This is a genomic window from Pseudovibrio sp. Ad37 (assembly GCF_001623075.1).
Classification (GTDB): Bacteria; Pseudomonadota; Alphaproteobacteria; order Rhizobiales; family Stappiaceae; genus Pseudovibrio.
Window position 1 is genome coordinate 1 of the sequence record NZ_LMCF01000047.1, and the last position, 56,437, is coordinate 56,437.

The 56,437-nt window shown below is 52.3% G+C and carries 57 protein-coding genes (1 of these 57 cut by a window edge); 30 read left to right on the top strand and 27 right to left on the bottom strand.

Going from position 1 to position 56,437, the window contains the following annotated elements; genetic code table 11:
- From PsAD37_RS10295 to PsAD37_RS10320, 6 genes are all read right to left on the bottom strand, one after another.
- On the bottom strand, positions 1–124 hold a 124-nt coding region (locus PsAD37_RS10295), incomplete at its 3' end, for a transposase (protein WP_193778219.1).
- A gap of 183 nt (positions 125–307) precedes the next feature.
- Positions 308–1,720, bottom strand: coding sequence for an exonuclease domain-containing protein (locus tag PsAD37_RS10300; protein ID WP_063296076.1), 1,413 nt, complete (start codon positions 1,718–1,720; stop codon positions 308–310).
- Positions 1,720–2,241: a hypothetical protein gene (locus PsAD37_RS10305; protein ID WP_063296077.1), complete on the bottom strand. Its 522-nt coding sequence runs from the start codon at positions 2,239–2,241 to the stop codon at positions 1,720–1,722. The genes PsAD37_RS10300 and PsAD37_RS10305 overlap by 1 nt, the downstream gene beginning before the upstream one ends.
- Positions 2,242–2,356: 115 nt before the next feature.
- On the bottom strand, positions 2,357–4,186 hold the full coding sequence (locus PsAD37_RS10310; protein ID WP_063296078.1) for a DUF294 nucleotidyltransferase-like domain-containing protein: 1,830 nt from the start codon (positions 4,184–4,186) through the stop codon (positions 2,357–2,359).
- Positions 4,187–4,291: 105 nt separating this feature from the next.
- Complete coding sequence (locus tag PsAD37_RS10315; protein ID WP_063296079.1) at positions 4,292–6,079, bottom strand: sodium:solute symporter family protein; 1,788 nt, start codon at positions 6,077–6,079, stop codon at positions 4,292–4,294.
- Positions 6,080–6,093: 14 nt separating this feature from the next.
- Positions 6,094–6,354, bottom strand: a complete 261-nt coding sequence (locus PsAD37_RS10320) for a DUF4212 domain-containing protein (RefSeq protein ID WP_057462081.1) — start codon at positions 6,352–6,354, stop codon at positions 6,094–6,096.
- Between the two features lie 1,151 nt (positions 6,355–7,505).
- Here PsAD37_RS10320 and PsAD37_RS10330 point away from each other — a divergent pair.
- Positions 7,506–8,054, top strand: a complete 549-nt coding sequence (locus PsAD37_RS10330) for an RNA 2'-phosphotransferase (RefSeq protein WP_063296081.1) — start codon at positions 7,506–7,508, stop codon at positions 8,052–8,054.
- A gap of 157 nt (positions 8,055–8,211) precedes the next feature.
- Entirely contained in the window at positions 8,212–9,720 is a 1,509-nt protein-coding gene (gene betC, locus PsAD37_RS10335; protein WP_063296130.1) for a choline-sulfatase, read from the top strand.
- Positions 9,721–9,841: 121 nt separating this feature from the next.
- Here the strand turns inward: betC and PsAD37_RS10340 are convergent, their stop codons facing one another.
- Together PsAD37_RS10340 and PsAD37_RS10345 are read right to left on the bottom strand one after the other, a co-directional pair.
- The gene (locus tag PsAD37_RS10340; protein ID WP_153039714.1) at positions 9,842–11,359 is read right to left on the bottom strand and encodes a multicopper oxidase family protein; all 1,518 of its coding nucleotides are present in this window, start codon (positions 11,357–11,359) and stop codon (positions 9,842–9,844) included.
- A 159-nt stretch (positions 11,360–11,518) separates the two neighbouring features.
- Entirely contained in the window at positions 11,519–12,709 is a 1,191-nt protein-coding gene (locus PsAD37_RS10345; RefSeq protein ID WP_084407722.1) for an MFS transporter, read from the bottom strand.
- 214 nt (positions 12,710–12,923) lie between these two features.
- On the opposite strand from PsAD37_RS10345, the gene PsAD37_RS10350 reads away from it, so the two are divergent.
- A complete protein-coding gene (locus PsAD37_RS10350) occupies positions 12,924–13,832 on the top strand; it encodes a DMT family transporter (protein ID WP_063296083.1) in 909 nt (302 codons plus the stop codon).
- A gap of 6 nt (positions 13,833–13,838) precedes the next feature.
- Here the strand turns inward: PsAD37_RS10350 and PsAD37_RS10355 are convergent, their stop codons facing one another.
- Positions 13,839–14,804 (bottom strand): D-2-hydroxyacid dehydrogenase, encoded by a 966-nt coding sequence (locus PsAD37_RS10355; RefSeq protein ID WP_063296084.1) that lies wholly within the window; start codon positions 14,802–14,804, stop codon positions 13,839–13,841.
- Between the two features lie 4 nt (positions 14,805–14,808).
- On the bottom strand, positions 14,809–15,198 hold the full coding sequence (locus PsAD37_RS10360; RefSeq protein ID WP_057462073.1) for a helix-turn-helix domain-containing protein: 390 nt from the start codon (positions 15,196–15,198) through the stop codon (positions 14,809–14,811).
- Between the two features lie 260 nt (positions 15,199–15,458).
- On the opposite strand from PsAD37_RS10360, the gene PsAD37_RS10365 reads away from it, so the two are divergent.
- Positions 15,459–15,998: a histidine phosphatase family protein gene (locus PsAD37_RS10365; protein WP_208991817.1), complete on the top strand. Its 540-nt coding sequence runs from the start codon at positions 15,459–15,461 to the stop codon at positions 15,996–15,998.
- A 146-nt stretch (positions 15,999–16,144) separates the two neighbouring features.
- Here PsAD37_RS10365 and PsAD37_RS10370 read toward each other — a convergent pair whose 3' ends face one another.
- The 3 genes from PsAD37_RS10370 to PsAD37_RS10380 all read right to left on the bottom strand — a co-directional run bounded on the left by PsAD37_RS10370 (position 16,145) and on the right by PsAD37_RS10380 (position 18,227).
- A complete protein-coding gene (locus PsAD37_RS10370; RefSeq protein ID WP_193778248.1) occupies positions 16,145–16,858 on the bottom strand; it encodes an NAD(P)-dependent oxidoreductase in 714 nt (237 codons plus the stop codon).
- 18 nt (positions 16,859–16,876) lie between these two features.
- Positions 16,877–17,314, bottom strand: coding sequence for a DMT family transporter (locus tag PsAD37_RS10375; protein WP_084407723.1), 438 nt, complete (start codon positions 17,312–17,314; stop codon positions 16,877–16,879).
- 94 nt (positions 17,315–17,408) lie between these two features.
- Positions 17,409–18,227 (bottom strand): TerC family protein, encoded by an 819-nt coding sequence (locus PsAD37_RS10380; RefSeq protein WP_063296085.1) that lies wholly within the window; start codon positions 18,225–18,227, stop codon positions 17,409–17,411.
- 314 nt (positions 18,228–18,541) lie between these two features.
- Here PsAD37_RS10380 and PsAD37_RS10385 point away from each other — a divergent pair, with 314 nt between their 5' ends.
- The 3 genes from PsAD37_RS10385 (at position 18,542) to PsAD37_RS10395 (ending at position 20,391) form a co-directional block, all read left to right on the top strand.
- Positions 18,542–19,078 (top strand): Crp/Fnr family transcriptional regulator, encoded by a 537-nt coding sequence (locus PsAD37_RS10385; RefSeq protein ID WP_063296086.1) that lies wholly within the window; start codon positions 18,542–18,544, stop codon positions 19,076–19,078.
- Positions 19,079–19,154: 76 nt separating this feature from the next.
- The gene (locus PsAD37_RS10390) at positions 19,155–19,769 is read left to right on the top strand and encodes an NAD(P)H-dependent oxidoreductase (RefSeq protein ID WP_063296087.1); all 615 of its coding nucleotides are present in this window, start codon (positions 19,155–19,157) and stop codon (positions 19,767–19,769) included.
- A gap of 121 nt (positions 19,770–19,890) precedes the next feature.
- The gene (locus tag PsAD37_RS10395) at positions 19,891–20,391 is read left to right on the top strand and encodes an ATP-binding protein (protein WP_063296088.1); all 501 of its coding nucleotides are present in this window, start codon (positions 19,891–19,893) and stop codon (positions 20,389–20,391) included.
- A 110-nt stretch (positions 20,392–20,501) separates the two neighbouring features.
- Here PsAD37_RS10395 and PsAD37_RS10400 read toward each other — a convergent pair whose 3' ends face one another.
- Positions 20,502–21,119, bottom strand: coding sequence for a flavodoxin family protein (locus tag PsAD37_RS10400; protein WP_063296089.1), 618 nt, complete (start codon positions 21,117–21,119; stop codon positions 20,502–20,504).
- Positions 21,120–21,218: 99 nt separating this feature from the next.
- Between PsAD37_RS10400 and PsAD37_RS10405 the strand changes: the two genes are divergently transcribed.
- The 3 genes from PsAD37_RS10405 to PsAD37_RS10415 all read left to right on the top strand — a co-directional run bounded on the left by PsAD37_RS10405 (position 21,219) and on the right by PsAD37_RS10415 (position 25,139).
- The gene (locus PsAD37_RS10405) at positions 21,219–22,121 is read left to right on the top strand and encodes a LysR family transcriptional regulator (RefSeq protein WP_208991818.1); all 903 of its coding nucleotides are present in this window, start codon (positions 21,219–21,221) and stop codon (positions 22,119–22,121) included.
- Between the two features lie 161 nt (positions 22,122–22,282).
- Positions 22,283–22,720 carry a DUF488 family protein gene (locus PsAD37_RS10410; protein WP_063296133.1) on the top strand — a complete coding sequence of 146 codons (438 nt, stop codon included), beginning with the start codon at positions 22,283–22,285 and terminating at the stop codon, positions 22,718–22,720.
- A gap of 199 nt (positions 22,721–22,919) precedes the next feature.
- Positions 22,920–25,139 (top strand): TonB-dependent receptor domain-containing protein, encoded by a 2,220-nt coding sequence (locus PsAD37_RS10415; protein WP_063296091.1) that lies wholly within the window; start codon positions 22,920–22,922, stop codon positions 25,137–25,139.
- 46 nt (positions 25,140–25,185) lie between these two features.
- Here the strand turns inward: PsAD37_RS10415 and PsAD37_RS10420 are convergent, their stop codons facing one another.
- The 3 genes from PsAD37_RS10420 to PsAD37_RS10430 all read right to left on the bottom strand — a co-directional run bounded on the left by PsAD37_RS10420 (position 25,186) and on the right by PsAD37_RS10430 (position 28,637).
- On the bottom strand, positions 25,186–26,781 hold the full coding sequence (locus PsAD37_RS10420) for an ABC-F family ATP-binding cassette domain-containing protein (RefSeq protein ID WP_063296092.1): 1,596 nt from the start codon (positions 26,779–26,781) through the stop codon (positions 25,186–25,188).
- A 134-nt stretch (positions 26,782–26,915) separates the two neighbouring features.
- Positions 26,916–28,133: an MFS transporter gene (locus tag PsAD37_RS10425; protein ID WP_063296093.1), complete on the bottom strand. Its 1,218-nt coding sequence runs from the start codon at positions 28,131–28,133 to the stop codon at positions 26,916–26,918.
- A gap of 183 nt (positions 28,134–28,316) precedes the next feature.
- On the bottom strand, positions 28,317–28,637 hold the full coding sequence (locus PsAD37_RS10430) for a DUF1330 domain-containing protein (RefSeq protein WP_063296094.1): 321 nt from the start codon (positions 28,635–28,637) through the stop codon (positions 28,317–28,319).
- Between the two features lie 237 nt (positions 28,638–28,874).
- Here PsAD37_RS10430 and PsAD37_RS10435 point away from each other — a divergent pair, with 237 nt between their 5' ends.
- The 4 genes from PsAD37_RS10435 to PsAD37_RS10450 all read left to right on the top strand — a co-directional run bounded on the left by PsAD37_RS10435 (position 28,875) and on the right by PsAD37_RS10450 (position 30,614).
- The gene (locus tag PsAD37_RS10435) at positions 28,875–29,228 is read left to right on the top strand and encodes a hypothetical protein (protein ID WP_063296095.1); all 354 of its coding nucleotides are present in this window, start codon (positions 28,875–28,877) and stop codon (positions 29,226–29,228) included.
- A gap of 53 nt (positions 29,229–29,281) precedes the next feature.
- On the top strand, positions 29,282–29,752 hold the full coding sequence (locus PsAD37_RS10440) for a DUF411 domain-containing protein (RefSeq protein ID WP_063287909.1): 471 nt from the start codon (positions 29,282–29,284) through the stop codon (positions 29,750–29,752).
- 149 nt (positions 29,753–29,901) lie between these two features.
- Positions 29,902–30,129 (top strand): hexameric tyrosine-coordinated heme protein, encoded by a 228-nt coding sequence (locus PsAD37_RS10445; RefSeq protein ID WP_063296096.1) that lies wholly within the window; start codon positions 29,902–29,904, stop codon positions 30,127–30,129.
- Between the two features lie 209 nt (positions 30,130–30,338).
- Positions 30,339–30,614 carry a hypothetical protein gene (locus PsAD37_RS10450; RefSeq protein WP_063296097.1) on the top strand — a complete coding sequence of 92 codons (276 nt, stop codon included), beginning with the start codon at positions 30,339–30,341 and terminating at the stop codon, positions 30,612–30,614.
- Between the two features lie 347 nt (positions 30,615–30,961).
- Here PsAD37_RS10450 and PsAD37_RS10455 read toward each other — a convergent pair whose 3' ends face one another.
- Complete coding sequence (locus PsAD37_RS10455; RefSeq protein ID WP_153039715.1) at positions 30,962–32,197, bottom strand: hypothetical protein; 1,236 nt, start codon at positions 32,195–32,197, stop codon at positions 30,962–30,964.
- 415 nt (positions 32,198–32,612) lie between these two features.
- On the opposite strand from PsAD37_RS10455, the gene PsAD37_RS28340 reads away from it, so the two are divergent.
- The 5 genes from PsAD37_RS28340 (at position 32,613) to PsAD37_RS10480 (ending at position 41,578) form a co-directional block, all read left to right on the top strand.
- Positions 32,613–32,783, top strand: coding sequence for a hypothetical protein (locus PsAD37_RS28340; protein WP_193778249.1), 171 nt, complete (start codon positions 32,613–32,615; stop codon positions 32,781–32,783).
- A gap of 139 nt (positions 32,784–32,922) precedes the next feature.
- Entirely contained in the window at positions 32,923–33,234 is a 312-nt protein-coding gene (locus tag PsAD37_RS28035) for a hypothetical protein (RefSeq protein WP_063296100.1), read from the top strand.
- A 310-nt stretch (positions 33,235–33,544) separates the two neighbouring features.
- Positions 33,545–35,179: a peptide ABC transporter substrate-binding protein gene (locus tag PsAD37_RS10470; protein WP_244272514.1), complete on the top strand. Its 1,635-nt coding sequence runs from the start codon at positions 33,545–33,547 to the stop codon at positions 35,177–35,179.
- A gap of 353 nt (positions 35,180–35,532) precedes the next feature.
- Positions 35,533–38,985 (top strand): indolepyruvate ferredoxin oxidoreductase family protein, encoded by a 3,453-nt coding sequence (locus PsAD37_RS10475; RefSeq protein WP_063296102.1) that lies wholly within the window; start codon positions 35,533–35,535, stop codon positions 38,983–38,985.
- A gap of 562 nt (positions 38,986–39,547) precedes the next feature.
- Positions 39,548–41,578 (top strand): methyl-accepting chemotaxis protein, encoded by a 2,031-nt coding sequence (locus PsAD37_RS10480; protein WP_208991819.1) that lies wholly within the window; start codon positions 39,548–39,550, stop codon positions 41,576–41,578.
- Between the two features lie 112 nt (positions 41,579–41,690).
- Here the strand turns inward: PsAD37_RS10480 and PsAD37_RS10485 are convergent, their stop codons facing one another.
- The gene (locus PsAD37_RS10485) at positions 41,691–42,017 is read right to left on the bottom strand and encodes a DUF1330 domain-containing protein (protein ID WP_063296104.1); all 327 of its coding nucleotides are present in this window, start codon (positions 42,015–42,017) and stop codon (positions 41,691–41,693) included.
- A 71-nt stretch (positions 42,018–42,088) separates the two neighbouring features.
- The gene (locus tag PsAD37_RS10490; RefSeq protein ID WP_208991820.1) at positions 42,089–42,658 is read right to left on the bottom strand and encodes a TetR/AcrR family transcriptional regulator; all 570 of its coding nucleotides are present in this window, start codon (positions 42,656–42,658) and stop codon (positions 42,089–42,091) included.
- Between the two features lie 142 nt (positions 42,659–42,800).
- Between PsAD37_RS10490 and PsAD37_RS10495 the strand changes: the two genes are divergently transcribed.
- Positions 42,801–43,301, top strand: a complete 501-nt coding sequence (locus tag PsAD37_RS10495) for a DUF417 family protein (protein WP_063296106.1) — start codon at positions 42,801–42,803, stop codon at positions 43,299–43,301.
- Between the two features lie 87 nt (positions 43,302–43,388).
- Here the strand turns inward: PsAD37_RS10495 and PsAD37_RS10500 are convergent, their stop codons facing one another.
- Complete coding sequence (locus tag PsAD37_RS10500) at positions 43,389–44,009, bottom strand: TetR/AcrR family transcriptional regulator (RefSeq protein WP_063296107.1); 621 nt, start codon at positions 44,007–44,009, stop codon at positions 43,389–43,391.
- A gap of 413 nt (positions 44,010–44,422) precedes the next feature.
- Here PsAD37_RS10500 and PsAD37_RS10505 point away from each other — a divergent pair, with 413 nt between their 5' ends.
- From PsAD37_RS10505 to PsAD37_RS10525, 5 genes are all read left to right on the top strand, one after another.
- The gene (locus PsAD37_RS10505) at positions 44,423–45,253 is read left to right on the top strand and encodes a universal stress protein (RefSeq protein WP_063296108.1); all 831 of its coding nucleotides are present in this window, start codon (positions 44,423–44,425) and stop codon (positions 45,251–45,253) included.
- A gap of 235 nt (positions 45,254–45,488) precedes the next feature.
- Positions 45,489–46,085, top strand: a complete 597-nt coding sequence (locus PsAD37_RS10510; protein WP_063296109.1) for a HupE/UreJ family protein — start codon at positions 45,489–45,491, stop codon at positions 46,083–46,085.
- A 145-nt stretch (positions 46,086–46,230) separates the two neighbouring features.
- On the top strand, positions 46,231–47,139 hold the full coding sequence (locus PsAD37_RS10515) for an aminoglycoside phosphotransferase family protein (RefSeq protein ID WP_063296110.1): 909 nt from the start codon (positions 46,231–46,233) through the stop codon (positions 47,137–47,139).
- A gap of 54 nt (positions 47,140–47,193) precedes the next feature.
- Entirely contained in the window at positions 47,194–47,529 is a 336-nt protein-coding gene (locus PsAD37_RS10520; protein ID WP_063296111.1) for a hypothetical protein, read from the top strand.
- Complete coding sequence (locus PsAD37_RS10525) at positions 47,526–47,897, top strand: nitrile hydratase subunit alpha (protein ID WP_063296112.1); 372 nt, start codon at positions 47,526–47,528, stop codon at positions 47,895–47,897. The genes PsAD37_RS10520 and PsAD37_RS10525 overlap by 4 nt, the downstream gene beginning before the upstream one ends.
- Before the next feature lie 19 nt (positions 47,898–47,916).
- Here the strand turns inward: PsAD37_RS10525 and PsAD37_RS10530 are convergent, their stop codons facing one another.
- Both PsAD37_RS10530 and PsAD37_RS10535 read right to left on the bottom strand, forming a co-directional pair.
- Positions 47,917–48,660, bottom strand: coding sequence for a DUF4344 domain-containing metallopeptidase (locus PsAD37_RS10530; RefSeq protein ID WP_063296113.1), 744 nt, complete (start codon positions 48,658–48,660; stop codon positions 47,917–47,919).
- Positions 48,661–48,766: 106 nt separating this feature from the next.
- A complete protein-coding gene (locus PsAD37_RS10535; protein WP_063296114.1) occupies positions 48,767–49,129 on the bottom strand; it encodes a VOC family protein in 363 nt (120 codons plus the stop codon).
- Between the two features lie 225 nt (positions 49,130–49,354).
- Between PsAD37_RS10535 and PsAD37_RS10540 the strand changes: the two genes are divergently transcribed.
- The 3 genes from PsAD37_RS10540 to PsAD37_RS10550 all read left to right on the top strand — a co-directional run bounded on the left by PsAD37_RS10540 (position 49,355) and on the right by PsAD37_RS10550 (position 52,698).
- The gene (locus PsAD37_RS10540) at positions 49,355–51,184 is read left to right on the top strand and encodes a PhnD/SsuA/transferrin family substrate-binding protein (RefSeq protein ID WP_063296115.1); all 1,830 of its coding nucleotides are present in this window, start codon (positions 49,355–49,357) and stop codon (positions 51,182–51,184) included.
- Positions 51,165–51,845: a response regulator transcription factor gene (locus PsAD37_RS10545; RefSeq protein ID WP_063287932.1), complete on the top strand. Its 681-nt coding sequence runs from the start codon at positions 51,165–51,167 to the stop codon at positions 51,843–51,845. The genes PsAD37_RS10540 and PsAD37_RS10545 overlap by 20 nt, the downstream gene beginning before the upstream one ends.
- A gap of 232 nt (positions 51,846–52,077) precedes the next feature.
- Complete coding sequence (locus PsAD37_RS10550) at positions 52,078–52,698, top strand: chloramphenicol phosphotransferase CPT family protein (RefSeq protein ID WP_063296116.1); 621 nt, start codon at positions 52,078–52,080, stop codon at positions 52,696–52,698.
- Here the strand turns inward: PsAD37_RS10550 and PsAD37_RS10555 are convergent.
- From PsAD37_RS10555 to PsAD37_RS10570, 4 genes are all read right to left on the bottom strand, one after another.
- Complete coding sequence (locus tag PsAD37_RS10555) at positions 52,679–53,308, bottom strand: LpxA family transferase (RefSeq protein WP_063296117.1); 630 nt, start codon at positions 53,306–53,308, stop codon at positions 52,679–52,681. The genes PsAD37_RS10550 and PsAD37_RS10555 overlap by 20 nt on opposite strands.
- Positions 53,305–53,997, bottom strand: coding sequence for a ceramidase domain-containing protein (locus PsAD37_RS10560; protein ID WP_063296118.1), 693 nt, complete (start codon positions 53,995–53,997; stop codon positions 53,305–53,307). Before PsAD37_RS10560 ends, PsAD37_RS10555 begins: the two co-directional genes overlap by 4 nt.
- Positions 53,998–54,084: 87 nt before the next feature.
- Positions 54,085–54,798 (bottom strand): sulfite exporter TauE/SafE family protein, encoded by a 714-nt coding sequence (locus PsAD37_RS10565; RefSeq protein ID WP_063296119.1) that lies wholly within the window; start codon positions 54,796–54,798, stop codon positions 54,085–54,087.
- A 127-nt stretch (positions 54,799–54,925) separates the two neighbouring features.
- Positions 54,926–55,177, bottom strand: a complete 252-nt coding sequence (locus PsAD37_RS10570) for a hypothetical protein (protein ID WP_063292918.1) — start codon at positions 55,175–55,177, stop codon at positions 54,926–54,928.
- Between the two features lie 230 nt (positions 55,178–55,407).
- Here PsAD37_RS10570 and dsrO point away from each other — a divergent pair, with 230 nt between their 5' ends.
- Together dsrO and nrfD are read left to right on the top strand one after the other, a co-directional pair.
- Positions 55,408–56,127, top strand: a complete 720-nt coding sequence (dsrO, locus tag PsAD37_RS10575; protein ID WP_063296120.1) for a sulfate reduction electron transfer complex DsrMKJOP subunit DsrO — start codon at positions 55,408–55,410, stop codon at positions 56,125–56,127.
- Positions 56,128–56,130: 3 nt separating this feature from the next.
- Positions 56,131–56,437, top strand: partial view of an NrfD/PsrC family molybdoenzyme membrane anchor subunit gene (nrfD, locus tag PsAD37_RS10580; RefSeq protein ID WP_063296121.1) — the start only. Its footprint extends 677 nt past the window's final position; 307 of the gene's 984 nt are visible here — the first part of the coding sequence; it begins with the start codon at positions 56,131–56,133; the stop codon falls past the right edge of the window.

Below are 56,437 nucleotides of genomic sequence, written 5' to 3' on the forward strand. Positions count from 1 at the left end.
TCTGGTTCGCGTGCACATCAAAGTCCTGAGCTAACTCACTCAAGGTTTTTTCTCCGCGAATAGCAGCAAGTGCCACTTTCGCTTTAAAAGCCGGGCTATGGTTCCGGCGAGGACGTCTGCTCATGATGGTCTCCTGTTCTTGGCATCATGCCAGTTTCAGGAGCTAAATCCACTTTCACAACCTGTCCAAATTTCCCGAGCCAGCTCTTAAATTGAAAGTATCAAGTGCGAACACAGGAAAGGTGGAGAGGCCGTAAGGTAAAATTTTCCTAGCTTCATAATAGTCGACTGGCCAACACCCACAAATCTAGTTCATATCCTTCAACAGCCGCCCATGTTTCCTCGTTTGCTCGATGACTTCTCCGAAGGTGTTGAGGCCGTGCGAGGATAGGAGGGGGCGGAGTTTGCAGAGGGCTTGGGCGGTGGCTTGGGCGTCGCCGAGGGCTGTGTGGCGCGAAGCTATGGGGATCTCTATGCCAAGGCGGGTGCAAAGGGCGTCGAGAGTGTGCACCTGATCTGCGCCGAAAACGACAGCAGACAAGAGGACTGTATCAAGGATCGGATGGTCCCAGGCATGGCCGGACAAGTGGCCGTATCGATGTAGGAATGCCATGTCGAACGGCGCATTGTGCGCAACAATGACGGAGTCTTTGGCGAAAGCATGAAACTCTGAAATTGCAGTCACCGGGTCTGGAGCATCTGCCACCATGTCATCTGTGATCCGGTGAACTCCGGTTGAGGCAGCCGGAATGGGTCTGCCCGGATTGACGAGTTGGTCCACTGTTTCACCGGGAATGATACGTCCGTTGACAACCCGCACGGCCCCGATCTGGACAATGTCGTCCTTATTCGGCATGAGGCCGGTTGTTTCTGTATCGAAAACGACGAAGCTGAGATCACGCAGAGAACGCTCCTCAATTTCCTTTTCACAATGGTGCTGAGCCGCCTCAAAGTCATAAATCAGAGGTCGCGGTGCCTCTGGTGCGATGCGCACGGTCGCATCGCCAATCAGGATCATATAGCCCGACATCCCTCTGAGTTTTTTAAGGCGCAATTGAAAATTGAGGTTGCCACGAGCTCCTTTCACATCAACAGTAATTTCTGTTTTTAATTCGATCAGCTGATCATAGGCAGCACGCACCTCTTCCTCAATAAAGTAATCAAAGATGGATGCACTCAAACGTGGAACATGAACCTGCCCAAGAATGTCTGCAGCTTGCCCGTCATAAAGCATGATTTTGTGTGCATGGCTGACGAGCACGATGGCGACGGGGATCTCAGTTAACAGCAAGGCGAGCTGTTCGCGCTCGCTCGCCAGCTGCGCCGTTGCATCAGAAACCAACTCATCTGTTTCTGCACTGTCATTGGTTAAACGCCAGGCAACTGCATGAGCCGCGGGGGCGAGATCTCCCAGATATTTGGCCTCTTCAAGATCAATTGAGGCATCAACGTTGGCATGAGCTGTCGTGCGGATGGCAGCGGAAAGACGCTGCACTGGTTTGGCAACATTTTCGTCAAACAGAAGCCAGATGCTGACCGAGATCGCGAGAAGGCCGAAGGTGGATAGTATACCAGCCAACAAGAAACCCGAGGCCGGTGTTGTGTCCGTAATACGGGTGTATCCGAAGTAAAGCGCAGCTCCGACGACAGCACAGCTTGCTGCGGCGACACCCGCGAACAAGAGGAAAATCCGAAATCGCAAGCTGAGGCCTGTCAACATTACCCCGCTCCGCATATTGTTGAGGTGATCCTGTCATTTTCCGGCACCGAAACCCACTGAGCGCCCGAGACGCTTCCGCCCTTCTCAAAAGTGATTCCGTCAGCCAGCGCTGCTCGTCGGCTGGTGGTGCAATCGGTGAGTACAGGAAGTTTGTTTATTGGTGACCAGCGGCCAAAGAAATATGCCTGCGCCAGCTTCATGCCCGGCTGCTCCGGGTGGGTCTGGATCGTGGCAGTGTCAATGGCGACAAATCTTTCCGTGAATGGATACAGATAGGTCCATGGACGATAAAAGGCTTTGCTTTCTACTGTTTCAGCAACAACCATGCCTTCAGGCAGGGTTTGTTTGGTGCGTGAATACCAGCTGTATTCGCTTGAAATTGTTGCCAGCAGCATGGCTGCACCGGCAGCGATCGGCACGAGCCAGCGCGGCAAACGCCCGCCAAGAACATGATTGATCAACATCACAAGACCAGCTCCGGCGACGCCTGCAATGAAGGTCCCGATCAATTCAAGAAACATGTTATTCCTCCCAGGTGGCTGTGGTTGTGTTTTATCTACTCACAGCTCTGATTATTATTGGTCTCTAGCGGAGCGAATTCCTCGTTTGATTCTATCCGATCAAACGGAACGCGCTCTAGCTCAACATTCCCCGGCCATGCCCGATTGCTGACTGCATGGTTTTGACGACAACAAACGCATCCCGTACATGGGAGCGTTCAAAATCTGACAGGCTTGAAGGTTGCAGGAAATTGTCTGGTTGTGATCCCTGTTTGACCAGCTCTGCCTGATGCTGAATCCGCATCTCGGCAATCAGGTCATAAGCATCCAGAAGGTCCCCGGCGCCGGATTTGCTCAGCTGGCCGCTCTCGCGAGCCTCTTCCAGACGGGCGCGGGTGTTGACGGCTCCGATCTGCCCTTGCAGTGCATAAATGCGCGCCAGATCAACCACCGGCACCACGCCATTGTGTTTCATGTCCAGCGTGTTTTTGTGCTCACCCGAGCGTATGGTTGCCAACCCGCGCAGCAAGCTGAGCGGAGGCGTATGTTTCAGCGAATTGCTGACCATGTGCGCCACGAAAATCGAGTTACGGCTTGAGGCTTCCAGCGTTTGCGCTTGCAGGTCTTCAAAGAGGGAGACCTCGCCGCCGATTGGTCTGAGATCGAACATAACAGAACTAAGCATCTGGGCTTCAGGGTCCGGTTTGTTGATCCAGCCTTCAAAATAGGATTTCCAGACAGATAACGGCTGGCTCCAGCGCGGGTTCGTCGCCATCATGTCACCAGGGCAGTAGATATAACCACTGGTGTTTAGCCCATCACATACGAATTTGGCGAGATCTGCAAAGTACCCTTGCCGCTGTTCGTCAGTGACGCGATCATCCAAAAACAGGCAATTGTCCTGATCGCTGACTCCGGTCTGTTCGCGGCGCCCCTGCGAACCACAGGCAAGCCAGAGGTACGGAACCGGCGAAGGGCCGAGCTTTTCTTCTGCCAGAGCCAGTAGGCGACGCGTTGCAGCATCCGCAATATCAGAGATCAATCGCGTGACAATTTCGTGCCGACTGCCACCAGCGACCAGTTGCACCAGCAGGTTTGGAATCCGGGCAGTTACCCTTGCTATGTCATAGGCATCCTTGGCCTTAGCAACTTCGCTGACCAATTCTGCTGAACTGATGGCCTGAAACCGCGTCAGATCCGTTTGCGTCACCATGCCGACGAGACGCTCACTCTCCACGATTGGGACATGCCCAATACGGCGTTCCATCATCAAGTGCAGCAGATCTGACCCGATTGCTGATGGGGCAAGCACTATGGGATTAGCCGTCATGACAGCTTCAACCGAAGTATCAACTGATAAAGCAGAGGCCAAAACCTTGAAGGAGAGATCTCTGACCGTAATGATCCCGATCAGCCCACCTTTTGCATCTGTCACACAAAGCGAGGAAACGCGGGCATCCCTCATCTGCTGAGCTGCATGTTGCACTGTATCGTCAGGTCGGCAGGTAACCGGGTTGGCCGCCATAAACGATTCAATTGGAATGGCGGCTAAGTCATTTTCGCGGGTCCGCGGCGTTTGTGTTCGATCAAAGAAACGGGCAACCGGCTGATGCGCTGCAATCAGTTCTGTCAGTAGTGCTGGCGGGAGCACCAAAAGGACGGTTGGTTCTCCAGCTTTTGCGGATGTAACCGCGCGTCCATCCAAAAACAATCCACGCTCTCCAAACGAGTTGCGGATGCCGAGACGGCTTATAACGGCATCATTCTTATCGCGGATTTCAACGCCACCGTCGTAGATTAGGAAGAGCCCCGGCAGTTGGTCTCCCAACTCATAGATACCAGCACCATGGACACGCTCCCAAACAGTTACCTGATGAGACAATGCCTCTTGATCCGTCTCTGGAAGAGCATCATAGGGATGCACGGATTTCAGAAACTGCAGGACTTGCTCTGATGTAAGAGGCATGGCTCCGCCTTCAGCTGGAAGAAATAAAGTCCTGCCCAGCATAGGCCGGGCAGGACAGGATCAAAAGACAGCGAGTTACTGAGGTTCAGCAACCCGCATGAGTTATCAATGGTCCTGAGCTGCACCGGCTCCACGTGGGATACGTACGCTTTCCACGAGGTCCTTGATCACCTGAGGTGTTTCCTTCGTCATGCCTGCAACAAAGTAAGCAACAGCGAAGTTCACAGCCGCACCAATCGCACCAAACGATGTGGACTTGATCGTACCAAGCAGCGGATCAGCATCAGAGAAGCTGGCTGTGCCTGGAATAAAGAACCAGCCCTTGTGCAGGAAGATGTAGACAAGGGTCACAACCAGACCAGACAACATACCTGCAACAGCACCAGTGTTGTTGATGCGGGTTGAGAAGATACCCATCATCAGCGCAGGGAAGATGGATGCCGCCGCAAGACCAAACGCCAGTGCCACCGTTTGTGCCGCAAAGCCAGGAGGATTGAGCCCCAGATAGGTTGCCACTACAATCGCAACCGCCATGGCCACTCGGGCAGACATCAACTCACTCTTTTCTGAGATTGATGGCTTAATAGCCCCCTTGATCAAGTCATGGCTAACCGCCGAGGATATTGCGAGCAAGAGCCCTGCAGCCGTTGAAAGTGCTGCTGCCAAGCCGCCTGCCGCCACCAGACCAATCACCCAACCTGGCAGGTTTGCAATTTCCGGGTTCGCCAGCACGAGGATGTCTCGGTTGAACTTTGTCAGCTCATTTCCAACCCAACCTTTTTCACCGGCAAGAGTTTGCATTTTTTCACTCTTGTCGTTGTAGTACTGGATTTTACCGTCGCCGTTCTTGTCTTCCCAAGCCAGAAGTCCTGTCTTTTCCCAGGTATGCATCCAGTCGTATTTAGGGTCGTTCTTAATCTGTGCAACTTCAACAGCGCCACCATTAATGCCGCCGTTTGGCCACATCATATCTGTGATGTTGAGACGTGCCATCGCGCCAACTGCAGGAGCGGTGATGTAAAGCAGTGCAATGAACACCAGCGCCCAACCTGCGGACCAGCGTGCATCAGCCACTTTAGGTACGGTGAAGAAGCGCATGATCACGTGCGGCAGACCAGCGGTACCGATCATCAGAGACAGCGTGAACAGCACCATGTTGAAGGTGTCAGCATTGTTTGAGGTATATGAATTGAAGCCAAGCTCAGTCACTACCTGATCCAGTTTGGTCAGAAGTGGTTCGCCACTTGCAACATCATTGCCGAACAGACCAAGACCTGGAATTGGGTTGCCAGTCAATTGCAGCGAGATGAAAACTGCTGGAATGGTGTAAGCGGTAATCAGCACCACATACTGAGCGACCTGCGTATAGGTAACGCCCTTCATGCCGCCGAACACAGCGTAAGCAAACACAACACAGGCACCGATCAACAGGCCTGTTGTGTTGTCAACTTCCAGAAAACGACCAAAGGCAACACCAACACCCGTCATCTGACCGATCACGTAAGTGGTTGACGCAACAATCAAGCAAACCACGGCAACAATTCGAGCGGTCTGACTGTAGAAGCGATCGCCGATGAACTCAGAGACTGTAAACTTGCCGAACTTGCGCAGATACGGAGCAAGAAGCAGTGCCAGCAGCACATAGCCACCAGTCCAGCCCATCAGGAAGGATGAGTTGTCATAACCGGTAAACGCAATAAGACCGGCCATGGAAATAAAGGATGCCGCAGACATCCAGTCAGCTGCAGTTGCCATGCCGTTGGTGACAGGATGGACGCCGCGGCCAGCAGCGTAAAATTCAGATGTGGAACCCGCACGGGCCCAGATCGCGATGCCGATGTAGAGCGCAAAGGAGCTGCCCACAAATAGCAAGTTGATAGTAAACTGATCCATGATCTGAAAAGCCCCTATTCTTCTTCAACGCCGTGTTCACGGTCGAGACGGTTCATGCGCCAGGCGTAGAAAAAGATGATCGCCAGGAAGACCAGAATGGAACCCTGTTGTGCGAACCAAAACCCCAGATCAGTGCCGCCAACACGAATGCCGCTCAGCAGCGGGCGCAGCAAAATGCCAAACCCGAACGAGACCAGAGCCCATATAACGAGGCTTATTTTGATGATACGCATATTGGCAGCCCAATACGCGTTGTTGGATGAGTTATCTGACATGCTCTCCTCCCGTTTGGGCCGGATGAAATTCACCCGGACGGCATATGCCCCCAAATCTCAAACTGGATTTGCTGTTGATGACCAGTACCTCCCACTGGTCAGCTGGCTTGGAGAGTATTTGTTGATCTTGTTTGGCCTAACAAACCCCATCAAGAAAAGCCGCTCAGATGACGTTGAATCCCATCAAAAACATCACCTTTTTTAGAATCTAAGCTTTACATTTGCGTAGAGTTACGAGCTCGCAGACTTACACAGCTAGCCACTTGCTCCCTTAAACCCGCCCCACTTCATCAGGAGGGCGTTGCGTCAGTTCCCCAAAGCCGGAACTGAGCTATCACAAGATCCTCCAACGACTCCCACACAAGCCACCTTCAGCACCCAGTTTGTTCCCCCAAAGTCAACTTGTACACGCCTACTTACGTAGAGAATACTTATGTATTACAACCAAAGACTTTGAAACTACTTGCAACTTGGCAATCTCTGTAGGGGGCATATGTAGGTGAGATTGGTGAAGAGGTTGTCGTGTAATGTAACAAAAAAATTCAGTCTGCTTAAAGTGATCGAGTTAATGCTGCGATTGGTAGAAAAGAGACAATTTTAACATTGGTGATGGATCGATACCATTCAATATTTGATCAAAGCGACGAAAATCCAGTTCCAAAAACGCTTGCTGACGGAGTCACTACGAAGTACGCTTCATAGCATTAGTGGAGGAGGAAGAGTGCCGAGAGACGGCATCCTTTCATCCATCGAATGCTTCTGAATGTGTGGTTGTTTATCGGGATCTGGTAATTTAAGTGGGTGGGGCACTGCAGGGAATTTATGTTTCTGACGATAATCGTAGGTAGGTGGTTTGCACCAGCGCACCCAGGTCATGTGAGGGCGTTGACCGGCCCATGATAAAAAACACGAGCATCAGAGTGATGCACGTGAGCAGGGCAGATCTCAGCAATGTCATTAAACGAAACGGCATGCAGCTGTCGGTCAACTCTCAAACAAAGAATGGCGCTGAATAGTCAGAGGACTATGGCAATACCATGGAACTTGGCAGAGAAAAAGACAGGAAAGTTGAGTGCCTTGGAAAACCCATGCTACCACGATAGCTTATCAATGATTCTCGTATTTATTGCCAAGAAAAAGTTAGAAGCTTCATGCCCAAAATAAACAATACCGATGCCGTTGCGGCCAGCAAGTACCTAAGTTTCATCCTTCGACATAAGCCAGAGGAAATCGGTTTGCAGCTTGACCCGGAAGGTTGGGCAAACATCAACGAGTTGATCGAACGTGCAAAACCTCAGATCGAGCTGACATTTGAAATGATTGAGCAGGTGGTGATTGAAAGCGACAAGCAACGTTTTAAGCTGTCAGATGATAAAATTCACATCCGCGCAAATCAGGGACATTCCGTCAAAGTGGATCTGAAACTTATCCCCGTGACGCCGCCAGCCGTCCTTTATCATGGTACAGCTGAGCAAAACTGGGACTCAATTATGAAGCAAGGCCTGAAGGCCCAATCGCGTCATCACGTTCACCTTTCCCAAGACAGAGAGACAGCTATCAAAGTCGGTCAACGCCATGGCAAGCCCATTGTCCTTTTAATCAACTCAGAACGAATGCAACTTGAGGGCGTGGAGTTCTATCAATCTGACAACGGTGTATGGCTGACAGATGTTGTCTTGCCTCAGTTTATCTCGAGATAGTCTCAGGTCAGGCTCTCTATTCATCACCTAACTGACGTTGTATGCATAGGGAGTATTACTGACTCGCGCTTCAGTTCTTGTGTTTGGTGATGATGCAAGAGCGCATGTAGATGAGCGTGCAGGCCCTTCCTTATCTCTAGACGTCAGCCGGGACCCGATGAGCAAACCTAACATTCTGATATTTATGGTCGATCAGTTGAACGGAACTCTGTTTCCTGATGGTCCCGCTGATTGGCTCCACGCGCCGAACCTGAAGAAACTGGCGGAGCGTTCGACTCGTTTTAGAAATGCCTACACGGCGTCTCCGCTTTGTGCTCCGGGGCGGGCTTCGTTTATGTCAGGTCAGTTGCCGAGTGCGACTGGTGTGTATGATAATGCAGCAGAGTTTGCATCCTCCTTACCGACCTACGCGCATCACCTGCGCCGGGCGGGTTATCAGACTTGCTTGTCGGGTAAGATGCACTTTGTTGGCCCCGATCAGCTTCACGGGTTTGAAGAACGGCTGACCACCGACGTCTACCCGCCTGATTTTGGCTGGACGCCAGATTACCGCAAGCCTGCGGAGCGGATTGACTGGTGGTATCACAACATGGGGTCAGTGACCGGATCTGGTACCGCCGAGATCACCAATCAGCTGGAATATGATGATGAGGTCGCCTACCACGCCATGCGTAAGGTCTACGATCTGGCGCGGGGCAATGATGAGCGGCCATGGTGCCTGACGGTATCATTCACCCATCCCCATGACCCTTATGTGGCACGGAAGAAATACTGGGATCTCTATGAGGACTGTGATCATCTTCTGCCGCAGGTTCCTGCGATGCCTTACGAGGACCATGATGCGCATTCAAAGCGCATCTTTGATGCCAATGACTGGCGCTCCTTTGATATTAAAGAGGAAGATATCCGCCGGTCTCGCCGCGCTTATTTCGCGAATATCTCGTACATTGACGACAAAATCGGTGAGGTCATGACTGCACTGGAGAGCACGCGGCAAGAAGCGATTATCCTGTTCGTTTCAGATCATGGCGATATGCTGGGTGAGCGCGGTTTGTGGTTCAAGATGTCGTTTTTCGAAGGCTCAGCACGTGTGCCGCTGATGATTTCAGCTCCGCAAATGAAAGCTGGGTTGGTCACGACACCCGTCAGCAACATTGATGTGTGCCCGACGCTGTGTGACTTGGCTGGCATCAGTATGGCAGAGGTGATGCCGTGGACTACCGGAGAGACGCTGGTTGGCTTGGGGCAAGGGGGAACGCGCACCTCTCCTGTTGCGATGGAATATGCGGCAGAAGCTTCTTATGCACCTATGGTGTCACTGCGAGAAGGCCGTTGGAAGTTCAACAAATGCCTGTTGGATGAAGATCAGCTCTTTGATCTGGAAGCTGACCCGCATGAGCTTCACAATCTGGCTCAAAACCCTGAATATCAGAGGGTCGCAGACGAGTTCCGTACAAAAGCCGCTGCGCGTTGGGATCTGGAGCGTTTTGATGAGGATGTCCGTGCCAGTCAAGCGCGCAGGTGGGTCGTGTATGAAGCGCTTCGTCAGGGCGGGCACTACCCTTGGGATTACCAGCCCCTGCAAAAAGCCTCCGAACGCTACATGCGCAACCACATGGATCTGAATGTCCTGGAAGAAAGCCAGCGGTATCCGCGGGGCGAGTAAGTTCAGCCGAACAGACAAAGATCTGCACCGCATTATACTGGAGCAATTAAGGTCAGTTGAGTAGCCCGATGAAAACGATTTCCTCGGGCTACTCGATCAATCAATACACCTTAAGTGCAGATCAGACTGCTACGGGAGCTGAGTAGGGTGTGGCATGATCTTCAACCGTGAACTGACCCATCATGCCGCAATCCTCATGCTTAAGGATGTGGCAGTGATACATGTACGGGGTCTTGCTGTCTGCTTTATGGTCGAACTTGACCAGAAGCTCTGAAACAGAGCCGGGAGCAGCATAAATCATATCCTTCCAGCCACTTGCGTAATCAGGCGGGGTAACGCCCATTTGCTTCAAAATGCGGAAGGAACACCCGTGAATGTGGAATGGATGGGCTCCATCTTGTGAGGTTACTCTCCAGATTTCGTATTCACCTGTGGGTACAGCTTCATTGATGAAATTCATGTCCATCGGTCGGCCATTGATCCCCATTGCGATTTGGTTTTTGCCATAACACCGATTGCCAAGGGTTGGAGCGATGGACGAAAAACGCTGAGGCACGTCTTCGCTTAGGTCAAAGCTGCGAATACGTTGAGCTGCTTTCGGTTCTGCAGCTGGCAATACGGAGAGATTGGTTGGGAGCGAACCTGTAAAACCACGTTTGTTTTTATCCGGAACGAGTGCGACAGCCATTACAGGTGTTGTTTTTGACGTTGTATCGACAATGCCTGGCTTTGCGATGATTTCCTCATCGTCAAAACGAACGGTCATCAACGAGACAGGATGACTCGCATCCACCAATATCTCATAGCGTTCGCCCGGAGACAGGATGATGAAGTCGGTGCTTACTGGTTTAGTCAGAAAACCACCGTCTGATGCAATGACATGCATAGGCTGATTTTCTGAGAGGGACAGTTTAATAAATGCGCCGTTGGAGGCGTTGAGAACGCGCAAGCGCACGAGGCCGGGTGCAACTTTCTGAAGCGTTGGAGCAAGGGTGCCATTCACCGCAAGTGTATCGTTGACGTTGGATGGTGAGAAAACAACACTGCCCGTTGAATCCAGCTTTTTGTCCTGCAATACGAGCACAAAATCATCGACACCCATCGTTTTGGGCAGGTCCGCTGCAAGGCTGTTATCATCCTCCACAATGAGGACGCCTGCTAAGCCTTGATAAACCTGATAGCCCGTGCTGCCATGTGTGTGGGCATGGTAAAAGTTCAACGATGCAGGATTGGCAATTGGCAAAACAGGTTTCCAGGTCGCTCCCACCTCCAGGGCCTGATGAGGGCCGCCGTCTAAACTTCCGGGGATATGCAGACCATGCCAATGGATTGCAGCTGGCTCATTAATTTTGTTGGTCAACTCAAATGCAGTTTCCTGCCCTTTTCTGACGCGGACGATAGGCCCTAGGTATGTGCCGTTGATGCCAAACGTGTCAGAAAGCGTACCATTGCCAAAGTTGTGCTGTGCCATTTGCAGGTCAAGCCGGACAGGTGTCTCCACGGAGTTCAGCGTGTCAATTACAGGAATGGGTTTGAGCGTGCGGTGACTGTTGTTGTTAAACGCCCAGCTTCGAGTTGCCAGCAGGCCACTTGTTGCAGCGATCCCGGCCATGAATTGGCGTCTTGTTGTTGTAATCACGAAGGTCTCCGTTCCAATCTTAATTGAGGTCGATAAGAAATGAAGGTCGACCCGCGAATATCGGTAAGGATGTTTGCCGACGGTGATTACAATGACCGTGAAGCTTAAGTGTATCTTAAGTGCTCGTTACCTTGGGCTTGCTTGAGAAACTGCTCATATTCATGCGTGTTCCTCGCGCACCTCTAGTATTTGGTTGTTTGTAATGAACAGCAAAATGACATGCCCTAGAAGTCCACAGGCACTTATGGCGAAGACGAACCAGTAGTAGTTTGCTGCGGGAAACCCAACGATGAGCAGGGAGAGCAGGAAGCCGAAGAGGCTTCGTTGGATGTAGGTCAGGGAGCTTATTACGGACAGGTAGCTGCCAAAAATGTCCTTTTCAACCAGGTTCATAACGTAGGTGTTGTAAGCGACGCGATTAGCTGACCCCGTTGCACCAAGTACTCCCATGCCCATCACAATGGTTGGAAGAGCTGGAAATACGCTGATTGTGAGTAGCGTTAGGGTATAGATAACTAGGCAAATTCTCATGGTCATCAGAGCAGATTGAGTGGTAACGATCCGGCTAACGAGAAAGCCAGAGAGTGCTGCACCTAAGCCAAATGAGATAGAGAGTTTAGCAAGGTCGGAAATATCCAGTTTGAGTACGCCGCTCAGATAGATAGGGTGCACTACGTTAAGCATCATAATAGCAACGTATGTAATGTTGGCGCAAACCCCAAGCAGTATCAAATCCTTCCGTTTGAGAATACTGCGGAAGACGATTCGCGAAACGCGTGCACGGGCCGGTCTTGCTTGCTGTGTGTATGGAATGAAGCAAAACAGAAGGGCGGAAAGCAACATCAGGCCGCTGTTCAACTGCAAGAGGAACTGGAAGTCGTCGCTGTTCACGGCGTAGATCATCAACAGACCCACCACAAAGGTGGAGGCCTGCATTTCCACCTGCATCCAGCCATTAACTTTTCCGCGCTCACCTTCCGCAAACACTTCCTGAATGAACGCTGTCAGGGCGCTGTAGAAGAACAGAAAGAAGACCTGAGAGGCGAAGTAGAACGCGCTTAAACTGGCGATTTTAAGAAATGAGTTGCCATAGGCGACGGATGCAATCTGTAAGACACCCGCCATTATCGCGATGCAAATCATCAGGGTTGAGCGACGTGAGAACCTGTCCACCACTCTGCCGGAGACAGGTGCGAGAAAGATCAGCAAAGCAGTGGCATAGGTTGCTGTAAAGGCGAGAACTTTCTCACCACCAAGAGACTTTGACAGTTCCCAGGGGACGATGGTCAGCGCGATCCCCATGGCAATTGATGCAATAAAATTCGCGAACACTAAAACAGACAGTTTCATCCCGTTTCCCCCTTGCAGTTCAATGGAACATATTTAGAAAGAAAAAACTATCTTTATTTGATTGAGCAGGTATCACACCGCTATTATCACCCGAATAACTGTTCTATATTTCTCAAGAGTTGGTGAGTTCGCAGACTGTTCAGCCTCAAGAAACCTATGGAGCATATAGGGCTTTGTCCGTATGCTGGATGTGTTGGATTGAGGATAAATCAAAATGGAACTCTGGATTCCAATCACCATTGCAGCGGCGTTTAGCCAGAATTTGCGTTCGGCACTGCAAAAGCACCTAAAAGGCAAAATTGGAACCACAGGAGCCACGTTTATTCGTTTCGGCTTTGGTTTCCCTATTGCGGTGTTTTACCTTGCTGTGATCCTCAAGCTAACAGGAGAATCCGTTCCTGATGTGGGGACAACATTCTACTGGGCTGCTGCGTTTGGAGGTTTGGCGCAGATTATTGCCACCTTCCTGCTCGTACACCTGTTCTCTTATCGCAATTTCGCTGTTGGTACCGCCTATTCCAAAACTGAGCCGGTTCAGGCGGCACTCTTTGGCTTTATCCTGCTGGGAGAGCAACTGACACCGCTTGGTATGGGGGCGATTGCGCTAGGGATCATCGGGGTGTTGTTCATCAGCTTTGGGAAGCAACGTCCGTCAAGAGCTATGGTGCTGTCCACTCTGGTTGGGAAGCCAGCGTTGATTGGCTTGGCATCGGCAGCGTTTTTTGGCGCATCCGCCGCGTTCTACCGCACAGCTTCGCTCTCAGTTGAAGCCGACTCCTTCTTGCTGCAGGCAGCGTTTACGCTGGTGTGTGTGACGGCGTTTCAGACAGTTGTCATGGGCAGCTGGATGACCGTGAATTGCCCCGGAGAGTTACGCGCAGCAATCAGAAACTGGCGTTTGTCCGGTCTGGTTGGGCTTGCGGGTATTGCCGGGTCCATCGGCTGGTTTACAGCAATGACATTGCAGCAAGTGGCGTATGTACGTGCACTGGCTCAGATTGAGCTGGTGTTTACGCTGGCTGCATCATGGATGTTCTTCCGGGAGAAGATTACGCCGATTGAGCTGGCAGGGTGCGTGCTTGTTGCCCTTGGCGGTGTGGGCATCGTCATGGCTGCCAGCTAACAGGTTTTAACCGCCTGTACGGCCAACAGTGTTGGTTGGTGTGTCCTTCTGGAAGCTTTCCATGTGAGAGATCAGCTGATCCCAAAGGGTCTGCATGGCTTCCTCTGAAGCCCAGGCCACATGCGGGGTTACGATCACGTTTGGCCGCTCCAGAATGCTGAGCAGGGGATTACCCTCCTGCGGTGGTTCTGTGGTGAGCACGTCAAATCCTGCTGCTGCGATTTGCTGCTTGTCGAGCGCCTGAACCAGTGCAGCTTCATCCACCAGCCCGCCACGAGAAGTGTTAATGAGGATTGGCTTTTGAGGCATCGCCTCGAACTCAGGCGTGGAGATGATACCGCGTGTTTCTGGAGTTAGCGGCGTGTGCAGGGAGATGACATCGCTGGTCGTAATCACCTCTTGCCAGGCGGTGTAGCCAGCGCGGACCTCTGTCGCTCCCTTGCGCTCGGCAAATACAACGTCCATGCCCAGAGCTTCGCCAATGCGCGCGGTGCCCTTGCCCAATGTACCTGAGCCAATGATGCCCAGACGCGAGCCAGCCAAATCTTTGATTGGGTGGTTGAAGAAGCAGAATTTGCCTGACTTCTGCCATTCGCCGTTGATCACGTCTTCACGGTAACCCACCAGCGAACGACGCAGAGCGAAGATGAGAGCGAAAGCATGTTCTGGAACGGTGTTGGCCGCGTAACCGCGCACGTTGGACACCACGATGCCCAGCTCGTCACAGGTCGCGATGTCCACCTTGTCGTAACCTGTTGCTGCAATGCAGATCAGCTTCAGGTCTGGCAGTTGCTTCAACACGTCGGCGGAAAGAGGAACCTTGTTGGTGATGCAGATCTGAACCCCGCGCAGCTTCTCCAGCATTTCCTCAGGAGAGGTGTTGTCATATTCCACCCAGTCATGTGGGAAAGATGGTTTGGAGATGTGGACGCTTGGTCCAATGGTGCTGCGGTCCAGAAAAGCAATCTTCATATGGTTACCCTGAAAATGTTGGAAGCAATGCGTCAAAGATGGAGGATGGTTCGGCGCTCTCATCATCCACGCCATTGCGGGCCTGCCCCCAATCGCTCAAGGCATTGAGAACCGGAATAAGCGAAAGGCCGTCTTTGGTCAGCGAATATTCCACGCGCACTGGCACTTCAGCAAACACCTCACGGCGGACGATGAAGTGCTCTTCCAGTTCTCGTAGAGAACGGGTGAGCATCCTGTCGGAGGCGCCGGGCATGAGCTTCTTCAACTCGGAAAAACGCTTGGAACCGGTTACGAGATGGTAGAGCAGGATCGGTTTCCACTTGCCGCCGATGATTGCTACGGTGGTGGCGACTGCTTCTATTGAGCCGATATGAGCTGCACTGTCACTTGTCATTTTTGCTTACACGCTTGTTCGTATCACTCGTGATGCGGGTAGGACGCACACTTACAGGTGCTATATCAGCTTTTAATCAAAATCAAACGAAGTTTCAGTGAGCTAGAGCTGAATAAGCTCAGCCTAACAGTTAGCCTTGCGTAAGGCTTGAGCCCTCTCAAAACGCGCTGGACACGCCTTCAGGTTCCCGCCAATATCTGGAGCTTCGATTTATATGATTTGAGTTGGATGGTCCTTTGGCGAGATACCCGGAAATTTTCGTGCTTCGGCATGGTCAAACAGAATGGAACGTAGCGGGCAGATTTCAGGGGCACCAGAATTCTCCACTCACGGAGAAGGGCAAAGAGCAAGCTCTGCTGCAAAACAAGCTGCTCTCACGTGTTGACGCCCTGCCGTCTACTGCGTTCGTCAGCCCTCAATCCCGCACAGTGCACACGGCGCAGTTGGCACTGGGGCCAGAGATTGAGCAGAAGCTGGATGATCGACTGAAAGAAATCAACTTCGGCGCCTGGGAAGGGCTGACCAAGGACGAAGTGAAAAGCCAGGTTGGAGATGACTACGAAAGCGGCCTCTGGCACTTTGAAAGCCCAAAGGGCGAGACGTTTGAGGCGATCTCTGGCCGCGTCCAGCATTTTCTGGAGGAGTTGACCGAGCCTGCCGTCGTGGTCACGCACGGCATCACCTCTATCGTCCTGCGCGGGCTCTATATGGGGCTCAACACACTGGAACTCCTGCAACTCCCCCGCAAACAAGGCTGCATCTATCACCTTTCCAACGGGTCAGAGCAGGTGCTGGAATAAGACCCTGCTTATCAGAGATCGTTATGCATGGCTGCGAAATTGAAGCTGTCGTGCTTGCTCTCCCAGTTCAGCACTTGCTTTGCATAGCTGGGGTCGTAAACACGGTCGATTGACCTTGGCAGTGTCCAGCCTTGCGATTGAAACAGCTATACAATTGCGGGACACCTTCGGGCGATAACGGCAGGCGCGTCTATCTTCAACTCCTCCGCATCTTCAGGCAGGAAGGGTGTTTGACCGGAGATGATGAAGCGGTCAAAATCTTTTCCGTCATCAGTGAGTGCAGCCACGTGCGCTGCGGCAACGTCGTGTTTGTTGATACCTCTGTGGAGCCGATAGGCGACCATCAGGGCGGAATCTTCCGGAAAGCATCGTGACATGCGCAGGGCTCTCACCTTGAACGTATCGCTTGCCAGTGGTGCCAAATGGTTTTCGGCTTCTAATTTGGTGCGGTGATAGATCGTGCGTGGTTGTGGTTCTACCTGCTCTGTGATCCAGGCTGCTTTGCCTGCAAGGGTGTTGGCCTGACCGTAAAGAGCTGTCGTGCTGGTGAAAATGAAACGCTGGACACCTTCCGCACGCGCCATGCGAGCCAGCGCAACTGTACCCTTTACATTGATCCGGTGAAATTCATCCTCCGAGAACACGCCTACATGTGGCGCATGTAAGGCTGCTGAGTGGACCACCGCGACTGCTCCCTGACAGAGGCGCTGCAGAGTGTCTGTATCAGAAATGTCAGCAATGTGTGTTGTTGTTGATGCAACGACGCGGTCTATGCCGACGACATCGTAAGTTGGCTTGAGAGCTAAGACGATCTCGCTGCCAATGCGACCAGAACTTCCTGTAACAATGACCTTCTGCATTTCTGTGGCTCCTGAGACTTACCGCACCATCAAATAAGCGCCGGAGATCAGCAGCATGGCGGCGAGGGCGCGGCTGAGGTCTATGGAGCGAATGGGCAGATTGAAGAGGCCGAAGTGGTCGCTGACCATGCCAGCCATTAACTGCCCGACGATGATGAGCAGCACAGCAGAGGTTGCGCCCAGCTTTGGCAGGGTTTGCGTGATGGTGAGGTAGAGGATGAGGCCAAAGACACCGCTGGCCAGCATGTACCACGGAATGGTGCGCCACTCGCTGATCTGCTCACCCTTGCGCGCAAACAGCAGGGCAAGCGAAGCGATCAATCCGCCTGCATGAATGATGACACTGGCGGCAGCTCCGCCAACGCGTTGGCCCATAATACCGCCCATAGGCGCTTGCAGGCCAACGGCGACACCACCGAGCAGACCGATAAAGCAAATCGCGAGTAATTCCAGCACAGACAGAGATCCGATTCTTGTAGAGATTAGAGCAGCTAATCTCCTCTGTATCGGTCTCCACCTGCTCTGCCTATGCAGAAATGCTGATCAAACCCTATAGGTTCGCTAAACTACCGAAGCGGGTTGCTTGCCTATTCTCCACCCGGCCCGGCCTTGAAGGCTTGGTCAGATACCGGATGTTGGATTTCCGGCGTTCCTGAACAGCCTTTATCTTCTTGCTCAGCTGAATGTGAAAGATCTCCAACAGCAAACCAAAGGCCATCGCAAAGTAGACATAGCCCTTGTTGATGTGGATCTCGAAGCCCTCAGCCATGAGAAGACCACCGAGCAGAATAAGGAACAACAGGGCCAGCGCTTTCAGGCCCGGGTGCTTTGTGACGAGCTGGTTGATTGCACCAGCCGTCAGCACCATGACAACGGCAGATGCCAGAATTGCCGCGACCATGATTGGCAAATCATACGTCAAACCAACAGCGGTGATCACCGAGTCCATGGAGAACACGGCGTCCATCGCCACGATTTGCAGCAGTACGACTGTCATGCCGTTTGCCAGGTGAGGTGCGTGTTTAGTATCACTCGCCACCAACAGGTGTTTCAACTCCGCCACGCTCTTGGCCAGCAGGAATGCGCCGCCGCCAACAAGGATCAGGTCACGACCGCTGATATCAACGGTGCTAACCTGAAACAGTGAGTAGGTGAGGGACATCACCCAGCTGATGGAGAAGACAAGCCCCACACGGGCAAGCACGGCCAGTCCGATACCAAGGTTTCGGGCAATCGCGCGTTGGTGTGCGGGAAGGCGCTCACACAGAACCGAAATGAACACGACGTTATCAACGCCCAAAATCAGCTCTAGTCCAAACAGGGTAAGAAAGATTAGCCAAACCTGTGGCTCAAGGAGAAGCTCTATCATTGGTAAGGCTCCCTGATCAGAACCTCACCGGTGATCGGTCGACAACCAGAAGTGTCGTCCATTGTTTTTTGTACCTCGACAAAGGAAGATAGCCATATCCGCTGGCATTTGGGGCCATCACCTTGTGCTTCACTTGCCAGCGGCGGGCATATTCGTGGATTTTCTGATGCTGATAAATAGATGTAACTACCTATTTTACTGAGGGGCGTCCTTAAGGCATCTAGAAGAAGCTTGGGAAGCAAACTGCCAGGAAATAGTGAGATTTCTGATCGGAACAACAGCTCTCACACAGCAAAAAGACCAATGGAACCAATATGCAAGAGCTGCAACGCAAATTGATGGATTACCTCCGCCCTAACGTGACACGCGTTGAAATGGGCCGAAAAGCATCTTTGCTGGATCAGGGCGATGTGAGTCAAAAATTGTTCTTTGTCGAAGCGGGGTGTCTGAGGCTTTACCGCGTGGATGAAGAGGGCGAGGACACCACTCTGTTTTTCTTCATGGAAGGGGAAATGGTTGCTTCATTTGAGAGCTTTCTGCAGTCCGAGCCCAGTGAATTTGGCATAGAGGCCGTGGCGCCAACCATAGTTCAGTGCATTGAAAAGACAAGTGTTTTTGAACTTCTCGATAAAAATCTTGAGTTTCGCACTCTCACATTCGATATGCTTATCAGCCGATTGGCGTCCTATCAGCGTTTGTTTCTCAACACGATCAGAAACAGTCCGCAAAAGCGCTATGAAGATCTGGTGAAGTCCAATCCAAAGCTCTTTGAAACGGTTCCTCAGCACTACATCGCGTCTTATCTCGGCGTGACGCCGGTTTCGCTGAGTCGCATTCGGAAAAAAGTTTGAGCGGCGTTAACAAAGGATAACGCGGTTTGCGACAACTCCAGTCTAGTTTTGCAAAAAAGCAAAACAGGAGTGAGACATGCGTGTCCTTATCGTCTTCAACCACCCGTATGAGGGCAGTTATTGCCATGCGGTCCTCGGTTCCGTCATGAAAGGTTTGCTCAGTAATGATCATGAGGTGGATCTGATCCACCTGGACAATGATGAGTTTGATCCGGTGATGAGATCGAAGGATCTGAAAGCCTTTGTTTCAGCCAGAATTCAGCCGCAGGAATCTGCAGAATTGCTGGACCCTCAGGTACAGGACTACAAGGCGCGTCTGCAAAGGGCAGAGCATATCATTTTCATCTTCCCCATCTGGTGGGAGCTGATGCCCGCGCTCACGAAAGGCTTCATCGACAAGGTGATCTTTCCCGGCATTGCTTACGACTATAATGAGCATGGCACGCGGATGCTCTGCAAGCTGTCTGAGCTGCGGGGCGTCACCATGATCACTACCATGAACACACCCGGTTTTGCCTATCGCTTGATCTTCGGCAACGCGATCAAAAAGGCCGTGCTGACTCGTACATTCTGGAAGATGGGCGTTAAGAACCGCCGATGGGTCAACCTAACCTATGTGAAGTTTTGCAAGGAGCGCAAACGGAAGAAATGGCTCTCCGATATTCAGCGAAGCATGGCCAGACTGACCTGAGTTAATCTCGCTGCAGTTTCGCGCGATTTCGGGGTGCCATGTCGCATTGTATGACCCATGGGGCATGAGGCTATGATAGCCTTATAGATATTTTGATGGATTGATTTTTACGGAGGTAATTATGACTGCTCAGGAAACAAAACTGCTTCTGGTGTGCGGAAAGATTGCCTCTGGTAAATCCACTCTTCTCACACATTTGGTGAATGATCATCATGCTGTGCTGATCAGCGAAGATCATTGGAACGCAACACTCTTTCCCGATGAGTTGAACACGTTGGAGGACTACGTGAAGTATTCTGCCCGCGTGAAAAAGGCGCTCGGCCCGCACATTGTCGGGCTGCTTCAGCATGGTGTTTCTGTTGCGTTGGACTTTCAGGCCAACACTGCACGCGATCGCAAGTGGATGAAGAGCTTGTTTGAAGCAGCTAATGTCGCCCATGAGCTGCATTACCTCTCCGTGCCGGATGAGGTATGTAAGGAACGCCTTTGGGTGCGCAATGAGGCTGGTGAACACCAGTTTACGGTCAGCGAAGATCAGTTTGAGCAGTTTACCAAATACTTCCAGGCGCCCACCGTAGATGAAGGCTTCAACGTCATCTTGCACGACTTTCAGGCAGCCTGATGAAAAAGGCCCCTCGGCAAAGAGGGGCCAGTTTTGCAAAAGCCGTTGAGACGACAGTTCATGCTGCTTGGCGTTGTTGTAGGGTCGACTTTTACGTTGTCAGTAAAGCCTTAAGCCGTTGCTTCCAGCTGTTGTGGTTGAGTGGCCGGAGCCTTGCCCCAGCGCAGGGATGCTTCCGCAATGCGCTTGCCAAAGGATTCTGCCGTGCGATGATCTGCATTTGGTGGCGCCACATCTGGCCCTTCATCCACGTTGGCTTGTGCCATCATGCCCAGGTAAGAACCGAGGCGGTTGATGTCTTCAACGGAGCCAGCACTGGAGTTATTGCCTGCCATATCGTTGGCGCCAACCCAAATCATACCCTGCTGTGCTGCAAAGACAGACATCTGCACGAGAGTAGTCATCTTATCGCCGGACTGTGAAGCGGATACAGTAAAGCCAGCCGCCAGCTTGTTTTGCCAACCACGGTCAAACCAGACCTTGGAGGTTTCATCCATGAACATCTTAAAGGGACCGCTGACAGAGCCCAGATAGGTTGGTGAACCGAAAATGATGGCATCGGCGTTGTTCAAAATGGCAAAGTCGCCGTTTAAGCCAGTGACATCGACCAGCACACCATCCGCGTTTTCAATTGAATTGATGCCATTGACGACAGATTTGGCCAGCGTCTCGGTATGACCAAAGCCGGAGTGGTAAGCAACAGCGACAGAAACTCTCTTATCCTGCATATTTTGTTCCTTTGAAATTGAGAGTGTGCGTTCTGCCGATACATGAGGGGCTGGCCTAATGAATACAAATGCATTAATTCAATAAGAACTATGCAGAAAATGAATTATTTAGGCCTTGATGGCCGCGCCCTGATGATGTTGAAGCTGATCCATGAAAGCGGATCAGTGACGCAGGCTGCGCAGATGATGGGCGTAAACCAGTCCACCGTCAGCCATGGATTGGAGCGGGTGCGGGGTCTTTTGGGAGACCCGCTGTTCGTCAAAGCAGGCCGCAACGTGGTGCCGACAGAGCGTATGGATGCTCTGATGCCCATGGTGGAAGAACTGCTGCAAACGCTGGCGTTGATCGGTGAACCGTCAAAATTTGATCCGTCCACCGCAACCAACCGCTTTGTGATCGACTGCCGTGATGAAGACCATAACCTGCTGATCCCCTCAGTAATCAAGCGCTTACGGCAGGAGGCTCCTGGCGTAACTCTCCGCTGTCGCCTGTCTCATCGTCACGAGGTTGCGTCACTGGTGGATGGTGAGGCCGACCTGCTGTTCACCCCGCTGCCACCACCAGACTCGCATGAGTTTGTTGCGCAAACGCTGTTTGATGATGAGTTTGTGGTGTTCTACGATCCTAAAACGCGAGATGCTCCGGACACGCTGGAAAAATATGTCGCCGCACCGCATGCCAACATGCTGGTAACCGCTGATGAAGTGACATTCATTGACCGTGCATTGGCTGAGTTGGGCCACAAGCGGCAGACGGTCTATTCTGCCCCCAGCTTCAACGCCCTTGCTGCGACACTGCCAGGTACAGACCTGATTGCAACCATGCCCTGCAAACTGATCTGCGGTGGCATAAAATCCGGTCTCGCCTCCTGCAAATGCCCAGCCCCTGTCGTCGACGTTGGCATCAGCGCCATCTGGCACATCCGCAACCGCACCTCCCCCGCCCACAAATGGTTCCGAGACCTCATCCTGTCTCAGGCACATGCGCTGTTTGGAGGTTGAATTCTCCCACCGTTCTGCTGAAACGCGCCCGAACCAATCGCGAGGCGTTTGAGGGGAAGCTGGAGAAGGAGGGCATGGCCCTGCTTTTGATCACGAACATGGCGTGCGTGTTGCTGATGAACTAAAACAGGTTTGCGTGGCTAAGAGATAAAGTGATTGATATGACCCTGACAACAATCGGTTTCACCAAAACAACAGCAGAGAACTTCTTTGGCCGCTTGCAAAGTGCGGGCGTCAAGAAGGTGATTGACGTGCGCCTCAATAACACTTCTCAGTTGGCTGGTTTTGCCAAGTCTAATGATCTGGCCTTCTTTCTGGAGGCCATTGGCGGTATCGGTTACGAGCACGAGCCATTGCTGGCACCGGATCAGGATATGTTCAAAGCATTCAAGAAAGAGAAGGGCGACTGGACCATCTTCAAAGACCGCTTCATGGACCTGCTCTCCCAGCGCAAGGTGGAGAGCAAGTTCAAGGCAGATATGCTCGAAGGCGCCTGCCTCCTCTGCTCCGAACACCTCCCCCACCAATGCCACCGCTCCCTCGTAGCCAACTACCTCAACAGCCGCTGGGGCGGAGCACTGAAGGTGACGCACCTTTGACTTTGGGGAAGCTGATTGGTTTCAGATTTCGTGAGTGCGTCAATTATCGCAGAACTGCAGGAATCGATTTCTACCACTTGTAAGTGTTGAGAAATATTTATCCAAAACTCCTAAAATAAAACTTGATTATATTACTCATGTTTTATAGTTAGAGGCCAGCCGCAAGCCAATCTCTCTTTCTATAAACATCGGTAATATAATGAAGTTCTCTCCGAAACCGGAGCAGGCTTGCAGCACCCTAGTGCTTGTCGCCTGCGCTTTTTCACTATCTGTGCAATCTGCTCAAGCTCAATCCAATAAATCGAAAGAAGGCGAAGATACCGACGCGCTGGACCCGATTGTTGTGACCGGGTCTACAGACAACAAGGACACTATTGCGCAGTCCGAAATCACAAGTGACCTGATTGACCGCACTCAGTCTGCGACGATTCCTGGCTTGCTCTCCAGCCTCCCTGGTATTGAGTTGATCGGTAACAGCCGTGTTCTGGGGCAATCCATCAACATGATGGCTTTTGGCGACACTGAAGATATTGAAATCACCATTGATGGCGCTCAAAAGTCCTTTGAGAAGTACCAGCAGGGATCGGTCTTTATCGACCCTGAACTGCTTAAGGTCATCGATATCACCAAGGGTACTTTTTCCGCCGAAAAGTATGGTGCATTCGGAGGCTCTGTTGAGATGACAACTAAGAGCGCTTCGGACATGTTGCGTGATGGCCAGTCGTATGGTGCTTTTGCGAAGGTCGGCTTTGCTTCCAACGGCAATGAGCTCGTCAAATCAGCTGCCACCTATGCCCGCTCAGAGGAGCAAGGCTTTGAAGTTTTGGTCGCTGGAACACACCGCACTAACGATGACTACTCAGTTGCAGGGAATGACGAAGATCTGACTCTTTCTGCGGGCAGCATGTTGACAGGGCATTTCAAAGCAAGCCTGGAGCGTGAAGATCATTTCTTCGAGCTGAGCGGCATACATTCTTACAGTGATGACTACAAACCGTGGGCCGCCAGACGTGGTTTGATAACGGCTTCACAGTGGTCTTTGAATAAGTACGGATCTTTGGAGGAATACCTGAAAACTCAGGCTGTTGACCGTGAGATGAAGGATACTTCACTGAGTGGGACTTATGAATACAACCCAGACAGCGATCTTATTGATTTGGCATTCAAGGCTTCTTATTCCAAGACAGCCCAACATGACACGCGCCGGGTTCCGCTCTCTGATCCTGACTATAGTGCAGGCCTTTATGTTGGTGGTGATGATAGCACGCTAGACTATTCCATTTACAAACTGGACCTCCAAAACACCTCTGCTTTTAATTGGGGTGAATTTGAAAATACGCTGAAATATGGCGTGCAAATGCGGCACGAAATTCGCGATAGTATGGCTTTTAAGAAGAGTTATGTCGGGCGGCCTGAGTACAATAATGGACACTTGCAGCCTTATAACATTCCAAGTGGAACGCAGACAATTTGGTCCGCTTGGGGTGAATACACGATTGGCTTTGCTGGATTGGAGCTGACGCCAGGGCTGCGTTACGACTACATTCACTCTAAAGGTGAAGCCAATCTTGCTTCTAAATATAACAATCCAGAGATGAACCACGACTATGGTACGGTAGAGCGCTTTGGCTTTTCTCCAAGCATTAGTGCAGTTTATTCTCTGACACCAAACATTAAGCTCTTTGGTGATTATGCTTATAAGTTACGCGCGCCCTTGGTTGATGAATTCTATGACGTAGGTAGCATTCGCGCGACGGCCACTCAGTTACAAAATGAGAGAGTGTCTGCCAAGCGCATTGGTGTTGCGTCGACCTACAAGAACGTGCTGATGCAGAATGATACGATCACTGGTCGTATGGCGATATACCGTAATGACGTCTCCAACAATATCTATCGATTGTTGAGTGAGAACTCGAGAAGCTATGATGCTCCTGCGCCAACATATGGCAATCTTGCTGGCTATTATACGCAGGGCTTTGAAGCTGAACTGTATTATGACAGTGAGCGGTTCTTCGGCAGCATTGCGTATTCCAGAATGCAGGGTAAGCATGATGGGACACTTAAAGATGTCAATGCAACGACGGACCAGTATGTGTCTGAAGTTGCTCCAACAAAGTTGATCGTTAGCCTAGGTTACAAGGTGCCAGAGGCGGATATCACATTTGGTTGGAAAGGTCGTTTTGTTGATGCTCAGGACCGAGTGCCAGACAACTACACCAGCCTTTATAGCCCGAGTAAAGGCTATGCGGTCCATGATGTGTTTCTGACATGGACTCCAAAAGAGGGGCGTTTTGAGGGATTGGAGGCCCGTGCTTCCATTGAGAATATGTTCAACAAGAACTACCGCCCTTACTTTGCTGATGGAGCCGCGCCTGAGAAAGGTATCAACTTCAAAAGCTCAGTGAGTTACAAGTTCTAAGCGTATAGAGAGCGGAGGTGATGAGCCTCCGCTTTTTGCTTCACCTTCACACCCTCACCGTTTCCCCCAACACAACCTCTCTCGTCACCCCAACATTCTCCAGAAATGTCGTGTCGTGGCTGACTATGAGGAGGGCGCCGTTGTAGGTGGTGAGGGCGGATTCTATGGTCTCAATGGCGGTAAGATCCAGGTGGTTCGTGGGTTCGTCCAGAATGAGCAGTTTGGGGGGCTGGGCTGCGCCGAGGACGCAGGCGAGGCCCGCGCGCAGCATCATGCCACCGCTGAGGGTTTGGATCTGCTGTGTGGAGGCATCTCCACGGAAAAGGAAACGGGCGAGGATAGCACGGCAGGTGTTTTCATCCTGCTCCGGGTTCAACACGCGGAAGTTTTCCAGCACCGACAGGTCTGGGTTCAACAGGCTGACACTTTGGTCCAGCACGCGGGCAGAGGGGTGAAGCTGACAAGTGCCGGACAGGGGCGGGAGCTTACCCGTTATCGTCTTCAGCAGCGTTGTTTTGCCAGACCCATTCGCGCCTTTGATGGCAATACGTTCTGGTCCTGTTATCACGAGTGAAAAATTGCAGAGCAAGGGCAGGTTTTTGTCATAGCCAACACTCAGCCCGTTGGCTGCCAGCACCCGTTGGCCGTTTGCAATGCCAGAGGAAGCGATGCTGATGCTCAGCTGTTCCAACACCTCGATCTTCTCGCGGGCGGCTTTGGAGTTTTGCTCTGCCTCCTCGCGCATTCGAGATGCAAGATTGGCGTTTTCTCCAAGGCTGTTTTCAGCCTTGTTGCGCATGGCGTTGAGGAGGACTTTGGGCTGGTCGCGTTTGGCACGCGCACGGTGGCCTGCACCATCCTTGCGGGCTTTGCGCTCAGTGACACTCTGGATCTTGCGGTTAAGGTCGCCAATGCGCTTTTCAGCAGATGCCAGATCTTGTTCAGCAGCAGCCAGTTCCAATGCTTTTTGCGCCTTGTAGAAGCTGTAGTTGCCGCCAAACATTGAGGCTCCCAGTGTGGTCAGCTCAACAATGCAATCCATCTGTTCCAGCAAGGCACGGTCATGGCTGACGATGATCGCGCCTTTGCGCCACTTGGCGAGGAAGGCGCTAAGAGCGTCTCGCCCATCCGCATCCAGATTGTTGGTTGGCTCATCCAGCAGCAGAAAGTCAGAATCGTGAAACTGAAGTGCCGCCAGCCTGCAGCGTGTGATCTGCCCGCCGGAGAGAGTGGAAAGCGGATGGTCAGCGGAGATTTCCAGCCCCATCTGGGCAAGTGCGGCTTCCATACGACTTTCCAGCGTCCAATCGGCTTGGGCTAGTTCGTCCATGCTGGCCGTCCCGGCTTCAGCTTTTTGCAGAAGATGCAGGGCTTTGGTGATGCCAAACAGATCTGCAAGTGTTTCCTGAGGTCCGCTTTGCAGCCGCTGCTTTAACAGGCTTATGGAACCTTGCACGGAGACAGAACCGGACGCAGGTGTAAGCGCACCGCTGATGAGGTTCAGCAGGGTTGTTTTGCCTGTGCCGTTGCGGCCAATCAGGCCGGTGCGATGTGCAGCAAACTGAAGATTGAGATCAGAAAAAAGGGCAGTACCGTCAGGAAGCGCCCAAGACAGGTGATTGAGTGAGATAGACAAAGGCATGGTGATGAACTTTCACAGAAACAGGGCAGGTCGAATGGGTTGTCCTGTTCTTGTTCATCGCTTTATCTCCTCGCGTTTTGATCGGCCCAGAGACTATGCGGATTGCACGGGAAGTCAAGGTACATGTGGTGTCTTCATAAGCGCCCCGTATCCTGTGTTGCTTTTGCCTCATTCCGTTGTGCGCTTAGCGCAAGTAACAGGAGGAGGGAGATGAAGAGCACCATAGTGCCGGGAATAGCGGAAGCGCTGGAGAGGCTGAGGGTGGTGATCAGAGCTCCCGTTACCAGACTGCCAATTGGAGCGCCGCCTTCGTCACCCAGATACATGACGCTGAGCACGCGGGATTTGTGGGTTGAGGGCGCCTGCTCTTGTAAGATGGTGCGGCTTGTGTTGAGGCAAATGCCGCCGCCGATGCCCCAAAAGAAGATGCTGCCAAGAAAAGCCCAGTAAGGCGGAGACATGGACCAGAATAGCAGAGCAAAGCCGCCCATGCTGTACCCTGCAATAAGCAGTGGAACCGGGTTTCTAATTGCTCTCAGTTTGAGGAGCATGCCACTGGAACAGGCCCCTCCCACCATGAAAACCGCAAAGGCCAGCGCAAAGTCAAAACCTGCGGCGTGATAAGTGTCCCGCAACATAAGCGGTACCAGAACGGCGTAGGGTCCACCAAGTATGAGGCCGGCTGAACTCATCAGAAACACCGGCAATCTTAGGGTTTTGGAAGACAACACCAAAGCCAGTCCCTCACGAATTTCGCTGAGGATGCTGGGTCTTTCTTTTGCCGCAAGTGTTGGCGTGTCTGGCAAACGCAGGCTCGTTGTAATGCCAACCAGAAAGAGCGTGCTGGAGATGGCAAGCAGCGGTGCAACACCAACCCACTCCACACTGCTGGCAAGTGCAAAACCTGCCAGCGTGACGAGGTAGAGCATCCCCACGGAAAGCGTTACGCTGCGCCCGATGTGCATGGATGAGATGTGATTGAGCATGCCATCCAGCGTAGGCTGAACGAATGCCAGTGTGGTGCCAAAGAGCAGCGCAAAGAGGATCAGGCCTTCAAACCCGACAAAGCCGAGATGAAGCAGCACAGTCAACGCTATTACGGGGACCGCATTGGCGATGTGCAGCAAAACAAGCAGCTTGCGCTTGTTGAGGCGATCAGCGACGGCCCCGGCAAACAGCAGCACAAACAGGTTGGGCAGCATAGAAGCCGTCATGGCATAGCTCACCCGTTCCGGGCTCTCAGCAAGGTAGACAGTTACAAGGTAGGGAAACAGCACACCCAGCATGGCACGGGGAAACTGAAAGCTGGTGAGGCTGAGCTGATAAAACAGGATGGGGCGTGCAACAGACATCAATAAAATCTCTAAGAAACAATCTTTGAAGACTATCGGCAGATCATGGCCCTGTCTGCTAAACCCAGCGTTTCTGAGAAATAAAGCACGTCTGTTGCCCGTACAGCACGCTTTGCGTGAAGGCAGGCGCTCTGCCGTATCCTGGGGAGACAGAGCGCCCAAATGCCTTTGGGGGGATGTGATTTAGATGCTGGATTCCACAGCAATCGTGAAGTTTGGCGGGATTACGTCTGTGCGAAGGTGTTTGATTGCCTGATATTCAGGGGAGTTCCAGAGCGTCATGAGGGCTTCCATACTTGGGAACCTGAAAAGCGTCAGTTGCGCGTTTGTGTTCCATACGCCTTCCAGATGTTCAAAAGGCTGATCGGGTCCGCCAAAGATGATGCATTCCCCGCCTGCCGCTTCGAATAGTGGGACGGCTTTTTCGCCGTATGCGTCTATTGAGCCATGGTCTTTTGGCATAAAGCTGCTGGCAACAAGGTAGGCGGCTTTGGGTTCACTCATGTCATTACTCCGGTTTAGTCAGGTGAGGCAAAAGCGTAAAATTGCGCCAATTTGGGGGAACAGCCTCAGCCCGCTTGTGATGAGATGACACTCAAGTACTTCCTCAAGTTAAGTTGAGGTCAAGCGCTTTTTCGGGAGAATTGAAAAATCTGGTGCGCATAAATGTCACGCTGTCCTACGCAGGAGATTACAACAGTTTAACTTGAAACTGCCGTAATATGCCCTTAGGTTGCAGCCATGTTTCGTGTGCTGATCATATTATTGACGCTGTTCGTCACCACGCCCTATGCCATGAGCATGCAGGGCGAGATGGCGTCTAACAGTGCAGCACAAAAACTCGCTCTGGCTGAGCAGAATGCGTCAGCCATGGAGCATATGATCTCTGACAAATCATTCTGTTGTTGCTGTGAAACTGAGGCAGCCATGGCAACAAGCATGACCGCCTGCCTGACGACACTTGGGCTGCTGGATCTGACGAATGCAGTCTCTCCTTTATATCGCAGTTCCAGCATGTTTGTGCCGGTTTTGTTGCCGGTAACTTCTGCTCAAATCAGCGGTATAGACAGGCCTCCAATCCATTCAGCTGCTTAGACATCAAAACTCTAACTAACTGAAATAAATAATAAACTGGATTGGATAGACTCATGATCTCCAAGGGTAACCTACTTGCTGGCGTGTTCACTGCTGTTCTTGGTGCAAGCGCTTTAACGCTGCCTGCTCATGCTGAAGGCGATAAAGACGTAACCCTTTACAAATCTCCAAATTGCGGATGCTGCACGGCTTGGGGCAACGCTCTTGATAAAGCGGGCTTCAACGTGATCGTAAAAAAGACGGATGACCTTTACCGCGTCAAGCAGCAGGTGGGCGTACCAGAAGATTTGGAGGCGTGCCATACCGCGATCGTGGATGGGTATGTGATTGAAGGACATGTACCGCTGGATGCTGTAAATCGCATGCTGACGGAGCGTCCGGACATCAAAGGCCTCTCAGTTCCAGGAATGCCAATGGGGTCTTTGGGCATGGGTGAGCAAACTGAAGACACTCAGTATACTGTGTTTGCAATCCCATCCGTGCTGGGCGGCAAGCCTGCTGTTTACCAAAAAATCGGCAACTAATCTCTAGAGTTTGCAGGCAGGAGTGGCGTTGCTTCTGCCTGTTTCTTTGAGGATCCCCTCCTACAAATCCCAATGGAAATTGGGGAGATTGCGCTTGTCTCTTGCCTGTTTGACTCTTCCAAAATCGCCAAATCAAAAGGATGCGAATTATGGATGAGAACTGGCTCCCAACGCTGCAAACAGCCAACCCGCAAGAGGGCTATGAGCTTGCAGTAAAACTTTCCCGCATGGCGATCAAATTCATGCAGCCGGATGCCGAAGTCCGCTCTGCCATGCGTTTGATGTATGAATATGATTCAGAGGCGCTGATCGCTGCTTCGCAAACCATTGCTGAGCACTTCAGAACTGTCGCTGCGGCCAACAACTACTGGAAATAAGCTGGTTTTCTTGCGCTGAAATACATCCCCGATGACCATGCGGTTTTCGGGGAACTGTTGTGTCATGCTCCAACGAGGGCGGGAGATTTCAGCTCGCACAGGTTCCCATCCGGGTACAAGTTAGGTCGTCTTATGGGCCTAGCTAAATGGGCAGTCGGGAAGCCATCGCGCAATTCCAACTAATCATCAATAAAAAGGAAAAATGAGTTATGTCAGACATCAATAAAACCCGAAATCTGCCCCGGATTTTGTTGCCAAATCTCATAGGCAACCGACGCGTAATGATCCTCGGATCTATGGCTGTTATCGGTGCTGGCTCTGCCTTCAATTGGAACTGGCTGACAGCTGTTGGCGCAGCCCCCCTTATTCTTGCCCTAGCCCCCTGCGCCGTTATGTGTGGCTTGGGAATGTGCATGACGGGCGGTTCGAAGTCTTGCAGCAGCAAGACCAAACTGGCTGAAACGCCGGATCTTGAAAAAGACTGATATCTACGTTGGCGGGCACTTCAATTGGGAAAGAGCGGTGTTGTACAGTTCGAACTTAGCTCAACATTTGCCCAACCCCAAGAACTTGATTACGCAGAAATCTTCTCGAACACCGGGCGTATAAGTAAACTCACTTTGTTCAAGACGGAGACGACAATGTGCGCCTCCGTCTTCTGAGTGGCTAGAATGTACTGGTTTCGCGCAGCAGGATCGCCTCCACCTGAAGGTTGAGAACAGCTGTTTTGGGTGGTGGTATGATGGCCTCAACGATGCCAAAACGAGCTGTCAATTCTTGTCGTGCTGCCCATTCATATTAGTTCTGCGGTTGAATGAAGACTGCGTATTGCTTAGTCGGCATCTTCCATTGTTCCGTCAGGAGCATCGGCAGTCCGTTTCCAGGCTTTAGCAACGCTGGAGTAATTGAGCTTGGGTGCTTGCTGCTCAACGGGGTATTCAGCAGGCTTTCCCCACCACCAACCGCGATTATCCCACATAGGGTACTTCGTCGTGGCCTTTCCGTTGGTGGATGGACGGCCCCAGCCTGTATCTGGGCCAAAGCGCATTACACCGAAGGTTTCTTCTGCATCATCCTCCCAAGGACGTTCTTCATTAAGGAACACGCAAGCACCAAGCATGTTGCCTTCAGAGCTGCCGGGTTTTGACGCTGCAATTTGCTCGCTCATCCACTTGGCTTGGTTCTCCTCGCTCCCGGTTTGCTTAATGCTGGAGCCCAGTTCTGTGAACATCACAGGGGGTGAAGGAATGCGGTTCTTCTTCCAGTATATGGGCAGGCGATTCTCAAGGTATTGCTTGATATCACTACCTGGGTTTTGTGGGTTGGTTGCAAAAACCATGCGATTGCGCCAGAAGGCCGCCGCGTTTGTTGGGCCTATGTTTCCCCGGCGCATCATCTCGTCGTAAACATCGCGCATATAACCTGCGCCTTCGATGCCGTCTTTCATCCCAAATGATGTGCAGACCATAATGGGCAGGTGGCACTCATCGACAGGAGTATAGGCATCGAAGTCTGCTATCATCTCAAGAACATCAACCACATACTTTGGGTTTCCTCCGTACGAAAGCTCATATTCGTTGAAGACCTTGATCATCCCCACCGCTGGATGCGGATCGCTTCCGACCTCTTTCAATATGGCCCGTACGTTTTCTTCGGCAATTGGGCGATTTCCTCCGGCTAGCAGCTGCAATGTGTAATTGCTGATCGGAATCGTCATCTTCATTCCAAGGCCGTTGCATGCCTTCAAGAAAGGCTCATGGACCAGGAGTTTTACTTCGTTTCCATGCGCATCCTTTTGAACGATAGGTTGTGACCAATCGTAACCATGGATGAAGTTTATGCCCAATTGTTCTTTGAAACGAAGCAGATCCCCACGACCCTGCACGCCGTTTTCGTTGGGTTCGGTCGACCATAGCTGTGTGAACATATTGTTGTAAAAATCGGACCATGCATACAACGTGTCAGGTGCGACACTCTTTGAGTAGTTACTGGGTCCGGGGTGATAAGCCATCCCTTGAATATTATCGACACCGAAGTATCTGCAGCGTTGCAAAGCCGTCATTACCATAACAATACCTCCCAAAAATATCCGTTTAGAATATGAGGCTTGGCATCTGGATGAGAATGGTATGTCCAGCGGTGACAGAGAAGCCAAGCTTTAAGAACTGGCTGGTGGCAGGAGTGTATTCCCTAAGGATTTTGGCAGGTATTATTCATATTGCGTTGGTCATCAATCGCATTGCCTGTCGTGTCAGGTTTTACTTACCCAGCTTGGTACCCCCCCAGTTTTATGGGCGCTGCAAGGTAGAAAAATGCCGCTACTGTGAAACTGGTGGTCGGGATGACCAGAACGCCATGGAAGGAGAAGAAGAGTTTGAGTGGAAATAATGATTAATATCAAATGTTTAATAGGTAACCGTATGATTACCTTACCTGTGAAATTTTAGAAGCGATCAGGGCGCGCTCCGAACCAATGAGTTCTCATGTCATCTGCCAAGGCACCATTAAAACTTGTTATTTTCTTGTCCGCTTCGGCTTGTGCCAGTCATCAGGATAAGCATGGGTTGTTTGATAGTCCATCCATCAAAATACGGGCCGCCAGTCAGGCTCCGTTGGAGGAGGGTACCAAGCTCCCATCCGCATTCCGCAAGTAATAAGCCCCCCCAAAAATATTTGCGACGGTGGAGGTTTTGTCCTCTCAGTAGCAAGATGAGAACTACCCAGTCAGTAATGTGGCCCCAGCAACTGGCGCTTTATTACATTTGCGGTCAAGATTAATGATGGTGCTAGTCGGTGCGGGGCGCTGATGTTTTGCTGGAGCATGCCGCAATGGCGACAACACGGCCTCAGGCGTTTGCCGCGCTTATCGTTGTGGAGATGCTGGGCCTCTTGCATGACCTCGTCTGTGTGGAAAAGCATCACAGCCTTGTGGTAGTGTACCAGTCCAACGGGCATGCAAACATCGTGTTGCCCTATGATTATATGAGTTGGACACAGTCCAACTTGCATAAAATCTGGACAATGACACGAAGTCTTCGGGCAGTAGATGTTTCTTCAAAAGATATAGACTTTGTGCTTGCCGGAGACCTTTCCGATCAGAGCTAGAAATGGAGCGTCCGGACTTTAAAGCCGGACTATGATTCTGGCAGGGATGTTTGGTCATGGTGGTCTCCTATTCTTGGCATCATGTAAGTTTCAGACGCTGAATCCACTTAGACCACCTGTCCAAATAAACTGAACCACCTCTGTCTGTTAAATAGTTGTGTAAGTAATAATCTGAGATGTTAGTGTATTTTAAAGGGAATCTCTCTGTTTAAAGAGAAAAATTGGATAATATGATAAGTTAATATCTAGCTATGTGGATATATTTACGTGAAAAATATTCATGTTACTAGGGTGATTGGGAGGTGATATTTTGAAATTACTTTATTGGAGTTTGGTAGCCTCAACGGCCTTAATGGGCTCAACCTATGCCGCTGATCGTTCTGCAATTGTTGCTGAGTTGGAAGCAAATGGGCAAACGCTGGCACAGCAGCAAAGCTTCACGTTTCGCCTTTTCGATGAACCGACATCCTTGGATCCCGGCTTGCTCCAGGATGCTATTGGTGCAAATGTTGCTCGCCAATTGTTTGAAGGTCTTTACGAACAAGACAATAAAGGCAACATTATTCCTGCTCTTGCTGTTGAACATGAGGTCACACCTGACAAGAAAACCCATGTTTTCACATTACGCCGTGATGCGCGCTGGAGCGACGGCAAACCGGTAACAGCCCATGATTTTGAATATGCCTGGAAGCGGGTTGCAGACCCGGCGACAAATTCGGAAGTTTCCTGGTATATCGGCCTTATGTCGATCAAAAACGCGCAAGCTGTGATTGCTGGAAGTAAACCGCCTGAAGAGCTGGGAGTTGTTGCCGTTGATGATTACACACTTCAGGTCGACCTCGACACGCCCATTTCATATTTTCCTCTCATGTTAACACTTTCTACGACGTTTCCTGTCCCGGCCTGGGCGATTGAGAAGCATGGCGATAAGTGGGTACGCGCTGATAATATTGTGACAAATGGCGCTTTTAGACTTGAGGCGCATGTTCCAAGTGAACGTATTACGATGGTCCGTAATGAAACGTACTGGAACAAAGAAAATACCATTTTGGACAGGGTCAATGCTCTTGTCATTAATGATGCAAACATTGCGCTTACACGGTATCTTGCCAACGAATTAGACTGGACTGAAGCCCCTTCAGGACAATTCCCGCACTTGAAAGAACAGTTTCCAGATGAAGCAACAGCGTTTGCCCGGTTTTGCACCTACTACTATGCATTCAACCGAAGTGAGACTGGGCAGCAAGAGCTACAGGACGTCCGCGTTCGAAAAGCGCTTTCCTATGCTGTTGACAGGGAAATTTTAACTGATCAGGTTTTGCAGGGTGGGCAGGTTCCAACATATACATTTACCCCAAAATTTACGGCAGGTTTTACTGCACCTGATTTGCCGCATGAGGGGTGGACTCAGAAAAAACGTAATGAAGAAGCCCGGAAGCTTTTGGCTGATGCAGGCTTTTCCGAAGACAATCCACTTAAACTAAACCTGCTTTACAATACCGGGGAAGAGCACAAGAAGACCGCTGTTGTGATTGCACAAATGTGGAAGCAAATTCTGGGCGTTGAAACCACGCTTGAAAATCTGGAATGGAAAACGCTCCTGAACAGACGTTCGCAAAACAACTATACACTGACACGTCATGGATGGTGTGGTGATTATAACGAACCCTCAACCTTCCTGAACTTATGGTCTGATGTGCCTGATGAAAATGTTGGAGGGTTCTTTGATCCGGTCATTGACGGGATTATGAAGGAAGCCAAAACCCTTGATGATCCGCAATCTCATTACACCACTGTTGAGGCGATGTTGCAGGATACGGCGGCGATGATCCCACTCTACAATTATTCTGTTGCTTTCATGCTTAAAGATAATTTGAAAAACTGGCCTTTGCAGAACATGGAACAACGTTGGTATGCTAAGAATTTCTATAAAATAGTAAAATAATCAATATGTTATCTCAGTTCAGTGGGTTTATGATCGTAACCTGACAGCAAGTCAATATATAGCCTAAGCGGAGTTATGATGTTATTTTGACATCATAACTCTTTATAGAACGTCGCGTTCATTTGCTCTGAGCACCCTGCCAGTTTTAGGTGCTAAATCCACTTAGACCACTTATCCTAAATCCTGAGGCGCTCTTATTGTACATCCGCTGATATTTCATGCAGTATGGGTCTACGTAATATTGCGAGTGGGCCGCATTTCATAATTAAATCTCCAAAAAATCTTGGGTCTTTTCATCGCAGCTAATTTCCTGCCGTACTCCGGCAACGCCAGACATTTGTGAGAGTAACCTGATGGTTTCTGAAGAAAAAAGCAGTGAGCCGACCCCGTCCAAGAGTCACAACGCCCCGTCGCTGGATGACAAGTACACCCAGACCAGCGGTGTTGTCTTTCTCACCGGCAACCAGGCGCTGGTGCGGTTGCCATTGCAGCAGCGCATGCGTGATGAGCTGGCAGGGCTGAATACAGGCGCTTTTATCTCCGGTTACCGCGGTTCTCCTCTTGGGCGTTACGATATGGAGCTGTGGCGGGCGCAGCTGCATCTGGATAAGCACAATATTGTGTTTCAGCCGGGCGTGAATGAGGATCTGGCGGCAACGGCCATCTGGGGCTCACAGCACGTGGGCAACATGAAGATGCGCAACAAGGATGGCGTGGTCGGCTTCTGGTACGGCAAAACGCCGGGAGTGGACCGCTCCGGCGATGCTTTCCGCCATGCTAACTTTGCAGGTACTCACCCCAAGGGCGGTGTTGTGGCGCTGTGTGGGGATGACCACGCGGCCAAGTCCTCCACCGTTGCAGGCCAATCGGACCATGCGTTGATTGCCTCTGGCATTCCGGTGCTTTACCCAGCCAACCCGCAGGACATTCTGGACTATGGCATCCTGGCCGTGGAGATGAGCCGCTACAGCGGATGCTGGGTGGGCGTAAAGCTGGTGACAGATGTGGTGGAAAGCGCCTCTACCGTGGAGGTGGATCTGGACCGCATTGAGGTTGTGAAACCGGACCTAAAAGACCCACAAGGCGGTGTCTGGATTCGCGAGATCGACCTGCCCGTGCAGCAGGAAAAGCGGCTGCTGGAAGAGAAGATTCCACGCGCGCTGGCCTTTGCGCACGCCAACAACATCAACCAGATCACCCACGATGCGCATGAGCCGGAGGTCGGCATCATCGCCTCGGGCAAGTCTTACTCTGACTTGCGCCAAGCCATGAACGAGCTGGGCCTTACGTCTCTGGAAACGGAAAAGCGCCGCATCCGCATCCTGAAGATCGGTATGGTGTGGCCGCTGGACCCGAAGATCATCGAGGCGTTCTCCAAGGGTCTCAAGAAGATCCTTGTGGTGGAAGAAAAGCGTCCTGTTGTTGAGGATCAGCTGAAAACCATCCTGTTTGATGCGGGCATTTCGTTAAAGGTGCAGGGCAAGGGTCTGTTGCCGAACTCTGGCGTGCTTGCTGCCAATCAGGTGGCCTCTGCCATTGCAGAGTTTTTGGAGGATGAGGAGCTGAAGGCCAAAGTGCCGGTGCCGATCAAGCTGAAGCCGGGGCCGGTGCGCCGTCCATCGTTCTGTTCCGGTTGCCCGCACAACACCTCCACCAAAGTACCGGATGGTAGCCGCGCGCTGGCAGGCATTGGCTGCCACACCATTGCGTATTTTAATGATCCGGTGAAGACCAAGGCCCCCTCTCAAATGGGCGGCGAGGGTATGCACTGGGTGGGTCAGGCACCGTTTACCGATGAGCCGCATGTGTTCGCCAACATGGGCGACGGCACCTACTTCCACTCGGGCTTTCTGGCCATGCGTCAGGCTGTGGCCGCTGATGCAACCATGACCTACAAATTGCTGGTCAACGGCTTTGTTTCCATGACGGGCGGACAGCCCGTTGATGGGGAGCAATCTGTGCCCCAGCTCATCACCGCCGCGCTCAATGAAGGCGTGAAGAAGGTGGTGGTGGTGACCGAGGATGTGGAACGGGTGGAAGCTCAATCCATTCCGGCAGGCGTTGAGGTGCACCACAGACGAGAGCTGGAAGCGGTGCAGCGCGATCTGCGTGAGATACCGGGTGTGACGGTGTTGATTTATGATCAGGCCTGCGCCACCGAGCGCCGCCGCTTGCGCAAGCGCGGCAAGTGGGAGGACCCGAAGGTCCGCACTTACATTCACCCGGACATCTGCGAGGGATGTGGCGATTGTGGTGAGAAGTCTGGCTGCCTTTCCATTGAGCCGCTGGAAACGCCTCTGGGTCGCAAGAGGCAGATCAACCAATCCAGCTGCAACAAGGATTTTTCCTGTGTTGAGGGCTTCTGCCCAAGCTTCGTGACCATTCATGGTGCAGAGCCGAAAAAGGCCACCACACCTGCAGAGCGTCAGATTGAAAGCGTTGGCGATGAACTGTTGGCAGAGCCGGAGTTGCCCGCAATCAACGGCGCAACAGGACTGCTGGTGACTGGTATTGGTGGCACCGGTGTTGTCACCATCGGGGCGATCCTCTCCATGGCAGCGCATTTGGATGGCAGCCGCGTTTCTACACTGGACCTGACGGGCCTTGCGCAAAAGTACGGGGCGGTGATGACGCATATGCGCATCGCCAAGTCCGCCGATGGCTTGCAAAGCGCCCGTCTGGCGGTTGGCGAAGCGGATGTGGTGATCGGCTGCGACCTGGTGGTGACAGCAGGTGACGAGACGCTGACAACACTGCGCAAGGGGTCCGCTCAGGTGGTGGTGAACACGGAAGAAGTGCCGACCATCGACTTTTCCAAGAACCCGGATTGGGACATCAACACGCCCAACCTGCAGGCGCGACTGGAAGAGGCAGTAGGTGACCGATTGGATTACTTCGACACCACACAGGCTGCGAAAGACCTGTGCGGGGACGCGGTGATGGCAAACATGATGCTGTTTGGTGCCACCTGGCAGCGCGGCCTTATTCCGGTGACACTCGGTTCCATCCGTCAGGCCATTGAGCTGAACGGTGTTGCCCGCGACAAGAACTTCGAGGCCTTCAATTGGGGCCGCCTGATGGTGTTGGACCCGGAGCGGGTTGCCAAAGCACGGGCACCGATTGCGACCGTGGTGAAGCTGGACCGGCCTCTGCCACTGGAAGAGCTGATTGAGGACCGGGTGAACCGCCTCAGGGATTATCAGGGCAGCAGCCTTGGCAGGTTTTACCGTCAAAAGCTGGTTGCGCTGAAAAAGGCCGGAGCGGGTGAACTGATACTTCGCACCGCCGCGACGCAATATTTCCGTCTGCTGGCGCATAAGGACGAGTTTGAAGTCGCGCGCTTGTTCTCACAGCCACAGTTCAAACAGAGCCTTGCGGAAACTTTCGAGGGTGATCTGGAAGTGCGCTTCCACATTGGGGGCGGTCCCTTTGCGAAAAAGGACCGTGTGACTGGCTTGCCGGTGAAGACTGAGTTCGGCTCGTGGATGATGAAGTTATTTTCGGTCCTCTCTAGCCTCAAAGGTCTGCGCGGTTCGTTCCTTGATCCCTTCCGCAACAATGAGGAGCGCGTTCTGGCAAATGAACTGCGCTCATCATATGAGGCAGACATGGATCTGGTCTGCACCCATCTGGCAGAGGCTGGTGAGAAAGCTGCGCATGATCTGCTGAGCTGGCCAGTGAAAGTACGCGGGTATGGCCACGTCCGTGCGGGCAATGCGGAAAAAGCGCTGAGGCTGCGCGAGCGACGCAAAACAGCGCTTAGCAACGCACAAAACAACGCAAAGCCGGAGAAGGTGCCTGCATAAGCGTAACGTAATGATATGTTTGATGGAATTGGGGTGAGGCTTGCGGGTTTCACCCCGTTTTGGTTTTGGAGCTTACATAGCAACGCAAACAGGTTCAGCGATTTTTTGTAGAAAATTGGCCCCCTCTGCAGGATCGCACAAGATCATGCAGTTATTCCCTCAGTCCAAGACATGCAGCGGAGTTGTGGCGGCAACCTGCCGTTGATGAGATGCCCTGAGTGAAAGATGTAGGTACTAGTACCACCCTAGTTTTGAGTTTTTCAAAGATTAATTCCAAAATGTGTATTATGCACTTATGGATAAACCCTAATAGTGATCCCAGTTCTATTTTAGTAGTGTCAAATAAAACGGGTTCTCCGTCAGGGATGTAAACTGATTTAAGCTTGTCTCTATTATGTATTATGATGATAAATTCTGTTAAATATTAACAAAACTATAATAATAGTGACTGTTTTATTTACGCAAGGAGAGGGCTAATCAACCAGAGGTGGTTGAAACCAGCATCATATGAGTGAGAGATGGCGGAACCCGTACTGATTTCTACAGTATGGCGAAGCAGAAAATGAAACTAAGTCATCGCATTGTCAGCGCATCAGCAGCGGTTCTTCTCGTTGCCTCATCGCTCGTAATTTCGATCGGAACCTACCTCAGCATGCAAACGGCTGAGCAAGACAGCCGGGCCTTGTTCAACTCGGTTGCATCTGGATTGGCTGCCACAGCGCAGGATCTTTTAAAAGAGTCGCAGGTTATTTCCACAACACTTGCACGCACTTACGGCGCTGAGATCGACAGCGGAGATGCTTCGCGCACCAACATCGCGCTCATGACAGAAGCAGCCCTGCGCGGCACAACGGACATTCTCGGCATCGCGGTCTTCCTTCAACCGGATGTTGCAGGCAAAGATGCTGATTACGTTGGCAAGAAGTACGCTTCTGACACTGGCCAGTTCGTTCCCTACTTCTACATAGAAAATGGCAGTGTTCAGTCCCTGACAGCAGACATTGGCCGCGCTGATGTTCAACGGCGTATGCGCAGGACGATACAGCAGAAAAGCCAATTTGTGACCGAGCCTTACACCTTTGATGTTGAAGGTAAAACGATACTCTCCGCCTCGGTTCTGGACCCGATCCTGAACGCAAAAGGCGAGGCCGTTGGTGTTGTGGTGATCGATGTTGACTTCGATAAGCTGCAGGAAAAAATGGGCGCCGCCAACTTCTATGACACTGGCCGTCTGGCAGTGGTCAGTGAAGACGGGCTCTGGGTTAGCCACAGTGACCGCTCCGTTCTGGGCGAGAAAGTCCGCCCGGTTATTGAGAGCATCATGAACGGCGTCCGCGACAAGGCGAACGTGCAAGAGGTCGGTGACCGCTTGTTTATTTTTGAGAAGTTTCAACTGGGTACGACAGATCAGTACTGGTTTGCTGGCATGTCCGTCACCACTGAGGAGCTGACAGCTGGTGCCCGCAACACCCGCGATATGGCGTTGATTGCAGCAGTGGTTTCCGGCCTGATTGGTTGCATCATCTTATGGTTCATCGGCAATTCCATCGCCCGCCCAATCGTCAACCTGACACACCGCATGCAGTCTCTTGCTGATGGCAATGTTTCTGATGAGGTGCAGTATACTGGCCGCTCTGACGAAATCGGCCAGATGGCTAACGCATTGAAAGTGTTTGTAACTGCGGTCTCTGAACGCCAGAGCTTGCAGTCTGAGGCCGAGAAAGAGCACTTGCGCGAGGCAGAGCGTCAGAAGCAATCGGCCAAGCTGATTGAGGCATTCTCCGGCACTGCAGAAAACGCTTTGACGGTCATTCACGGCCGGTTTGACGAGCTGGAGCAGACCTCCAAAGAACTGGCGGATATTGCCGAGAACACAACCGTCCAAACCACAGCAACTTCTGCGGCCTCAGAAGAAGCTACGGCGAATGTGCAAACAGTGGCCTCTGCCTCTGAGGAGCTTTCAACCTCCATTGAAGAGATCGCGCAGCAGATCGCCCGAACCAACAAGGTGATCACCCAAACCAACGATGCAGTACAGGCCACCAACACCAAGGTGTTGGATCTGGACGGCACGGCGCAGCGTATTGGTGAGGTGGTCAATCTCATTCAGGACATTGCCGAGCAAACCAACCTGCTGGCACTCAACGCCACCATTGAGGCAGCTCGTGCGGGTGAGATGGGCAAGGGCTTTGCCGTTGTGGCAACCGAGGTGAAGGAGTTGGCAAGTCAGACCTCTAAGGCGACTGAAGAAATCTCTCAGCAGATAGCGGAGATTCAAGGCTCCTCCAAGGATGCCGTTGAAGCTATTCAGGAAATTACCTCCAGCATCCGGCAAGTCAACGAGTTTTCATCCAACATTGCGGCCTCTGTTGAACAACAGGGCGCGGCCACTGCCGAGATCACTGAAAACGTGCATCAGGCAGCGACGGGTACGCAGAACGTTTCTGAAAACATGGTGCTGGTGGCGCAGGCAGCAGAGAAGACCAACCAGTCCTCTGATCTGGTCTTCAAAACCGCATCGTCCGTGCGGCAAGAGGTTGTTGACCTTCGCGAGCAGATCGACGACTTCCTGTACAAGGTGCAGTCCGTATAAGGCTGTGACCTAACGATAAATCAGGCTGGTGAAGTGATAGGCTTTGCCAGCCTTTTTTGATGCCGGGATATAGCGGCTTGCACCTATCCGTCGCTTCATTTGCGATATGAGGTCATCTTGTGAAATAACCTGACTTTACAACACTTTCAGTTTCCGAATGCCCCGGAACGACGGTCGCAAAACCATCAATAACCTGGCTGCTGAACTTCCTGAGTTCTGTCATATCCTCTGAGTTATAGAACTTTAAAGCGGCCTCAAAACTCTCGAACCTGTACATCACCATATTCGTGTAGGCTGTTGGCCCCGCGAGGGTTTTCATTGGGCTTGCGACAATCAACTCGCCACCATATTTTTCGATAATAGGAAGGGATCTGGGCCCGAGTTCCTCAATGCGTGACCTGTCGATAATATTGTAGTGGTGAAGAACATAACCAGCCATTTAAAGTGTCCTGAAATTATAGAGTGAGGCGACGCCTACATCACTGTGCCTGCTAAGCAAACCCGGTCCGCCTAAATGGTGCTGACCAGCACGCTGACTGTCTCTTCCAGCTCTGTCAGGGTCGTGCCGCCGCGCACCATGACGCGTAGGCCGAAGTAACCTGCTGCCAGCAGACTGGCTTTTTGCTTCCGTAAAGCATCGTCACTCTTGTAAGGTTCAGAGACGGCGAGGGCGGTGTTGAACAGGTCTTGCGTGCTCTTGATGCCTTCCTGCGCGTTGAGCTGGATCTGCTGATCATCATGGGCGTGTTCAATGGCGGAGTTGCACAGGAAGCAACCGCTGCGGTCACCATTGCGTACGGGCTCCAGAACTGCTGCAAACAGATCTACAAACCGCTGCTTTGCGTCCGGGGCCTTGCAGATCACCTGTGCTAGGTGGCTTATGTCCCGTTCGTGATAGAGCTTCAGCGCCCGCGCGTACATGGCGTCTTTATTGCCAAACTCCCGGTAGAGCGACTGCTTCTTCAGCTCGGTTATCCTCTCCAGGTCCTGCATGGAGGTGCCATGATAGCCTTTTTCCCAAAAAGCTCTCTGTATTCTGTCCAACGCAGCTTGGGGGTCAAATTCCCGAGGTCTCGCCATCACATTAATTCCTGCTCACAACAATGTTACCGATGTGTCCATAATTCATTATGGACACATCGGTCCGCAATACATATACCTAAGTGCACAGGCTGGCAAGACCCGCCGCAAAACACTACCAAATTCAACACAGGACGTTGAAATGACTGATCTTACTCACGCGCCTGCCACTCAATCAGATGACAACGCTGCCCTGGGTGCTTTGTTCTCCGATATCGCGAAAAACGGAATCTTCGCCTCCCTTATTCTCGTGTTCCTTTGGTTTGGTGGCATGAAGTTTACGGCTTATGAGGCCGGAGCAATTCGCGGACTGGTCGAGAATTCTCCCTTTCTTGGATGGCTTTACTCATTCCTGTCCGAAGGAGCTGTGTCCAAACTCATCGGACTTACCGAGCTGACTATCGCGGCTTTACTCACCACTCGCTTCTTCGCGCCTAAATTTGCGGTCTTCGGTGCGCTTGGTGCCATCGGCACGTTTCTGTTGACCTTCAGCTTCTTCTTTTCCACGCCGGGCGTGTTCATTCCGGACACTGGCGTGCTGGCGATTTCCGTTATTCCGGGACAGTTCCTTTTGAAAGATATTGTCCTGCTGTTCGCATCCGTGTTCGCCCTAGGCAATGCCCTCAGTGCAACTGCAAAATAAAGATATACTCCTCACTGTGCACTGAAATGGGGGCGTCAATGACGCCTCCATTGGGCTGTCTGCTGTATGCTGGCTGAGAGAGGGGGATTACTTTCCGCCCGTCTTCATTCTGCTCCCCAGCACCTCCAGCGTAACCTCAATTAATTTAAAGAGTTTTTCTTGCGGCGTGCCGAACTTCACCATCTCATACATCCCTTCGAAGACCATAATAAAGTAGGTGGTGAGGATTTCGATGTCTTCCGGGTTCTTCAGCTCATCCTGACACTGAGTCAACTTATCCCTGATCTGATCTTCCCAATCAAACTGCAGGTTCTGAAACTCTGTCCAGAGGTTTTCGTCGACATAACCTAGGTCCACAAGTGCGGGCCAGAAAAGGCCTTTCTCGGCTTTCTGGTCATCGCAGCACAGCTCGGTAAACTCCATCAGCACCCCTTGCAGCGCGGAGTATGCATCCGAATGCATTGCCATAACCGACTGCATTTGCTGGCTGTATTTTAGGTAGTACCACCGCAGCGCAGAGACCGCCAACTCCCGCTTTGACCCAAAAGCAGCATTGAGCGTTTTCGTAGAAACACCAACAGCTTCAGCCACATCGTCCATAGTGGCCGTTACAATTCCATTCCGCAGAAACACACGAATACTCGCGTCAAACAGACTTTCGAGTTCGGGGATTGGAATGTCTGGTTCAATTGGTTCATCCGAGCTCATTTTGAGACTATAGATTATTCAAAAATGCCCTCAACGCAGATGCTCAGCTTTAGAAAAAGAAACGCAACTCCAATGAACTGGATACATTTCACTTTATGCCAATTCCGTTGAACTCCACCAGACGGACTGCACAATAAGGCAGATTTGTGTTGTTTATCTTTAAATACTAAAAATGTAAAAACGGCCTATTGCTCCGCGTCTCTATGTCTATCATAGGTTGACTTGAGGTTATCTTGCATACGCAGGGTTATAATATTTCGCAGGAAGCTAAGTATAGCACCCAATTTACTTGTGGCTGTTTGGGGCCAACTATCACTCTATGAGGCGGGAAGGGTATTCTTGGCAACTCGACCTACAGGTGGGTGCTTTTCGCATTCTGCGCTTCATGAATTGAGTCAATTGGAGGTTCAGATATGTCTATCAAAACAGTCGTCATCCTTACCGACACGTCTGGTGAGCAGGTTGCATCCCGCGTTGCCGTTGAGCTCTCCAAGCTGACAGATGCCTATCTGATTGGCGTGGCTCCCAATTACGAGACTTCTTACTATCTGTGCACGGCCGGGCCAATGCCGCCAGACTATGAACAGCGCTTGCAGGAACAATCCGCCGAGACACTTAATAAGTCATTGGAAAGCTTTGCAAAACACTTTGATGGTGCGGGCATGGATGGTGAAACGCGCGTCACGGACATCACCCTTGGCGGCACGTTTGACGAGCTGATGCATCTGGGGCGTTTGAGTGATGTTACCGTGATACGACAGGACGATCCTGCCAAGCCGGAACCGATGCGTGCTGCCATGATTGAGGCGATGGTGTTTGACACTGGTGTCGCGACGCTCATTGTGCCGCACGCCTATGAAAAAGCGTTTGCGCCCAGAAACATAGCTGTGGCATGGGATGGCTCCGGCCCGGCCTCCAACGCAGCGCATGCCTCTATGTCCATGTTGCAAAATGCAGACACTGTCTCAGTTGTGATGATCAAGCCGCATGACGAGCCAAAGCATTCAGAACTAACGGATATTCGTAGTTACTTCGAGCGCCATGGTGTCAACATCCATCTGGAAGTGATGAGCAACGTCTCCGGCTCCGTCTCAGAAGCGCTGCTGAGCACGGTAGAACGTCTCAACGCAGACATGCTGGTGATGGGCGGATACGGCCACAGTCGGTTGGCGCAATACCTGTTTGGCGGGGCAACGCGCCGGGTGCTGCACGATATGAAAATCCCGGTTCTGATGACCCATTAAGACACTCACCTAGGGGGCCTCACAGGCTCCCTTTTTTACTGCTGCATTCTCACTGAGTAGTTCCAATGATGTTTTCTACAAGCAATCCGGTGTGATTTTCTCAAAAGAACGTGGTTTGATTGCTTGATCACCGAAAACAAGTCAGTTTGGCGTCACCTTGTGCGGTCACCCTGCACCATACCTGACGACATAGACTGCGCGTGGCATTGCGCGCTCAATATTGGAAATTGTACTTATGAAATTGAGAGAGACTGCCGGTTTAACGGGTCTTCTGGCAGTATTGATGTTGATTGCTCTGCCTGCACACGCCGCTGCCTTTTCAACTGCGCAAGCCAAAGCGGATTTTCTCCACGGTCTGTGGCATCCCCTTGGTGGGCTGGATCATATCCTCACCATGGTTGGTGTAGGTGTCTGGGCTGCGCTGGTGCTTCTTAAAAAGCGTCTGGTCTGGCCGCTAGTGTTCACGCTGGTCATGTTCATGGCGTTCTGGGCACGCTACATGGGCGTTGTCGTGCCGTATGTTGAGACAGGCATCCTCGCCTCTGTCATCCTGATTGGCTTGCTGGTCGCGTTTGCGCTCAAAGTTCCGGTTGTCGTGGGTGCGCTGGTAGTTGGCGTGTTTGCCGTCTTCCACGGCGCTGCGCACGCAAATGAGGCGAGTGCAAGCAGCCTGCTGATTTATGCGCTTGGCTTCTCTGTTTCCACGTTTGCGCTGGGTCTTGCTGGGCTCGGCCTTGGCTCCCTGACAGAATGGAACAGCGGACGCATGTTCCTGCGAGCCCTCGGCGCTATCACCGCGTTGTTCGGTCTCTACCTGATGTTTGTTGCCTAGTGTCGCTTTAAGGCGACAGTTTTTGAGGGATTGCCTCAGTTTTGAGGCTTCCCCTTCGCAAGCTCACTCAGTTCTGCTTAGGTTAAGGTGCGGTCCCGACCGCGCCTTTTTTATTGCTGATTTTGATAAGTGATTGCGAGTTTCAATGAGTGATGGCCGTCTGATGATAGCGCCCGAAGTGGTGCGTAAGATGCTTGATGAGCAGTTCCCCGAGTGGAGGGACCTGTCTGTCAGACGTGTTGAGCAGGACGGCTGGGACAACAACACCTTCCGCCTTGGCAACGAGCTGAAGGCGCGCTTGCCGTCTGCAGCGGGTTATGTTCCGCAGGTCGAAAAGGAGTTTAACTGGCTGCCGAAACTGGCAAAACATCTGCCTGTCACGGTTCCTGAGCCTGTTGCTCTTGGCAAACCGACTGCAGATTACCCATATCCGTGGTCGGTCTATCGCTGGATCGAGGGAGAGACAGCCTCTGCAGAATCTATCCGTGATATGAACGAGTTTGCGAGAGATCTCGCAGCCTTCCTGCATGCGCTCTGGGCTGCTGATACCACAGGCGCACCAGAAGCCGGAGATCACAACTGCTACCGTGGCGGTGATCTCAGTGTCTATGATGAGGAGACCCGTTTTTGCCTCTCTGGTGTGACTGACTTGATTGATGCCGACGCAGCGCTGATGATCTGGGAGCAAGCGCTTCGGTCTAAATGGGAGAAGCCTGCAGTTTGGGTGCAGGGAGACCTCTCAAACGGGAATATCCTCACACGGGATGGCCGCCTCAGTGCCGTTATTGATTTCGGCCTATGCACGGTTGGCGATCCCGCCTGCGACTTAGTTATAACCTGGAAGTTCTTTTCCGGCGTCAATCGCGAGATTTTCAAAACCGCGGTCAATATCGACCAAAATACCTGGGATCGCGCCATAGGCTGGGCTCTCTGGAAGGCAGTTCGCACGCTCTACTACGCCAGAAAAGACAATATCGCTGAGGAACAAAGAGAAGCAAAAGCAGTAATTGAAGTCATCCTCTCAGATGCAAAACTTGTTACCACGAAGACTTAAGGTCCTGCCTTTAGGCTCTTTCTGATCTTATGCAGTCAAACAGGAAGAGCAGCAATGGAAAGAGACTTTGAGTTGTTGTTGACCCAGCGCATGTGGGAGGATCCGGCATTCGCGAAACTGGCACAGCGCGATGCAGCTGCTGCGCTTAAAGAGCTGGGAGTGAAGGTTGATCCCAGCGTTAAAGTCCGGATCATCCAGCAGAGCAAAGACACGCTTTATCTGACTATTCCACCTGCCAAACAAGAGGGTGCACTTGATACAACATTGGATCTCAACCAGATGGATTTGTGGTCCAGCGGGGAGATGTTTGTCTGGGTTGCCTCGGTTTATAACAAGGTCAAGCTGCTCGGCATCCGCTCTTCCATCGCGAAAGGGAAGAGGGAAGCATGACAGACCGCGATAACAGCGACTTTGCGGAGCAAGACTACCGACGGATGATCAACGATCCTGCGTATCGCCAGCGCTTGATTGCAGATCCGAAAGGAACAATTGGCGAAACAATGGGTTATGAGTTTGACGCAGGTGTACGCGTTGAGGTGATTGAGCAGGAGCCCGAAACCATCTGTATGATGATCCCCATCAAGCCGGAGGGCTCTGCTGAAGAGGTTGAGCAGGCGCTGCACAAATCAACCGAGCGCGCGTATGACCTGCTGTTTTCCTCTGGCATCGGCGGGTATTTCATCCCGAGTGATGAGCTGAAATGGACTCTTCGAGATATGCGCCACAGTTGGATCAGCAAACTGGGGCTCAAGTTATGACCCCCAGTACACAAGCACATCAGTTCTGCAGATTGGACTGATAGAGGGATCTCAGGTGCGGGATGAACTCGGTGCAGAAGGAGATGGAGACCTCCTCAGGATCGTAAAACGCATTCGGCTCGCCACAGCTTTCCACCTTTACGATGACCTCGTTGGGCAGAGACATGTCGTCTTTCAGGCTTTTGATTTCCTCAGAAAGCACGTGATTGATGACCTTGGCGTCCGCACCAGTCCCCGCTTGAAAAGTCATCGCAACGCCGGAGCCAGGCTTCATTTCATCAAACACAGCGCCCCAACTGCTGGCAGCTTGCTCGTACTCAAACGGGCACATTTCTGCCCGGTCTTCCGGCAGGTCCAGGTCTGAAGCCAACTCAGCGCGTTTATCCGGATCTGCCCCATAAAACAGGCAGATATGGTTGTAGTAGCGCTGCTGATCAGGTCCATGCAGATCCCACCACGCCACCTCATCTTCCCCTTCGGGATCGTTGATGTAGCCAAACGCGCTGTCAAAGGCGAGCTCCTGCGCGGCCTCTTCCTCATAAAGCCAGTCAATCATCAGTACGGAGAGCACATCTGCGGCGTCTTCCTCCTGCCCGAAGATCGGCACCTGCATTTGGTCAATCACCGCATGGCCAACCTCGTGGTAAAAGATCGACAGGATATTGGCTTCCACAAAGGCGTTCTCTGCTTCATCAGCCTGTGCTCCAAGAGGAGACAGCAGCGAAACTGCGCAAGTCGCGGTGAGAAGAAGAGAACGTAGCATTGGCGGCCTTCCGTATGAGCACTTGAAATCTCTGAATAATCATTCCAATGCCATGTTTACGCAGGTTCGCCAAATCCTTTGTGCTTTGTGATACATCTGAAGGCCGTTAGCAGTGGAAGTTGAGCTTGTTGCCATCCAGATCGCGGCAGTAAGCCCCATAAAATGCCTCACCGCGCGGGCCGGGAGGGCCTTCATCTTTGCCACCCAGTTGCAGGGCGAGTGTATGCAGGGTCTCGACGGTTTCGCGGTCTTCCACCCGCAAAGCCACCATGGTGCCGTTGCCGATGGACGCGTCCTGACCGTCATACGGGGTGTTGAGGACGATGAGCGGTTTACCCTCGCCAAAGCTCCAGGCATAAAGCCGGTTGTTTTCAAAGACCCGTGTTGCTCCCATCTTCCCAAAAATGGCGTCGTAAAATGCACAGGCACGGTCTAAGTCGTTGGTACCTAAAGTGATATAGCCGATCATATGGTGTTCTGGTCCTAATAGATTGTAGTAAATGGCAGAGTGTTCAAAATCAGCAGAGGTGAAAGTTTCATTCCCCAGAGTAAACTACAGGGCAGGCCCCAAGTAAATGCAGAAGCGGTACAACCTGCCGCGCTTCGTCGCCCCAGGTGAAGTACCTATTGCAATTCGGCAGGATCGCTGTTTGTTTCGGATTATCTAATATACGTTGAGCCTGGGAACTGCTGCATGCGAGGCTTTCTTCAGCGCATTGTTTGTGTTGTATTTTTTCTTGCCGTGCTGGTTGTACTCCAACTGATGGCCAGTCCAGTGTTTGCGCGCTCTGACATGGTGCGTGTTGGCATCCTGTCCTATCGCGGCAGTTTGGAAACCCAGCGCACATGGGCACCGACCATTGAGCATTTACAACGTGAACTGCCGGATGTGGAGTTCTCCTATCTACCTCTGACCCTTCAACAAATCGCTGAGCAAGCTGACCAGCTGGACTTCATCATCACCAATCCCGGCCACTCGTTTCAATTGGAACGGATTGCGGGCGTCAGCCGCATCGCCAGCGCACGCTCTCACGTCAATAAAAATGAAATGTACGACCTCGGGTCGGTGATTTTCACGCGAACGGACAGTGGCATCATTGGGCTGACAGAGCTGAAAGGCGCAAGCGCGGGCGTTGTCTCGACAGAAGCTTTTGGCGGATATCTTGCTGCCAAACACAGTCTGCAGCAAAGTCTTGGCGATGAGCCTGACCTGCGCGTTAAACCACTGGGCTTTCCGCAGCAAACGGTGGTGGAAGCGGTGGTCAAGGGAGACGTGCAGATCGGCATTGTACGCGCCTGTCTGTTGGAGAGCATGAGTGCCGCTGGCAAGCTGGACAAAACGCAAATCCGCGTGTTGGGTCAGCAGTATGATCCGGAGTTCGCCTGTGCCAGAACCACGGAACTTTATCCGGGTTGGGCGTTTTTGAAGGTGCCCGGCGTTTCGCCTCAGCTGGCAACACGCATCACGCAGGCTCTGCTTTCCATGCCGGATGGCGCCTGCACGGATGAATGGCTCGGCCACGCCAACTGGATTGCACCGGTTTCCTATGCTGCGGTTGAGCGCGTTTACCGCGATCTGGCGCTCTATCCCTACAACAAGGACTTGCGGCAGATCCTGAAGGACTGGGTGGAGCGGAACTACTTTCTGCTTGCTGTGATTATCCTGCTCAGCGGAGCTTTTCTGCTGCATGTAGGGCACGTGGAATTTCTGGTCCGCCGCCGCTCGCGCCAGCTGGAAACGGCCAGTGACAAGCTGGCGAACGCACTGCAACGCAACCTGATACTAGAAAGCGAGCTGGCCCATGCCGGGCGTGTCTCTTCCATGAACATCCTCGCCAGCAGTCTGGCGCATGATCTAAAGCAACCGCTTGGGGCCATCTCCACCTTCGCCCACAGTCTGCGGCAGCGGTTGGACCGTGGTACGGCGGATGAAGAAACGCTGCAAAAACAGCTGACCCGCATCTCCGAGCAAGCCAATCGGGCCTCCGACTTCATCAACTCCATGCGCAGCTTCCTCAACAAGCAGCCAGAGGCGCGGCGGCGTGTGGACCTGCGCGATTTGGTGGATGAAACGGTGATGCTGATGCGCACTTTCGCCGCCAAACATGCCTGTCAGCTGCAATGGAACCCACCCCATGAGCCTGTGTTCGTCTGCTGTGATGATGTGCAATTGCGGCAGGTCATGGTGGTTCTGCTGCAAAACGCGCTTGATGCTATGGTGGAAGCTGGCCTTGAGGATGGAGTGATCTCCATTCAGCTGGAACAGACTGCAGAAGCCTGTGAGCTTATGGTGTGCGACCAAGGGGCTGGCATTCCAAAAAAGCTGGAGGATAAGGTGTTTGAGCCGTTTTATTCCAGCAAGGGCAGTCTGGGTTTGGGGCTGGCCACCGCGCTTAGCATTGTAGACAGCCACGATGGGGAGTTGACCCTGAAACCGATGCTTGAGGCAGGTACATGCGCAACAGTGAGGCTACCACTAAGCTGCTCACAAACTGAGGGAAATCATGACACAACAACCAGTTAAACCGCTTTATGGACCAGAGGCTGAGCCTGTGATCATCATTATTGATGATGATGACGCCATGCGGGAAGCGCTGGTGTGTCTGGTGGAGTCTGTCGGGTTGAAGGCTGTTGATTTTGAGCGTGCTGATGATTTTCTGAGCTCTGATCTACGCCCTTGCGTTGGCGTCATCATCACCGACATGCGCATCCCGGGCACCAGTGGCCTCGGGCTTTTAGAGAAGCTGCGTACCTCAGGCCAGCACTTGCCGGTGATCGTCATCTCTGCCTTTGCGAACCTGCGTGATGGTGTGCGTGCCATGAGCCTTGGCGCCGTCGATGTACTGGAAAAACCGTTTGATGAGCAAGGCCTGCTCGACAAACTGCAAGACCTGATCACAGAGACCCGAAACCGCGCCAGCCAATGCTGCCTGACAGCGCAGGCCAAAGTGAAGGTAGACCGCCTCACCAACCGCGAACGCGAGGTGATGGGTTATCTGGCACAAGGCCTGCAAAACAAAAGCATTGCCAATGCATTAGGCCTTAGCGTCAAAACCGTAGAAATCCACCGCCACAACGTCCTCGCCAAACTGGAAGTGCAAACCCTCGTCGACGTTTACCAGCTCACCCAAAGTGCCGACCGCGCAACGGGGTCTGGCCGGTGTTGCGGCGTGGAAGAGGCTTAAACGCGGATTTCGGAGGCGTTGAAGCTGGACTCACTGGAAGATACACCGCTGGAAGAAAACCTGTTTGGCCTCCACATTTCTATGGGCGTGACCCTGTTTATCAAAAAATAGTAGCGCCGGGGGGGAGCTGATCTCAACCCTAACGCCGAGGGTGTATTGGGGGCAGTCCCTCGGCATCCGCTGTCTCTCCGTGCAAATCTGTTATGCTGATGGCAACGGGGAGGACTGGTGAATGGAAACAGGGCGGATTGTGTTGCTCAATGGAACACCGTGGTCTGGCAAGAGTTCCATTGTATCAGCACTGCAAAAGCAGGCAGATGAGCCCTGGATAAATCTCGGTGTGGACGTCGTCGTTAAGCACATGACCCCGGAACACATGAAACCGGGGATAGGTCTGCGTCCGGGAGGGGAAAGGACTGATCTGGAAGACTTTATCTCCCGCTCCTATCACGCGCTTTACAAAAGCATCGCGGCTCATGCCGAACTGGGCTTTGATGTTATCGCTGATCTGGGCCACCACAACAGCTATGCGACGCTGGACGGCAACTGGGGGCATTATCTGAAGGAGCTGGAAGGGCTGGATGTGATGATCGTCGGCGTCTTTTGCCCACTGGCAGAGATCATGCAGCGCCGAGCTGGCAGTGATGGGACTTATCTCACGGCCAATGAGGAAGGCGAAATCCCGTTACCCGTCCTTCGTTGGCAGGAAGAGGTTCATAAGCCGGGGATTTATGATCTGGAGCTGGACACTTCGATGTTGAGTGCGGAAGAGTGTGCGGAAAGAATTCTGAATGTGATTGCGTCAGGCGCAAAGTTTAATGCCAGAGACAAGCTTATAGCATCGCAGGTATGAGCTGCTTCGCCTGCTGATCGACCGAGGTCAAGCGGGGGATGACACTGTCGGGTTTGAGCAAGGTGCCAGGAGCGAGAACTGAGTTTGCACCGACTTTGCTGTTGTCACCGATCAGGGAGCCGAATTTTGTCACACCTGTCGGTATCTCGTTGCCATCCTGAAGGAGCGTAATCTCTTTCCCAGCCCATTCATTGCGGTGATTGGCGACAACAACGCCAGCTTCCAGATTGACGTTTTCGCCTAAAATGGAATCTCCCAGAAACCCGAGATGGGCGAGTTTGGAGCCTTTGAGCAGATAGCTGGACTTTACCTCACAAAACGGGCCAACCGCGCAGCCTTCATCCAGAAACACGCCTCCGCGCAAATAGCTGCGGGAGGACACAAAGGCGTTTGGTCCGATGATCACTGCGTCTTTCAGCGTCGCCCCATCTTCCACCACGGCGCTTTCGTGAATAGCGATGGTGTTGGTGACGCGGTACGAGCTATCAAGGCGAGAGATCATGCCCTGAATGATGCTTGCAGCGTTCGTCGTCATTGCCCACGGTGTGTGTTCAAGTCCTGCGAGTGGTGAGCTCTCCCAGTTCGCAATGTAATTACGCAACCGGATCATTGAGCCTTTCCTTGTGGCGGCATCTTGAGAACCAGCGCTGCGAGGAGGAAGCCGATCATCAGGCCGTTGAGCAGGTGCCACATGAAGTGAGTGCCGAAAGCGACGGAGAAGCAGAGGGCCATGTCCACGGTTCGGAACATCAAAGAGACCGCAAAGGTTGCCGTGGCGAGCGTGATATAGGCGCGGGCCGGGTGCTTGCGCAGGTGCATCAGCAGGGTTGCGATGAGCAGAGCGACCATAGCTGGCAGGTATTGCAGAGAGCCGTTGAACGGGTCAGGTCCAGCATCGATATCCGTCAGTACAGCATCCGAACTGAACCAGAAAATAGCGGCGGTGATGCCCACCGCTATGGTACTGGCACGCAAGGTGCGGAACAGGTTTTTACCGGTCGCACGATAGATCACCGTGATGATGTAGAAGGCCACAAAGCTCCAGATCGGGACAACGTCCGCCAGCTCTGACCATGTGTTCGCAAATGTATGAAACAGGAATGAGCCAACCCCAATAGCCGCTGCAAGCGCGATCAGCACCAGCTCTGCGATGCTCGGGTTGCCCCGTTTACGCACCAGATAAAGCGCGATAAGAGCAGCCACAATAAAACTGAGATTGCTGAGCGCATTCAGCGGTTCATTCCAGAACCCCGGCGCGGTTCGCTCGCAGTAAAGGTCAATATAGTCAGCAGGAAGCATCGCAATGTCTCAATGAAAGTCAGAGGCTGAAAGAGCAGGGATAGTAAACCTGTAATTGTGCTGATTGTAGGGTGCGACCTGCAATATTCAAGGCATAATCATGGAGATGCCGGAGCCTGCCAGAACCAGATCAATCATCCGGTCATGATGCTTTGAACTGAGCTTGTTCAGGATCGCTTTGGCTGCATAGGTGCCAAGGGTGATCGACCCGCCCACCAGTGCCCCGCCAATGAGGATGTCCGTGCTCATGACATTGAGATAGCTGAAGGTCGCGGCCTTGGAGCCGAACACGAACAGGGAGGCCGCCGCCTCTGTTGCGATCAACGCGCTTTTGACGAGGCCGAAGGATGAAAACACGGCAAGGCTCAATGGGCCAGAGGAGGCGACCAGTCCGGTGATGAACCCGATGAGCGTTCCACCAAACACAAGGTGGATTGGTTTGGAGCCGATGTTTTTGGAGCGCAGCAAATAGCGCACGGGAATGAGCACCAGAAAGAACAGGCCAAGGATGGTGCTGCCAACGGATTCCGGAATAGCAATCAGCAGGTTCGCGCCCAGAGCAGCCATGGGAATGCTCGGCAGCGCGTAAAAGAACACCGCGCGCCAGTTGATCTCACTCCACCACACAATCACGCGCCCGCAATTGGCGATGAGTGCTGCAATCGCCATGATGGGAATGGCCGCTTTGGTGCCAAACACAACCACCAGAATAGGCAGCAGGATGATGGATGACCCTGTGCCAACAATGCCGGACAATACCCCGGCAAGCATGCCTGAAACGGCAATAATCAATATGCCCAAATGAGGAACCCTTGGAGAAAAGAATATTCTGAAAAACCTTCTGATCTGTATAAGAGCGACTGCCTCATGATGCAATTTGCTTGAAGAGAAGCTGCATTAAAAAATACAGCTTCGCTCCTCTAAACGGTTAAACAGAGTTTAGGCGGACAGGGTTGGGCGAGAGCGGAGAGACGCGCGCCTGATAGGTGGAATGAACTGGCACAGTAAAACGACCAGAAATCGGGCGGTCACCAGCTCCCGGTGCGGATCGCACCAACGGTATTGAGGCAATTGATGTTTCGCGATCGATGTCTCTCCAAACACCAGCGACCTGATGTTGAGGTTGCCAGACGCCTGATGGCACGGCCTGCCAGGCAGCGGTAAGATTGATAGCGGGCATGTTTGTTTTCCTTTATTCACCACGATCATTTGTTTGTGCAGCATGCTTATGGCTGCTCTCCTATGGACGAATGAGACGTGCACCTGTGATGACTAAGGGCTTGGTCTCTGGTGTTGCCCCGCCCATCTAGGGGAACTCCCCTAAGCCCGCAGATAACCTCCCCAATATTTTTGTTGTTGGCCTCCCGGTAGCTTGGGAACAACCCAAACCGTGACACTCCGGGGGGAGACATGAATTCAAGACGTGAGTTCCTCAAACTGGCCATGGCAGGCTCAACAGCTGCGATGGCAGCGCCGGCAGCTGCAAGCGCACAGGCAAAGCCCAAGCGCTGGGGCATGCTGGTGGATCTGCGTAAATGCATCGGCTGTCAGGCCTGCATCGTGGCGTGCACCATTGAAAACGACGTGCCCGCAGGCCAGCACCGTACCGCTGTCCCTACATACGAGCTGGATGGCCCGGATGGTCCAAGTCAGGCCGTGTTACCGCGCTTGTGCAACCATTGTGACGAGCCGCCGTGCATTCCGGTGTGTCCGGTCAATGCCACCTATAAAACCGATGAGGGCGCTGTGGTGGTGGATGCCGAGCAATGCGTGGCCTGCGGCTACTGCGTGCAGGCATGCCCATATGAAGCGCGCTTCATCAACCACAAAACCGGCGTTGCAGATAAGTGCACGTTTTGTGTGCATCGCACCTCTGTTGGTTTGCTGCCGGCCTGCGTTGAAACCTGCGTTGGCAACGCCCGTGTATTTGGCGATCTGAATGATCCGGAAAGCGAAATCCGCAAGCTGATGGCGCAGCATGAAACCAAGGGCCTGCGACCGGAATTTAAGACAGGACCAAACGTCTATTACATTGGGCTGGATGACAGGCTTGCCTCAACCGTAGCGGTTGGTGGTGGTGCCCGTGATTTGCGCCAAGGTCTTGAAACGCCTGCACATGGGGAGGTGTGAGTTATGCCTGCTGTTGACCTGATGTCTTTTGATCATGAAGCCGTCTGGCGGCCCTGGGCGGTCGCTTACTTCCTGCTGGTGGGTACGGGGGCAAGTGCTGCGTTGCTGCTGGCTTATGCTCGTCTTGTGCGCGTTGCAGAAGCCAAAGGCGCGCTGATTGTAGCTGCCAGTTTTGCATTGGCCTCCGGTTTGCCATTGCTGGCGGACTTGCACCAGCCTGCACGTTTTATACACTTCTACAGTGGCTCTGCGCCCGCTTCCATCATGTGGTGGGGCAGCTGGTTCTTGCCGTTGTTTATCGCCTCCACGC

Coding starts and splice junctions, on each gene's coding strand:
- PsAD37_RS10300 (WP_063296076.1), bottom strand. CDS start 1,720: ATGTTGACAGGCCTCAGCTTGCGATTTCGGATTTTCCTCTTGTTCGCG.
- PsAD37_RS10305 (WP_063296077.1), bottom strand. CDS start 2,241: ATGTTTCTTGAATTGATCGGGACCTTCATTGCAGGCGTCGCCGGAGCT.
- PsAD37_RS10310 (WP_063296078.1), bottom strand. CDS start 4,186: ATGCCTCTTACATCAGAGCAAGTCCTGCAGTTTCTGAAATCCGTGCAT.
- PsAD37_RS10315 (WP_063296079.1), bottom strand. CDS start 6,079: ATGGATCAGTTTACTATCAACTTGCTATTTGTGGGCAGCTCCTTTGCG.
- PsAD37_RS10320 (WP_057462081.1), bottom strand. CDS start 6,354: ATGTCAGATAACTCATCCAACAACGCGTATTGGGCTGCCAATATGCGT.
- PsAD37_RS10330 (WP_063296081.1), top strand. CDS start 7,506: ATGCCCAAAATAAACAATACCGATGCCGTTGCGGCCAGCAAGTACCTA.
- betC (WP_063296130.1), top strand. CDS start 8,212: ATGAGCAAACCTAACATTCTGATATTTATGGTCGATCAGTTGAACGGA.
- PsAD37_RS10345 (WP_084407722.1), bottom strand. CDS start 12,709: ATGAAACTGTCTGTTTTAGTGTTCGCGAATTTTATTGCATCAATTGCC.
- PsAD37_RS10350 (WP_063296083.1), top strand. CDS start 12,924: ATGGAACTCTGGATTCCAATCACCATTGCAGCGGCGTTTAGCCAGAAT.
- PsAD37_RS10355 (WP_063296084.1), bottom strand. CDS start 14,804: ATGAAGATTGCTTTTCTGGACCGCAGCACCATTGGACCAAGCGTCCAC.
- PsAD37_RS10360 (WP_057462073.1), bottom strand. CDS start 15,198: ATGACAAGTGACAGTGCAGCTCATATCGGCTCAATAGAAGCAGTCGCC.
- PsAD37_RS10370 (WP_193778248.1), bottom strand. CDS start 16,858: ATGCAGAAGGTCATTGTTACAGGAAGTTCTGGTCGCATTGGCAGCGAG.
- PsAD37_RS10380 (WP_063296085.1), bottom strand. CDS start 18,227: ATGATAGAGCTTCTCCTTGAGCCACAGGTTTGGCTAATCTTTCTTACC.
- PsAD37_RS10385 (WP_063296086.1), top strand. CDS start 18,542: ATGCAAGAGCTGCAACGCAAATTGATGGATTACCTCCGCCCTAACGTG.
- PsAD37_RS10390 (WP_063296087.1), top strand. CDS start 19,155: ATGCGTGTCCTTATCGTCTTCAACCACCCGTATGAGGGCAGTTATTGC.
- PsAD37_RS10395 (WP_063296088.1), top strand. CDS start 19,891: ATGACTGCTCAGGAAACAAAACTGCTTCTGGTGTGCGGAAAGATTGCC.
- PsAD37_RS10400 (WP_063296089.1), bottom strand. CDS start 21,119: ATGCAGGATAAGAGAGTTTCTGTCGCTGTTGCTTACCACTCCGGCTTT.
- PsAD37_RS10405 (WP_208991818.1), top strand. CDS start 21,219: ATGAATTATTTAGGCCTTGATGGCCGCGCCCTGATGATGTTGAAGCTG.
- PsAD37_RS10410 (WP_063296133.1), top strand. CDS start 22,283: ATGACCCTGACAACAATCGGTTTCACCAAAACAACAGCAGAGAACTTC.
- PsAD37_RS10415 (WP_063296091.1), top strand. CDS start 22,920: ATGAAGTTCTCTCCGAAACCGGAGCAGGCTTGCAGCACCCTAGTGCTT.
- PsAD37_RS10420 (WP_063296092.1), bottom strand. CDS start 26,781: ATGCCTTTGTCTATCTCACTCAATCACCTGTCTTGGGCGCTTCCTGAC.
- PsAD37_RS10425 (WP_063296093.1), bottom strand. CDS start 28,133: ATGTCTGTTGCACGCCCCATCCTGTTTTATCAGCTCAGCCTCACCAGC.
- PsAD37_RS10430 (WP_063296094.1), bottom strand. CDS start 28,637: ATGAGTGAACCCAAAGCCGCCTACCTTGTTGCCAGCAGCTTTATGCCA.
- PsAD37_RS10435 (WP_063296095.1), top strand. CDS start 28,875: ATGTTTCGTGTGCTGATCATATTATTGACGCTGTTCGTCACCACGCCC.
- PsAD37_RS10440 (WP_063287909.1), top strand. CDS start 29,282: ATGATCTCCAAGGGTAACCTACTTGCTGGCGTGTTCACTGCTGTTCTT.
- PsAD37_RS10445 (WP_063296096.1), top strand. CDS start 29,902: ATGGATGAGAACTGGCTCCCAACGCTGCAAACAGCCAACCCGCAAGAG.
- PsAD37_RS10450 (WP_063296097.1), top strand. CDS start 30,339: ATGTCAGACATCAATAAAACCCGAAATCTGCCCCGGATTTTGTTGCCA.
- PsAD37_RS10455 (WP_153039715.1), bottom strand. CDS start 32,197: ATGGTAATGACGGCTTTGCAACGCTGCAGATACTTCGGTGTCGATAAT.
- PsAD37_RS28340 (WP_193778249.1), top strand. CDS start 32,613: ATGTCATCTGCCAAGGCACCATTAAAACTTGTTATTTTCTTGTCCGCT.
- PsAD37_RS10475 (WP_063296102.1), top strand. CDS start 35,533: ATGGTTTCTGAAGAAAAAAGCAGTGAGCCGACCCCGTCCAAGAGTCAC.
- PsAD37_RS10480 (WP_208991819.1), top strand. CDS start 39,548: ATGAAACTAAGTCATCGCATTGTCAGCGCATCAGCAGCGGTTCTTCTC.
- PsAD37_RS10485 (WP_063296104.1), bottom strand. CDS start 42,017: ATGGCTGGTTATGTTCTTCACCACTACAATATTATCGACAGGTCACGC.
- PsAD37_RS10490 (WP_208991820.1), bottom strand. CDS start 42,658: ATGGCGAGACCTCGGGAATTTGACCCCCAAGCTGCGTTGGACAGAATA.
- PsAD37_RS10495 (WP_063296106.1), top strand. CDS start 42,801: ATGACTGATCTTACTCACGCGCCTGCCACTCAATCAGATGACAACGCT.
- PsAD37_RS10500 (WP_063296107.1), bottom strand. CDS start 44,009: ATGAGCTCGGATGAACCAATTGAACCAGACATTCCAATCCCCGAACTC.
- PsAD37_RS10505 (WP_063296108.1), top strand. CDS start 44,423: ATGTCTATCAAAACAGTCGTCATCCTTACCGACACGTCTGGTGAGCAG.
- PsAD37_RS10510 (WP_063296109.1), top strand. CDS start 45,489: ATGAAATTGAGAGAGACTGCCGGTTTAACGGGTCTTCTGGCAGTATTG.
- PsAD37_RS10515 (WP_063296110.1), top strand. CDS start 46,231: ATGAGTGATGGCCGTCTGATGATAGCGCCCGAAGTGGTGCGTAAGATG.
- PsAD37_RS10520 (WP_063296111.1), top strand. CDS start 47,194: ATGGAAAGAGACTTTGAGTTGTTGTTGACCCAGCGCATGTGGGAGGAT.
- PsAD37_RS10525 (WP_063296112.1), top strand. CDS start 47,526: ATGACAGACCGCGATAACAGCGACTTTGCGGAGCAAGACTACCGACGG.
- PsAD37_RS10530 (WP_063296113.1), bottom strand. CDS start 48,660: ATGCTACGTTCTCTTCTTCTCACCGCGACTTGCGCAGTTTCGCTGCTG.
- PsAD37_RS10535 (WP_063296114.1), bottom strand. CDS start 49,129: ATGATCGGCTATATCACTTTAGGTACCAACGACTTAGACCGTGCCTGT.
- PsAD37_RS10540 (WP_063296115.1), top strand. CDS start 49,355: ATGCGAGGCTTTCTTCAGCGCATTGTTTGTGTTGTATTTTTTCTTGCC.
- PsAD37_RS10545 (WP_063287932.1), top strand. CDS start 51,165: ATGACACAACAACCAGTTAAACCGCTTTATGGACCAGAGGCTGAGCCT.
- PsAD37_RS10550 (WP_063296116.1), top strand. CDS start 52,078: ATGGAAACAGGGCGGATTGTGTTGCTCAATGGAACACCGTGGTCTGGC.
- PsAD37_RS10555 (WP_063296117.1), bottom strand. CDS start 53,308: ATGATCCGGTTGCGTAATTACATTGCGAACTGGGAGAGCTCACCACTC.
- PsAD37_RS10560 (WP_063296118.1), bottom strand. CDS start 53,997: ATGCTTCCTGCTGACTATATTGACCTTTACTGCGAGCGAACCGCGCCG.
- PsAD37_RS10570 (WP_063292918.1), bottom strand. CDS start 55,177: ATGCCCGCTATCAATCTTACCGCTGCCTGGCAGGCCGTGCCATCAGGC.
- dsrO (WP_063296120.1), top strand. CDS start 55,408: ATGAATTCAAGACGTGAGTTCCTCAAACTGGCCATGGCAGGCTCAACA.